This is a genomic window from Rhodococcus sp. 7Tela_A2 (assembly GCF_049311045.1).
Classification (GTDB): Bacteria; Actinomycetota; Actinomycetes; order Mycobacteriales; family Mycobacteriaceae; genus Rhodococcus.
In genome coordinates this window covers 1-45186 of sequence record NZ_JAXION010000024.1, presented here as the reverse complement: position 1 = coordinate 45186, position 45186 = coordinate 1, and the positions used below count along the sequence as shown (strand labels likewise).

The following is a 45186-nucleotide window of genomic DNA, read 5'->3' as shown; positions in this document are numbered from 1 at the left end:
GGACTCGTCGGAGTCCGGGCCCACACTCGTCCGCCGGGCGGATCAGCTACCGATCGAGAAACCCGCGTCCACGTCCGCGCTGGAGTAGGACTGGAAAGCGATGTGCGTGACGGTCTTCGTCACGCCTTCGACCTTGTTGATGCCGCGCGTGACCACTTCGGCGATCTGCTCGTGGTCGCGGACGCGCACCAGGGCCACCAGGTCGACGTCCCCGGCGCACGAGTACACCTTGTCTACCCCGGCCAGGTCGGCCACCGCTTGCGCGGTCTCCGGAATGCGGTGCGCTTCGGCGTCGATCAGGACGATGGCGTTGATCATGAGGGCTCCTTGCCTTCCTCGGGTTCCATCAGACTAGGTGGTCGTCCGCTCGTCGGGCGCCACCGCAGATACCGCGCGGGCGTCACGTGCCTTCTCGGCCCACTCGCTCCAGCGACCGGCGCCGAGAGCCGGTTCGCACCACCCGTGGCTGGCGCGGACGATACGGACGCCCCCGGAGTCCAGCCAGCGTGCCACCAGGCCCAGTTCTTCGGGCGAGGCGCCCCGGAACGGCCCCGGAATCGGTCGCGCCGTCTCCGCAGCCGCGACGATCGCGTCCACGACGGGCATCGGCGGCACCCCCCGAGGCGCGACCCCGGCGGAGGCGAGTCTTCCCGCCCGCACGACCGCGAACTCCCACCCGCCCTCGTCGCGTGGACGCGCCGCGACGAGTTCGTCCACCGCGGCGAGCGCGGCGAGTCGCTGGGTGCGTCGCAGGGCCAGCAGCGTGCCGGCCGCACGGTCGCGCAGACGTGCCGCATTCTCGAACAGTTCGTCGAGAACGAGCCGGTCGAGCCGGCCGTGCAGGTCGCGGAGAACCTCGTCGTCGCTACCCCGGATCACGGCGCGGGCCCGTTCGACCTGCGTCGAGTAAGCGGCCGCGTCCTGAACTCCGAAGGTCGCGGCTGCACACGCACCCACGGCCTCGGGCAGGCACCGGTCCCCGTGCTTGCCGGTATGGCCGATCCGGCGTGTACAGGTGCGGATCCCGCACAGTTCGGCGAGGTGGGCCGCGACCTCGGACGCCGCTGTGCGCGCCGAGAACGGCCCGATCGCATCGGTCGCGGGGGTGCGGCTGACCGCGAAACGCGGGAACGGGTCGTCTGTGAGCACGATCCACCACCCGCGGGTGGGGTACTTCGAGCGGCGGTTGTAGGGCGGCGCATGCGCTGCGAGCAACCGGAGTTCGCGCACACCCGCTTCGAGGCCGTGGGCGCACTCGACGTGGTCGATGCGGGTGGTCACCGCGACCATTTCACGCAGCCGTGGACGCGTCTCCGACCCGGTGAAGTAGGAGCGGACCCGGCGGTGGAGATCGACGGCGGTGCCGACGTAGAGCACTTCGTCCGACGGTCCGCGGAACATGTAGACACCCGGTCGCCGGGGCAGGTGCGCGGCGAGCGTGCGCTTGGCCCGTTGTTCGCCGGTGACGGCCGGGATGTAGTCCCGGAGCTCGGTGAGACTGTGGACGCCGAGATTGCCGACGCGCTCGATGAGCGCGTGCAGGACGTCCACGGTGGCGCGGGCGTCGTCGAGCGCGCGGTGTGTCGGCTGCGTCGAGACGCGGAAGAGCTGGGCGAGTGCCGAGAGTTTCACCGAGGGTGCCTCGTCGCGGCCGAGGACGCGACGCGCCAGTTTGACTGTGCAGACCACGGGGAAACGCGGCCACGCCGCGCCGCAGTGGGCAGTCGCGGCCTTGAGGAAACCGACGTCGAATCCGGCGTTGTGGGCGACGAGTACCGAACCCGCGGCGAACTCGAGAAACGCCGGCAGCACCTCGTCGATCTTCGGTGCGGCGTACACCATCGCGGTGGTGATGCCGGTGAGCTGCACGATGTGCGGTGGGATCGCGCGCCCCGGGTCCACCAGCGTCGCGAACTCGCCGAGGACCTCTCCGCCCCGGATCTTGACCGCGCCGATCTCGGTGATCGCGTCGTCGCCTGCCCGGCCCCCGGTGGTTTCCAAGTCGACGACGACGAAGGTGGTGTCTCGGAGCGGGGTGTCCAATTCGTCGAAGCCGAGCTGGACTCCGCGCCCGGATTCGGTGAACCGTGGCGGCGACGTCATGCGGCGAGCCTAGGAATCGGCACCGACACGGCCTCCGGCCCCTCCGTCACGGCCCGTGCCCGGGCCGTGACATCACCTCGGAAAACGACGTCGGCAGGGGTGTGGACGGGCGCAAGAGACGAGCGTCACAGGGGTCTTTCGGTTTGGGACACAGGGCCGTTGGACTGCCTCGAAACATACCGATCGGCCCGCCGCGGGGGCCGCGCCGGCACGGGGCGGCCGCGGGGGCGCACCCGCCGGGAGAATGGGCCGGAGACCTGGGAAAGCGTCCGCACGGACGTCTTGGGAACCGGGGTGGACCCCGCCGCGGCGCGCGCGGCGCGCGAGGTAAAGCAGACCGGTCGTTATTGCTTCGTTACCGAAGGGGAGCGTCCGGCGTAAAAGTGACGAAAATTAAACCAAAAGGGACAATGCTCACGCGAGGCACTCGACTTCTCCGTTGCCGTTTCGTAATCTTCTCGAGACCAAGCGGAGAGTTTTCCGGCCCACTCCCGTGTCGGAGCCGCTCGGTCACCGCCTAATCGGAGGCTCCAGTCGCGGAGCATCCGAGCCGGGGACCCACTTAGTACCTGGGGTGAATCCCTTCAGCCGCTCGCCGGCGAAGGGTAGGGCTGACTTCCGGCCCGAACCCGTCAGCTAACTCGGTCGGCGGGTGAACGGAAGAAATGGAGCACCCCCCTCGTGGTTTCGCAGAACAACAAGCGCACCCTTCGGCGCGCGCTCGTCGCCGGAGCCATCGCGCTCGGCGCAGTTACCGTCTCGGCCGGCCCCGCCATGGCGGACACCGTCACCATCCCCGGTGTGGGATCCTTCGACCTCCCCGCCGGCGTCACCCTGCCGCCCGAGGTCGCCAACCTCATCCCCCAGCAGGCCGGAACCGCCCCCGCGCCTGCGGCATTCACCGCTCCGTACACCTCGGTCGGCCAGCGTGCGGCCGACGCCGCCCAGAGCAAGATCGGGTCCCCCTACGTGTACGGCGCCGCCGGCCCGAACTCGTTCGACTGCTCCGGTCTCGTGCAGTGGGCCTACCAGCAGGCCGGACTGAACGTTCCCCGCACCAGCTACGACCAGGCATCTGCCGGTCAGGCCGTGAACATCTCCGACCTGATGCCGGGCGATGTCGTGTCGTTCTACGGCGGAAGCCACACCGGGATCTACGTCGGTGGCGGCAACATCGTGCACGCGTCCACCTCGAGCCAGCCGGTGAAGATCGCGCCGCTCGACTCGATGCCGGTCGATGGAGCACGCCGCTTCTGATCCGTCGGTATGCAGCTACGTGGGGGGGGGGGGGGGGGACGGCCGGGCCCCCCCCCCCCCCCCCCCACGTCGTAGTCCGGGTTGCGCCACCGGGTAGACACAAACGTATGCCGTTCCGTAACCTCATCGAGACCTTTGGAAAGGATGCGCCTTCGTGGTTTCCGATAGGACGAAGCAGGCAATTCGTGCGTTGCTGGCGGTTGCGGTCTTGATGGCACTGGCCGTCTCCACCTCGCCCGCGGGGGCGCAGCCGGTGGACGACAGCCCCACAGCAAAGCTCGAACACCTGGCGGACCTGTCCCGTCGGTCCGAACAGACCACCGAAGCCCTTCACAACGCCGGGCTGGACCTCGAGAAGAAGATCGCCGACCAGCAGTCCACCGAGGCGGTCGCCGCCGAGGACCGCGACGCGCTGGGTCTGGCGCGCGCCGAGGTCGCCCGGTTCAAGCCCACCGTGGACAAACTCACGCAGGCGAACTACCGGGGTGCCCGCACCAACCGGCTCTTCGCCCTCATGGTCAGTGATTCCCCGCAGCAGATGCTCGACCAGATGGTGCTGCTCGACGTCCTCGGCGCCCAGACGGCCCGCGACGTCGAACGATTCAAGGTCGCCACGGCCGCGGCCGCCGAAGTGGCCGCCTCGTCACAGCGATCTGCGGAAGCCGCCGCCGTCGCCGCCGAGGAGGCACAGGTACTCCGGGACGATCTGCAACGCCGCAAGGCCGAACTCGAAGCCGATATCGCCGGCGTCCTCGACGCCTTCGACGCGCTGAGCGACCAGGAAAAGGAAGTGCTCGCGGGCACTCCCTTCCCGCCCGGTCTCGACGCCGACACGATCCTGCAGCACCTCGTCCCCGGCACCGGTGGGGGAGCGCTCCGCGCTGCCATGACCCGGATCGGCGACCCGTACGTGTGGGGCGCGACCGGACCGAACCAGTTCGACTGCTCGGGTCTCGTCGTGTGGGCGTACAACCAGGTGGGCAAGACCCTGCCGCGCTCGAGCCAGGCCCAGGCACAGGGTGGCATTCCCGTCTCGCGCGACAACCTTCAGCCCGGCGACGTGGTGATCTTCTACGACGACGCCTCCCACGTGGGCCTCTACGCGGGTGACGGCAACATCGTGCACGCGTCCACGTTCGGTGTGCCGGTGAAGGTGCAGTCGATGGCAAGCTTCCCTTTCCACAGCGCACGCCGCTACTGACCGGGCGGGCGGCCCCTTACACTGGCCGCCGTGCCTGCGCCTGCGTCGACAAACCGTCATCGGCGGTGGGAACGTCTCGGCTTGGCCGGGCTCGTCCTCGCCGTCGTCACTGCCGGTGTGCTGCTCGTCGTCGCACCCGCGGACTCGGCCGACACCGATCAGACGACCCGCACCGAACTGCAGTCGCTGGTCGATCGCTGGGCGGATGCGGTGCGCCGCGCCGACCGCGACGCGCTGGCGTCGGTGATCGACCCGGCCGCCACAGCGCTGCTCGAGTCCGAAACGCTGCGCGCGGAGTCGCTCCGGGCGGTGCCCCTCGCCGATTTCGGATACGAGATGGGACCCGAACCGGACCTCGACGTACCCACGACGCTCACCGCCGCGTTCGGCGCGGACCCGGTGCGCGCGCACATCGTCTATCTCCGCTACGCGGTCGACGGCGTAGACGAGGAACCGACCCGCCGTCCCGTCACGGCGTTGTTCGTCGAGCGGTCCGGCGGATGGCTGCTCGCAGACGATGCACCCGTGATCCCCGGCGCGGTCACGTGGCGCGGCCCCTGGGACCACGGACCCCTCCACGTCGCGGAGGTCGCGACCGCCGGAGGCCGCTCGCTGGTGATAGGACCCACCGACCGCCACGACCTCATCGAGGCGACGGCGACCGAACTCGACTCCGCCGTCGACGCCGTCTCCGAAGTATGGGGAGAGGAATGGTCACGGCGCGCCCTCGTCGTCGCGACGGGATCGCGGGAGGAATTCACACACCAGGTGGGAACCCGCCACGACGGCGAGGAAATCGCGGCCGTCGCCGTCTCGGACGCCGTCCGGCCGGGGACGGACACCGCGACCGGGCAGCGGATCGTCTTCGCTCCGGATGCTGGGGAACGCCTCACCCGTCAGGGTCTGCGCGCACTGCTGCGGCACGAGATGGTGCACATCGCCACCCGGACCGAGACGGTCGACGGCTCCCCGCTGTGGGTCCTCGAGGGATATGCCGACTACATCGGGTACCGCGGAACGGGCACGGACCCCGGGGGCGGCGTCACCGCGAACGACCTTCGCCGGATCGCACCGACCCTCGTCCAGGATTCCCTCCGCAACGGCCTGCCCCGTGCGCTACCCGACGATGCCGAGTTCACCGCCGGTCAGGGCGCACGCAGCGCCTACGAGAAGGCGTGGTCGGTCGCGGCATTCACCGCCGAGGAGTTCGGCGTCGACAGTTTGACGTCGCTGTACCGAGCGCTCTCGACGGGACCGGCCGAGCCGGACGAGGTCGACGACGCGCTCCGGGAGGTCGTGGGACTCGGGACCGGCGACTACGTCGGCCGGTGGGGCAACTGGGTCTCCGAACGACTCACCGTGGGCTGAGCCGACCCGTCCATCCGGACCCGGTCCGGACATCGCTACGGTGTAGCCATGTCGCGAACTCTGCTGGTCACGAATGACTTTCCGCCCCGACCCGGCGGTATCCAGTCGTACCTGCAGGCGTTCGCCGGCCAGTTGCGTGCCGAGGATCTCGTTGTCTATGCGCCTCGCTGGCGCGGGGACAGTCACGTGACGTTCGACGCGCAGCAGCCGTACGAGGTGGTGCGGCATCCCACGACGCTGATGCTCCCCACCCCGGACGTCGCTCGACGCGCCGCGCGCCTCGTGTCCGAGTACGGCTGCGACAGCGTGTGGTTCGGAGCATCCGCACCGCTGGCGCTGATGGCTCCCGCCATGCGACGCGCCGGGGCGCAGCGCGTGATCGCGAGTACCCACGGTCACGAGGTCGGCTGGTCGATGGTGCCGGGCGGACGTCAGGCGCTACGCCGGATCGGCGACCACACCGACACCATCACCTATGTGAGCCGCTACACGCGCAGCCGATTCGCGTCGGCGTTCGGCCCGCATGCCGCGCTCGAGCACCTCCCGTCGGGCGTGGACACCGACGTCTTCTGCCCGGACCCGGTCGCACGCGCCGAGTTGCGCGCCCGGTACCGGCTCGGCGACCGCCCGACGGTGCTGTGCCTGTCGCGGCTCGTGCCGCGCAAAGGCCAGGACATGCTGATCCGCGCGCTGCCCGAGATCCGGCGCCGGATCGACGGCGCGGTCCTCGTCATCGTCGGCGGTGGCCCCTACGAGGACCGGCTCCGCGACCTCGCGCACCGCACCGGTGTCACCGACCACGTCGTCTTCACCGGTGGCGTTCCCGCCGCCGAACTCGCGGCGCATCACACCATCGCCGACGTGTTCGCCATGCCGTGCCGGACCCGGGGTGGGGGACTCGATGTCGAAGGACTCGGCATCGTGTATCTCGAAGCGTCCGCGACGGGTGGCCCCGTGGTCGCGGGGCGGTCCGGGGGCGCGCCCGAAACCGTGCGGGACGGGGAGACCGGGTTCGTCGTCGACGGCACGTCCGTGACCGCGATCGCGACAGCCGTCAGCGGGATCCTCGCCGACCGGGACCGGGCCGCGACGATGGGTGCGGCGGGACGCGAATGGGTCTCGACAGAGTGGCAATGGGACGTACTGGGCGCAAAGCTGCGCCGGCTCCTCGAGGTGGACCCTGCGCCTTCGGCGACGGATCCCGATCGGCGGGGCGACGGACGGACACCCTCGGCGGATATGTGAAGCTGTCCCCGTGAGCAGCATTCAGGTGGCGGACCAAACCTTCATCGCCGCACCCCCGGAACGGATCGCGACCGCGCTGGCGTCGCCCGCGCGATGGCGCGAGTGGTGGCCCGAGCTCGCGCTCACGGTCCGGGAGGACCGAGCCGAGAAGGGCATCCGGTGGGCCGTCGCAGGCCCGCTGAACGGAACGATGGAAGTGTGGATCGAACCGGTTCTCGACGGAGCCGTCGTCCACTACTTCCTGCACTGTGAACCGACGGGTGTCGCACCGTCGCGCATCGCATCGCTGAACATCGCCGGCATCACCCGCGAGCGGCGCGTCGCGGGAAAGAAGATGGCGTTCGAGGTGAAGGCACGCCTCGAGGCGGGTCGTCCGGCGGGCGAATCCCCGCGCCTGTGAGGTCGTAGCCGCCGGATACGGTGTGTGGTAGACAACGGCGACGGCGCCGAGCGCGCCGTGTCGGGTGGACGGACGAAAGGGAGCATTCATCGCATGGCCGATAAGACCAAGAGGTCGATCACCATCGATGCGCCGGCCGATCGGGTCATGGCTGTCATCGCCGACTTCGCCGCCTACCCGACATGGGTCGAAGCCGCCAAAACCGTCGAGGTACTGAGCACCGGGCCGGACGGTCTCGCCGACCGGGTCCGCTTCGTGCTCGACGCCGGAATCGTGAAGGACACGTACGTCCTGCGATACCAGTGGGCCGAAGACGGCCGCGCCGTGAGCTGGGAACTCGAATCCGGAGAGATCCAGAAGGCGCAGTCCGGCTCGTACGTTCTCAACGACACCCCGGACGGCGGAACGGTCGTCGACTACCAGCTCACCGTGGACGTCAACATCCCGATGATCGGACTGTTCAAGCGCAAGGCGGAGAAGGTCATCACCGACACCGCGCTCAAGGAACTGAAGAAGCAGGTGGAGGGCTGAGCACCTCGAGCGAGGCCACCCCCGCGCGCGTGCGTGTGTTCTTCGGCAAGGGCGGAGCAGGCAAGACCACGCTGGCCGCGGCGACGGCGCTCGGCATCGCCCGCACCGGCGCACCGGTGCTCATCGCCTCGATCGACCAGGCGCATTCGCTGTCCGGCGTCCTCGACGTCGCCCCCGGTGAAGGTGTGCGCTCGGCAGGCGACGGAGTCGACCTGATCGAGGTCGATTCGCTCGCGTTGCTCGAGCAACGCTTCGCGAGCCTGGCGTCGCTGGCGTCCATCGCCGCGGGCCACGAGCACGGCGACCGCTTCGCTCTGCCCGCGCCCGAAGAACTCACCGGCCTTCCCGGGGTGGAGGAACTGCTCGCCCTCTCGGAAGTGGCGCGCTTGGCCGACAGCGGACGCTGGCACACCGTGATCGTCGACGCCCCCGCATCGGCCGACGCGGTGCGCATGCTCGCGGCGCCGCGCACGATCTCGGATTACATGGACCGCATCTGGCCGCAGCACAGCCGCGTCGAGGCGGCGATCGGACCGGACCCGCGCCTGACGGTCGTCGTGGCGTTGTTCGACCGGATTCTCTCCGGGATCGCGGCCACCCGCGACCTGTTCGAGAACCCGGACAGGACCACCGCCGTGCTCGTCTCCACTCCCGACCGTGCGGGTCGTGCGGAGATGGTCCGGCTCCGCTCGTGGGCCGCTCTGATCGGCCTGACACTCGAGGCCGTCGTCGCCAACGGGATCGTGCCGGCATTCGACGGCGACGGTCCGGCAGCCGGGTGGCTCGCGCGCCGGCGTGCCGACCAACTGGCGGTGCTCGACGAGATGACCTCGATCGTCACCGAGGTGCCGGTGGTCGGGTGTGAGCAACGCGACGAAGAACCGGTAGGGTGGGCGTCTCTCGGAGACCTGGCGACCGATATCCGGGATCTCTGCGATCCGGCCACCCTTCGCGACGGCGTGGAACGGGTTCGCGTACAGCACGAATCGGGGACGGGGGTGGACGCGGTGTATGCGATGCGGATGTATCTGCCGCTGGCGGACCCGGCGTCGCTGACATTGGGACGAGTCGACGACCACCTGGTGGTCGGTGCCGACGGCATCCGCCGCCGGGTGCACCTCGCCTCGGTGCTGCGCAGATGCACGGTGTCCGACGCGGAGTTCGACGGCACCGATCTGCTCGTGCGCTTCGTGCCCGACCCGGCGGTGTGGCCGCAGTGAGCAAGAACGACCACGACGCCCTCCTCGCCGACTTGCGGGTCCTGGCCGACACGGTTCTCGACTACATGGACGGCGTGGCCGAACAACTTGCCGGTCGCGGCGACGTCCCGGACCCGGTTCCGGAGAAGGCGGCAGCGCACGCCGACGCAGGCGAATCCGGGCGGCCGGCGACCACCGGATGCTCCTGGTGCCCGGTGTGTGCGGTGGCGGCGCTGGTCAACGGCGAGAACCACGAGTTGCTCACACGCCTCGCGTCCCAGCTCGCGGCGTTCATCGCGCTGGTACGCGAACTGCTCGCGCGGTATCTCCCACCGCGGCCCGACCCGTCGGCGCCCACGGATCCGACGCCCCCGGAGCCTCGCGACAACGGCGGGGGATTCGTGCCGATTTCCGTCACCATCCGCCCCTGACCCCGCAGGCTGTAGGTATGAACCCGGACCCGCGGCAGCGCGATTCATCCGACCGCCACACGATCGGAATCGATGTGGGCGGCACCAGCATCCGCGCTGCGGTGGTGAACCGTGGCGGCGAAGTGGTCGATTCGGTGCGAGCGCAGACTCCCGGGTCGGCCCCCGTACTCGAGGACGCCCTGCACCGCGTCGTACGGCAGCTCGCCGAACGTAACGATGTCGCTGCGGTCGGTCTTGCGGTCGCGGGATTCCTCACGGCCGACTGCACCACCGTGCGGTTCGCGCCGCATCTCCCGTGGGTCGGTGCCCCGGTCGGGGCGACGCTCACCGAGAGATTCGGGTTGCCCGTAGTGCTCGAGCACGACGCCAACGCCGCGGCGTGGGCCGAGTACCGGTTCGGGGCGGCGGCCGGGAGCAGAGTCGCGGTGGTCGTCGCACTCGGAACCGGAATCGGTGCCGCCCTGCTCATCGACGGCCGGCTGTACCGCGGGGCCTACGGCGTCGCGCCGGAACTCGGCCATCTCCAGGTGGTGCCGGACGGGCGGCCGTGCCCGTGCGGCAAGCGCGGGTGCTGGGAAAGATACTGCAGCGGAACAGCACTCGTCGATACCGCGGTCGAGATGCTTGCCGCGGACCCCGGCAGGTCTCAGCTCGCGGCACACGTCGCCGCCGATCCCGGTTCGCTCACCGGGCGCCGGATCGCCGGCGCCGCGCAGGACGGCGACCCACTCGCGGTGGCCGCGATCGCGGAGTTCGCCCGGTGGCTCGGGCTGGGACTGGCGATGGTGGCCGACATCTACGACCCCGAAATCATCGTGGTGGGAGGCGGGGTGTCCGGCTCGGCGTCGTTGTTCCTCGACGACGCCCGAGAGCACTACGCCGCCGCGACCACCGGTGCCGGGCATCGGCCTCTCGCGCGGGTCCGCGTGACCCAACTCGGCGACGCGGCTGGGCTCGTCGGGGCGGCGGACCTCGCCCGCGCGGCGATCGAGGGGTGAGATCCTCGTCACCTCGGCGGCGTATGCGTGGGGCCGGGCACGTTGCCGATGTGCGTGTGGTGGGCGCATCGTCGTAGAGTCGACCGACGGGCCGGTTGTGCTGCCCGCACCGATCTATGTCGGGGACCGATCTATGTCGGGGAAGGATGCCATGTGGTACTGGCTGTTGAAGTACGTTCTGCTGGGCCCGCTGCTCTTGCTGATGGGACGCCCGAAATTCGAAGGCGGCGAGCATATTCCCGTCAACGGTCCGGCCATCCTGGCGAGTAATCACCGCGCGGTCCTCGACTCGTTCTACCTTCCCCTCCTGGTGCGGCGGCGGATCACCTTCCTCGCCAAGAGCGAGTACTTCACCGGCACGGGCCTCAAGGGTCGCTTCCAGCGCTGGTTCTTCTCCGCGGCCGGCCAGGTGCCCATCGACCGCACCAGCGCCGATGCCGCGCAGGACGCTCTCGCGGCCGGCATCCGCGTCCTCGGTCAGCAGAAACTCCTCGGCATCTACCCGGAGGGCACCCGCTCGCCCGACGGGCGTCTGTACAAGGGCAAGACCGGCCTCGCCCGGCTCGCGCTCGAGACCGGCGTCCCCGTCATTCCGGTTGCGATGATCGGGACCGACCAGATGAACCCCATCGGATCCAAGATGTGGCGTCCGGCGAAGGTCACCGTACGCATCGGCAAGCCCATCGACTTCTCGCGTTTCGAAGGGATGGGCGGCAACCGGTTCGTCGAGCGCACCGTCACCGACGAAGTCATGTACGCGCTCATGCAGTTGTCGGGCCAGGAGTACGTCGACATCTATGCGGCCTCCCTCAAGGAGCCGAAGCCCCAGGACATCGCGGAAGGGAAGGCTGCCGTCGAGCCTCCCGCGGCGGATCGCCTGCCCGACACCCAAGCGGGCTGATCGCGCCGCGACCCCGCGGGCACGCTCGCCGGTCCCACCGGCATAATGTGAGTACGTGCGCTACTTCTACGACTGCGAGTTCATCGAGGACGGTCGAACCATCGAACTCGTATCGATCGGTGTCGCCTGCGAAGACGGACGCGAGTTCTACGCGGTGTCAACGGAGTTCGATCCCGACCGGGCCGGGGAGTGGGTGCGCCGCAATGTTCTCCCGAAGCTGCCTCCTCGGTCGCATCCCGCGTGGCGTTCGCGCGAGCGGATCCGCGACGACCTGCTGAAGTTCCTCGTTCCCAGGCCGGGCGTCCAGCCGGAACTCTGGGCGTGGATCGGCGCATACGACCACGTCGTCCTGGTGCAATTGTGGGGAACCATGCCGGAACTGCCGGAGGTACTCCCGAGGTACACGCGCGAACTGCGCCAGCACTGGGAATACGCAGGCCGGCCCCCGCTGCCCCGGGTCCCGGACGACAACCACGACGCGCTCGCCGACGCCCGCCACAACCTCGCGAAGTTCGAGGCGATCGAGGTCGCGCGCCGCTCCCGGTGACACCGCGATACGGGGTGATCGCACGGCAGAGCGCGCCGGGTCATATCCTGGTTCTGTGAACTGGACTGTGGACGTGCCGATCGACCGCTTGCCCGAACTGCCTCCACTTCCGGCGGAGCTGCGCGACCAACTCGACGCGGCGCTCGCCAAGCCGGCGTTGCAACAGCCGAGCTGGCCGGAAGATCAGGCGGCCGCGATGCGGACCGTGCTCGAGAGCGTGCCCCCGATCACCGTGCCGAGCGAGGTCGAGGAGCTGCAGCGACAGCTCGCGTCCGTCGCCCGCGGTGAGGCCTTCCTCCTGCAGGGAGGCGACTGCGCGGAGACGTTCGCCGACAACACCGAACCGCATATCAAGGGCAACATCCGCACACTGCTGCAGATGGCCGTCGTCCTCACCTACGGAGCGTCGACGCCCGTGGTCAAGGTCGCGCGGATCGCCGGTCAGTACGCCAAGCCCCGCTCGTCCGACACGGACGCGCTCGGCCTGAAGTCCTACCGCGGCGACATGATCAACTCTCTCGTCGCCGAGGAGAGTGTGCGCGCACACGACCCGTCGCGGCTGATACGCGCCTACGCCAACGCCAGTGCCGCGATGAACCTCGTGCGCGCCGCCACCGCCGCCGGTGAGGCCGACCTGCACCGCGTGCACGACTGGAACCGCGCCTTCGTGGCGTCGTCGCCGGCCGGTGCGCGGTACGAGGCGCTCGCCTCCGAGATCGACCGCGGCCTGCGCTTCATGGATGCCTGCGGCGTGGTCGACCCCAACCTGCGGGCCGCGACCATCTTCGCCAGCCACGAGGCACTCGTCCTCGACTACGAGCGCGCGATGTTGCGTCTCGACACCTCCGGTGACGAACCGCGTCTGTACGACCTGTCGGCGCACTTCCTGTGGATCGGCGACCGCACCCGTCAGCTCGACGGAGCGCACATCGCGTTCGCCGAACTGCTGTCGAACCCGATCGGCCTGAAGATCGGCCCGTCGACGACACCGGAGATGGCCGCCGAATACGTCGAGCGCCTCGACCCCACCAACAAGCCCGGTCGCCTGACGCTGATCTCCCGTATGGGTCACGGGAAGGTCCGGGACGTGCTGCCCGGTATCGTCGCGGCCGTCGAGGCCACCGGCCACAAGGTGATCTGGCAGTGCGATCCGATGCACGGCAACACCCACGAGGCATCGACCGGGTACAAGACCCGCCACTTCGACCGCATCGTCGACGAGGTCCAGGGCTTCTTCGAGGTGCATCGTGCGCTCGGCACCCACCCCGGCGGCATCCACATCGAACTCACCGGCGAGAACGTCACCGAGTGCCTCGGCGGCGCTCAGGACATCTCCGACCTCGACCTGCACGGTCGGTACGAAACGGCGTGCGACCCCCGGCTCAACACCCAGCAGTCGATCGAACTGGCGTTCCTCGTCGCCGAGATGCTGCGGGGGTAGCGCTCCGTCCGGGATACGACTCCGCCCGGGATTTCACTACCCCCGGTAGCGGAACCGGTCAGGGCAGCGCGGTCAGTGTGATCGTGCTGCCCTCTTCGGCGCGACCGTTCGCGCCCGGGCTCTGAGCGATCACCACGGAGCGGTCGGAGTCGGCGACCTGCCGCACCGACACGTCGAATCCCAGTTCCCGCAGTTCGTCCCGTGCCGAGCCGACGGACCGTCCGAGCATCGACGGCACCTTGACCGCGTTGGACACCAGCAACGTCAGAGTGCTGCCCGCGCGGACTTCGGTACCCGCCTCCGGATCGGTGCCCGCGACGCGACCGCCGTCGACCTCGGGATCGAACACCTCCCGCACGTCCTGCACCGTCAGGCCGGCTTCGTCGAGGATGCGCCGGGCGTCGTCGACGGTCCGTCCGGCGAGGTCGGGCAGGTCCACCGGCGGGGAACCCTTGCTCACCACCACTTCGACCTGCGACCCGACGGGCAGGACTGTCCCGGGCGCCGGATCGAGCGCTGCGACCCCGCCCTCGGGGACAGTCGTGCTGAAGGCGCTTCCGCCGTCCACGGGCTCGAACGTGCGCCGGCGCAATTCGTCCTCGACGACCGACAGCTCACCTGATCCGGGGACGTTCGGAACCGTGGGCGGCCCCAGCGAGACCAGTAGCGCCACGGAGTTGCCGTCCGGGACACGGGAGCCCGTCGGGGGATCGGTGCCCAGCACCGTCTCGGGCGGGATGTCGTCGGAATACTCGCCGCGTACCTCGGCCGTCAGCCCGACCGCCTCGATCGCGGAGACCGCGGCCGCGCGGTCCAGTCCGTTGACCGTCGGTACGTCCGTGAGCCGCCCGGCGCCGAGCCACCATCCGGCGATGCCCATGAACAGGGCGAGTACGAGAATCGCCGCGATCCACCCCACCACCGAGCGCCGGTGCCGATGATGCTCGTGCGCGTAGTCGGGCTGCGGCGCGGGCTGCTCCGGGTCGGAGCGAGGATGCGGCTGCGTGACGACCTTGGTGTGCATCGTGCGGGTGGGATGCAGCTCGGCCTGCGGCACCGCGCCGGGATCCGCGGCGGCGCCCTGCTCGGCTACGGCCGGGTGGACGGCGGTGGGAGCGTGCGACGACGTCGACTCCGGCGACGAGATCACCGTCGTGGCAGGTTCCGCCCGGGACGCCGCACCTCCCGCCGCACCTCCCGCAGCGGCAGGAGCTGCGGCAGCGGGCGCCGCGCTCGTCGCGAGAGCCGACCGGCGAGGAGCCGGTACCCGGTAACGGGGAAGGTCGAGCGCTTCACACGCGTCGTTGAGGGCGCGGGCCATCGCCTCGGCGTCGTCGAACCGTTCGCCCGGCTCGCGTTCGGTGGCGCGGCGTACCAACTCGTCGAATTCCTCGGGCACCCCGTCGATCCAGGACCCCGGATCGGGCACGTCCTTCTCGACGCGCTGGTATGCCACGGACAGTGACGTGTCGCCCGAGAAGGGCGTGCGGCCGGTGAGCATCTCGAACACGAGGACGCCGGCGGAGTAGACGTCGCTGCGGGCGTCCGCGCTCCCGGCGGTGACCTGCTCGGGAGACAGGTACGCCGCCGTGCCGAGGATGACGCTGCGCGAGGTCGTGGTGGCCGCCGCGACGGCCCGGACCAGACCGAAGTCGGCGATCTTGACCTCTCCGGCCTCGGAGATGAGAACGTTCTCGGGTTTGACGTCGCGGTGCACGAGACCCGCGCGGTGGGCGACAGCCAGCGCTCCGAGGACGGGCGCGGCGACGGCAGCGGCGGCGTGCGGCGGCATCGGTCCGCGTTCGCGGAGCAGTTCGCGCAGCGTGCCGCCTTCGACCAGTTCCATGACCAGGAAAACGTGGTCACCGTCCTGGCCTTGGTCGTATACGGCGACGAGACCGGGATGGTTGAGTCGTGCGACGGCGCGTGCCTCGAACTCGAAGCGGGCGAGGAACTGCGGATCGGCCGCGAACTGCGGATCCATGACCTTCACCGCGACCGGACGATCGAGACGCAGATCTGTCGCGCGGTAGACCGTGGACATCCCGCCGCGCGCAACCCGCGATTCGATCCGATAGCGCCGATCGAGCACGACGCCGACCATTCGGTCGCCTCCAGCGGTCACCCGGTGTACTCCCGTCTCTGGTGTGGAACATCGGTGTGGAGCATTGATGTGGAACATCGAACCGGCACCGGACGCGACTGCCGTGGTGCCGGCGAGACGGAGTACGTCGTCGCCTGCGCGGAAGCCGATCTCGTCCTCTGTAGATGGTAGCCAGCCCACAAAAGCGGCAGCCGCGTAGATGGCTGCGGGTAGGCGACGATACCGTGGAGCAGTGAGTTCGATTCCCTATTGCGACGACGTCCTCGACCCCTCCATATCGGTCTATCAGCTCGTCGACGTGGCAAAACGCCTCGACGTCCCGATTGTCCGCGTGCACCAGATGCTGCGCGACCGGCAGTTGCTCGCCTTCAAGCGCAACCGCGTCCCCGTGGTGCCCAAGGCATTCTTCGGCGACGACGGGCAGGTGCTCCGCCAGCTTCGCGGCCTTCTCGCCCTGCTCCACGACGGTGGATTCCGCGACGAAGAGATCCTCGAGTGGCTCTTCCAGGAAGACGACACGCTGCCGGGTGACTGCCCGATCGCCGCGCTGCACACCGACTCGGCGCGCGAGGTCATGCGGCGCGCTCAGGCTGCCGCCATCTGACGGACGCCCCGACCGATCCCGCGACGAACTGCGTGAGCACCACCGCCGCGCGGGTGCGGCGCGGGACCGTCACTCGCCGGTCCAGAACCCGGAAGCCGCTCGCCTCGACCTCGTCGAGGATCCGTCCGTAGAGCACGAACGCGGCACGGATACCCGGTCGCACCCGGTCGGGTAGCAGATCCAGACCCGGTTCGGCCTTGCGGTATTCGGCGCGGGCCAGCGCGACCGCGTGGGCCAGAGCCCGCCGGACACGGGGATCCACCGTGCCGGTGCGGCGGCCCTCCCGCAGCAGTTCGACATCGACCCCGAACGACGCCCACAGCTCGACCGGAAGATAGAGACGGTCGCGGTCGAGATCGTCACCGACGTCGCGGATGAAGTTCGTGAGCTGGAATGCCGTGCCCAGCGCGGAGGCGTGCGGCACCGCGTCCGGGTCGTCGACGCCGAACACCGGGAGCAGTTCGAGACCGATCACCACGGCGGAGCCGTACATGTAGTCGTACAACTCGGCCATGTCGCGGTAGTGGCTGCGGTGCTCGGGCGTACCGGGCACATCCATGCGCATCGATCGGAGGAACGCCTCGAAATAGGCGATCGGAACATCATATCGGCGCACCGTCTCGGCGAGAGCACGCAGTACGAGGCCCAACTCGTCCGGCCGGCCCGGTTCTCCGGCGAGAGCGGCCCGGAACCGGCGCTCTGTGGCGGCGAGCCCGCGGGCGGCCTCGACGGGATCGTCGACCGCGGTCACGTCGACGAGGTCGTCGACCACCCGCGCGAACCCGTACAGGGCGTGGACCGCGCGTCGCTGCGAGGCCGGGAGCAGCCGCGCCGCGAGGTGGTACGTGCGCCCGTGCTCCGCGGTGAGACGAGCACAGTGTGCGAACGCCGCGTCGAGGTCGTCGGGGCGTGGCCGGGGAGCGTGCGGATCGAACACTCCGGTGATCAGGCCCCGCCGACAGGTGCGGAGCCCGGACCGTCGACCTGTGCGGTGCGGGAGCGCGAACTCAGGCGCAGCGGGTCGCGGGTGGTCAGCGACCGAGCGGCGATGACGGCTGCCACCACAGCGAGCGCCACGTGCGCGATGTTGTACATGCCGATCGAACCGTCGGGATTGAAGACCAGCATGAGCCATGTGGACAGGGCGACCAGGATCATCAGGGTGCGATCCGACATGGCGAAGGCCGCGGCCACCGCGAGCGGCCACGAGTAGTACCAGGGCAGCGCCGCGGGGGACAGCAACGTCACGGCGGTGAGCGCCACGACGATGCCCAGCACGGCGTCGCGTTCGGTGCGGCGGAATCGCCACCATGCCCACACGAGGATCACCACGAGCGCGACCGCACACAGCATGCGGGTGACATCGAGGATCGATCCGAGTCGCCACGGCGTGATCCAGGTGCCCACGTGCGCCACCATGGTGGGGAGCGAGAGCCAGTTGATGATCTTCGAAGATCCGGACAGCGCCGTGAGCCAGCCGATACCCACGCCGGCGAGGAGCGAGGCACCGCCGAAGACCGCCACGAACACCGCGAATCCGGCGGCCGCCGCCTTGAAGAACAACCGCACCGGGGCCGCCGGTTCGCGCCCCTCGGCGAGCGCCCGGTCGCGTTCGTGGATCATCCACACCCAGACCAGGAACGGCAGCGCGATCCCGGCGGTGGCCTTGATCGCCGCACCCGCCGACACCAGGGCGATGCCGCCGACATGACGGCCCTGGAGGACGAGCACGATGCCCGCCGTCATCAGACCGACCATGAGCAGTTCGTTGTGGACGCCACCGACGAGGTGGATGAGCACGAGGGGATTGAGCACCGCGAGCCACAGGGCGATCGCCGGGTTGCCGCCCATGCGGCGTGCGAGGCGGGGCACGGCCCAGGCCATGAGGAACAGGCCCGGCAGCATCGTCACCCGCCATAACCAGGTACCCGACACGACATTGTCGCCGGTGACGGCCGTGATGCCGGAACCGAGCAGCAGGTGCACCGGACCGTACGGCGTGGTCGTGGTGGTCCATACGTTGCTGACGTTGTCGAGCAGGACGCCGGGGTTGACCACCGGGCCGTCGGTGTAAGGATCGAAACCGGCCCGCAGCATCGCACCCTGCGCCAGATACGAATATGCGTCGCGACTGAACATCGGCGTGGCGACGAGGAGCGGCGCGGTCCAGGCGGGCAGCACGGTCCACAGGTCGCGGAGGCCGACCGTGCCGGCGAGCGTCGCGCGCCCCACGCGGACCCACGCGCCGATCATGATCAGCACGCCCACCCAGAGGATGATCATCGACAGCAGTTGACCGTGACCGAACCGCAGCCACGACAGGAACATCTCTTCGAGAAGCGGGTCCTGCCGCCGGACGCTACCGGCGCCGAAGCTGCCGAACGTCATCAGCACCGAACCGCAGGTCCCGAGGAGGGCTGCGTTGCCGGCGGGGCTCCGCAGAAAGGCTGTGACCCTGCCGGCCGACGTTCTGCCGTCCGGCGCCCGGTTCTTCGAGGCGGGGAGGTCAGGGGGTGGGGACGCTGCCGAATCCGCCGCCGATCGGTCCTGCGGGTCGGCGTCGGGGGCGGCGGGGGACGACATGGGTGTGGGTTCCTCCCCGGAAGCGGTGCCGGCGCGGAGCGCAGGGTCTGGCGAACGATGTTGACGAACAGGTGCTGACGAACGGTGACAGTTTAGTGGAGGCGTGATGTCCCCGGCTCCCTAGTCCGTCGGGCCCGCGGCACGCCGAGCCGTTGGGCGGCCAGACGTCCCGACATGAGCACAGTGGGGACACCGACTCCGGGAACCGTATCCGACCCCGCGAGCACAACATTCGGGAACCGCGGATCGACATTGCGACGACGGAACGGCCCCGTCTGGCGGAACACGTGCGCCGCGGCGAACGGGCTTCCGGCGATCATGCCCCGGGCGTGCCACGTGGCCGGCGGGGGGGGCGCGGGGGCCCCCCGGCACCGGGTCCGCGACGCCGCGGTAGCCGCGCGACTCCAGCACCGCGAGCAGTTCCCGGCGGTACGGGCCGGACAGCGCGGACCAGTCGAACGGCGCGCTGTCGAGATTCGGGCACGGTGCGAGCACCGAGAGCGGTTCGTGTTCTCTGCCGTCACGCTCGAGCAACTGTCCCGGATCGGACAGAGCGGGCCGGGTGATGAGCAGAGACGGATCCGACATCAGCCGTCCACGTCCTCGCCGCCGGGTGATCTCGGCGAACGTGCGTTCCCACGCGCCACCGAAATCGATGACGTGGTGATGCCGGGCGCTCCATGCGCCCGAGACCGCGGTGGGGACGGTGCCGTGCAGCACGACGGCCGACGGTGCGGCGAGCGTCCGGCGACGCCGGCGCGCGGGCAGCAGGCTGTCCACCACGGGCGAGCCCGGCGTGAGCACCACGGCGTCGCATGCGTAACGGTCACCTGCCGCCGTGGATACCGCTGTGACACGCCCCGTGTCGACATCGAGCGCCGTGACCTCGCTGCCGAGGTGCAGGCGCCCGCCCGCACCGACGAACGCTGCGGCCATGGTCCGGGCGATCTGGCGCATCCCACCCTCGACGGTGTACACACCGAGTGTGGTGTCCATGTGCGCGATCGCCCCGTACACCGCGAGTGCCTGCGCGGGAGCGACCCCCGCGTAGAGCGCCTGGAACGTGAAGACCCGCCGCAGCCGCGGGTCGGTGACCCGGCGGCCTACCTGAGTGCCGAGTCGGCCGAACCCGCCGATCCGGAGCAGACGCAGCAGGTCGCGGACGGCGGCCGGAGAGGAGACGAGGTCGAGCGGCGAATCGAAATTCGCGTCCATGAAGCGGTCGTACTCCGCGTCGAAGATGTCCGCGAGCCACGCGCGCAGGCGCAGATACCGCTGCGCTTCCTCGGCTCCGCACACTCGCGTGATCTCGGCGGTCATCGCGTCCGGGTCCGAGTGGACGTCGAGGGTGCTGCCGTCGTCGAACCGGGCGTGATAGGCGGGGGAGAGCCGGCTCGTACGCAGTGGCGGATCCACGGAACCGGCATCGGCACCCACCGCGGCGAGTGCGTCGGCGATCAGTTCCGGCATCGTCAGCACCGTCGCGCCGTTGTCGATCTCGTAACCCGGGCCGGTGTACGTCCCGACGCAGCCCCCGACGGTGTCGGCGCGCTCGAGGACGGTGACCTCTTTCCCGGCGCCACGGAGGTGCAGGGCCGCGGCGAGGCCGGCGAGGCCCGCACCGACCACGACCACCCGGTGGGCTCCGGGCACGACGCGCGTGCCGGTCATCAGGCGGCGCGGCGCGTCGCGGCGACCGCCGACGCGCGTAACCGCGTTTTGCCCTCCTCGGTGGCGCCGGAGGCGTCGAGAGCCTCGAACGCGCTGTCGGTGAGGGCCGTGATCCGCTGCTCGACCTTGTCGACTGCGCCGAGGTCGACGAGCACGCCGCGGATCTCCTCGACCTGATCGTCCGTGAGGTCGGCGCCGATCGCCTCGCGCAGCGCTCGCGCGACAGCCGGGTCGGTCGCGTCCGCGGACTCGAGCGCAAGTGCGAGCAGTACGGTGCGCTTGCCGGACCGGAGGTCGTCTCCGGACGGCTTACCGGTGACGGCGGGGTCGCCGAAAACTCCCAGTAGGTCGTCGCGAAGCTGGAATGCGAGACCGATGTCGGTGCCGAACCGGCGATAGGCGGCGATCAGGTCGTCGTCGGCGCCGGCGAGCACCGCACCGATGTGCAGCGGGCGCTCGATCGTGTACGCCGCCGTCTTGTACCGGTTCACGCGCGTCGCGGACTCGACCGTCTCGTCCGACGCGACCTCACCGACGATGTCGAGGTACTGGCCACCGAGGACTTCGGTCCGCATCGCCGACCACACCGGCGTCACCCGTGCGAGTTGCTCGGCGGACAATCCCGATTCCCGCAGCATGTCGTCGGCCCAGACGAGAGCGAGGTCGCCGACCAGGATGGCAGCGGCCTCACCGAACTGCTCCGCCGAACCCTGCCACCCGGCGTTGCGGTGCCCGCTCGCGAACTCGACGTGCACGGTCGGAAAGCCCCGGCGGGTGGTCGACGCGTCGATGATGTCGTCGTGGACGAGCGCACCGGCCTGCACCAATTCGAGGGCCGAGCAGGCGCGCAGCACGGCGTCGGCGTCAGGTCCGGCCGGATCGCCGCCGGCGCCGAGCCAGCCGGTCCAGGCGAACGACGGCCGGACCCGCTTTCCGCCGCGTAGCACGAACGACTGGAGTGTCGCGACGGCGTCGCGGTATCCACCGCCGACCGAGTCGACCAGTTCGGCGCGGGTGGCGAAGAACTGCCGCAGGGCGTCCTCGACGAGTCCGGGAAGTGAGGGGGCGGGCACGGGATCGGCTCCGGTGGACAGGACAAACCTCCTGGTCGATGTGCACGGCACCGTCGGACGACCACGGTCCCGGCACCGCGGTCCACCCTATCGGGCCCCCGCAGGGGTCGCCGCGGACCGGACGCGAATGCCCGCGCCTTATGCTGAACGCGTGGAAAACGATCTGGTCAGGGCGACCGAGGACAGCGGAGAGTCCCGCACCCCATCCATCGTGGACCGTCTCGGTACCACACGGTCCGGCAGGATTCCGTTCTCGGTCGAGTTCTCCCCGCCCCGGGACGCCGACGCCGAGGCGCGACTGTGGCGAGCCGTGCGCGCGTTCGAGCGGCTCGGCCCCGCCTTCGTGTCCATGACGTACGGCGCCGGTGGATCGACCCGGGACCGTACCGTTCGCGTCACCGGCGACCTCGCCGAAGAAACCACGATGCTCCCCGTCGCCCACCTCACCGCGGTGGGGCACAGCGTCGACGAGATCCGCGCGATGGTCGGTGCCTATGCCGACCGCGGCATCACCAACATTCTCGCGCTCCGTGGCGACCCGCCGGGAAATCCGCTCGGCGAATGGGAGAAGCACCCCGACGGTCTCGAGCACGCCGACGAACTCGTGCGACTGGTGCGCGATCTCGGCGACTTCCACGTCGGAGTGGCCTCGTTCCCGGAGGGGCACCACCGCTCGCCGGACCTCGACCACGACACCCGCTACCTCGTACAGAAGTTGCGTGCGGGTGCCGAGTACTCGATCACGCAGATGTTCTTCGATGTCGAGCACTACCTGCGACTGCGCGACCGGGTCGCCGCGTGCGATCCCGAACAGGCGGCCAAGCCGATCATTCCGGAGATCATGCCGATCACCTCGCTGCGCTCGGCGCGCCGGAGCCTCGAGCTGTCCGGTTCGAAGCTGCCCGCCGCGCTCGAGGAGCGGTTGGTCCGCGCAGCCGGAGACGGGCCCGAAGAGAATCGCGCCGCTGTGCGCGAGGTGGGCATCGAGGTCGCGACCGAGATGTGCGAGCGGCTGATCGCGGAAGGCGCGCCCTGCCTGCACTTCATCACGCTGAATTTCGCCCGCGCGACCAGCGAGGTGCTCTCGCGGCTCGGGATCGAGGTCCGTTCCTCCGTGCCGGCCGGGCAGCCGGTCTGAGACCCGGCCCGCCCGATCCCCGGGTCACGGCAGCAGGCGGTCCTTCCATACCGCGCGACCCGCGCTGCGGGCCCGCACGGATGCGGCGGTCAGCCACCCGAAGATGACGACGGACACCGGATGCGCGGCGATACCGAGGGCGTCCGCCGCGTCCAGGCGCTCGCCCCGCTCCGTCGATCGTGCGACCGCGCGGGACAACAGTGCCGCGCCGGTGCCGAGCACCCCCCAGCGGCGAGTGTGGCCACGCCCCGCCACCGCGGCGACGGCGGGAACGACGTAGGCGACTGCGTATGCCGTCACGACGGCTGCCGCGCCTGCCGGTGATCCGAACGCCGACCACAACCACCGCGTGTAGCCGCCGGTCAGCGTATGTCGGCCCTCGTACATCCGGCACGACACGAGCGGCCCGCCCGCCGCGACGACGGTGGTGCGCCCGGACCGCCGCAACGTCCGCGCCAGGTCGAGGTCCTCGGTCGGGCTCGCCGCGACCGCGGAATGGCCCCCGATCGCGCGATAGTCGGCCGTATCGAACGCGAGGAACTGACCACAGGCGACGGCCATCGACGGACGACGGGTGCGATGGGCGACGGCGACCGGCAGTATCGAGAACCAGGACCAGAACAGCAACGGCTGCACGAGACGCTCGGTCACGGTGCCGGCAACCTGGTACGGCCACGGTGACACCAGTGCCGCCGATCGTGACCGGAGAAGTGTGACCGCCGCGGCGATCGCGCCCGGCCGTAGCCGGACATCGGCGTCGATGAAGACCACGACACCGGTCTCGTCCGGGTGGGACTCGGAGAAGGCGCGCTCGCACGCCGCGGCTTTTCCGGTCCAGCCGTCCGGGGGCGGCGTGCTCGATCGCACCACCGTGATCCGCGGATCGCTGTCCGCCGCGCGTCGTGCGATCTCGAAGGTGCCGTCGGAGGAGTCGTCGTCGAGCACGAGCACCCGCAGCCGCGGAACACCGCGCTGTTCCCGGAGGTCGGCGATCACGGATGCGATCCGGGGTGCCTCGTCGCGGGCCGGGACCACCACGGTCACCGATTCGGTGACGGCGGCTCCCTCGCGCAGGCGAGGCAGAGCGAACCGGTTGGCGGCCGCGACGACCGCTCCGTAGAGAGCGGCACCGGCGCCCAACGCGACCACTCGGCGGGGGAGGCGGACCCGGCTCAGGATCGGTCCTCGTCGTCGGGCACCGTGGTGCGCCGGCGTACCGGGTCGCGGGTCCACCAGGCGAGTACGCCGACCAGGAGCGCGACACCGAATGTTGCACCCGCCATGATTCCGGCCCATCCGGCCAGGCCCCGGGTGTTCGGGTCGGAGTAGCGCACCTCGGCCCGCAGGGTGCTCACCTCTCCGGCGGGCAGCTTCCACGTCACGATGGAGTCGGATTCACGCGTGCCGTTGGTGGTCGCGACCCGGGCGGGGAAGGCGAGCGTGAACTGCACGTCGGTGCCCAGCGACGGGGCCGATTCGAGGTCGACCCGGCCGTTGAGCGAGACCAGGTCCCCGTTGCGCTGGAGGTTGAGCTGGAGCATCCCCGCACCCTGCTCGGACATCGTCATCAGCTGTTGCACATCGCCGAACGTCAGACCGCTGAAGTAGACCTGGCTGCCCACATAGCCGTCCTGCTCGTATGGCTGGACCTGGACCTTGCCCTCCAGCGACGGGGGTGCCACGAGCTGTGGGCCGGCGTCTTCCTCGTCGGCGGGAATGGTCGCGGCGACGATCTGCCCCGACACACGGTCGTCGGACGAGATACCCATCGACGCCTGGACCCGCAGACAACCGGTGAGGAACGGAAGGGCGAGAAGGACGAGGCCCGCGACCGCGAGGGCGCGGCGGACAGACATGGTGGACTGCTGCACGGGGAATATGGTGCCAGGCGCGGTCACGGTCGGCGGGCCATCCGGGTCGTTGCGGCGAGTCGCACCTCGGAGTCGTCCGGTGGCGTGGACACGAGGGACCGCAGTAGCGGAACGCCGAGAATCCCCATGACGACGAGACCGTAGATCGCGGAAAAGCGGAGTTCGGACGCCTGGAGGAACACGCTGTGGGCAAGGGCGGAGCCGAGCCACGTCCACAGGAACAACGCGATCGGGACGGTGTCGTGCCGGGGTGAGAGGCGTCTCGAGCGGGAGTCGAACACCAGAAGGACTGTGGCCATCGCCGCGGCGACCACCACCCAGCCCGCGTAGTTGGTGAGGGGAATGTGCGCGATGCCCGGCAGACCACCGCCGTTGCACCACACCCACTGGCCGTCCGCGACCATCTGGGGATCGAGGTACAGGTCCCAGCCCACCATCCCGACGGTGACCGCGGCGACGCGGCCCGGGGCCGTACGGGTGATGCGCGTGGCGACACACCACACGGGGTAGAGGCCGGCGGTCCAGGCGAGGGGAACCACGAGCGGTACGTCCGCCACGGCCGGACCGATCCGGTCGACCGCGTAGGCATAGCAGCCGTACGGGTAGCCGGTGGCGGTCCCGATCACCTCGGAGGCGAAACCCCCGCCCGCGGAGACCACGAACAGCACCGCGGCCCACCCGAGGCCGCGGCGCGCGGCGGCATGGGTGAGGGACGCTGCGGCGAGCAGGAGTACCACCGCGACCGTGACCCGGTCCCGCGCGGTTCCCTCGGTGAGCGGATAGGCGATCTGGGCGGCCACAGCGCCCGCGGCCAGTGCGACCGGCACGGCCGTCTGCCACGCCGGGACCCTCCGCCCGGTGCCGGCATCGGTCACCGGGAGATCCGGTTCCAGGTCCGCCGCAGTACACCGCCCCGTGCATCCGCGAGCACCGTGCGCGCGGCACTGCGGCCACTGGCGCCGGAGACCCCGCCGCCCGGGTGGGTCGACGCGCCCGTGAGATACATACCGGGAGCGTCGGGCACCCGGTAGCCGGACAGTTCGGGCAGCGGACGCCACAGGAACATCTGGTCGAGCGACATCTCGATGTGCATCACGTTGCCGCCCAGCAGTCCCAGTTCGCTCTCGATCGAGGCGGGAGTCTGCACGTACCGGTGCCGGACACTGTCGGTGAAACCGGGTGCGCGCAATTCCATCTCCGCGAGGATCCGGTCCGTCTCGCTCTCGGCGACCTCGTCCCAGCTGCGTCCACCGCTGAGCCGGTACGGATGCCACTGCGACCACAGGGTCACCTGGTGCTCGCCCACGGGGGCGATCGTGGGGTCGATCGCGGAGAAGCTCATCCCGAGCACGGAGGGGCGCGGCGGCAGTTCGCCCGCCATCGCAGCACCGTGTGCGAGGCGAAGGTGCGCGCGATCGTCGACGAGCAGTTGCAGACCGGTGGTGGTGTCGGCGGGTTCGTCGGCGCCGAGGTAGCGGGGAAGAGCATCGGTGCCGAGTCGGAGCACCATTCCGATGCCCGGTCCCACCCGTACCGCGCGGCGCCAGCGTGTCAGTGTGTCGGGGTCGTAGCCGCCCTGCCCGAGCAGTTCGAGGGTGGTGAGGATGTGGCAGCCGGCGATCACGGTGCGAGCGGTGAAGGTGCTCCCCGACGCGGTGCGCACCGTCCACGTCGACCCGGTCCGGCGGATCTCGGTGACGGCATCGCCACAGGTGACCGATCCGCCGTCCGATTCGAGGCGGGACAGGAGCGCCTGGGTCAAGGCGCCGCTCCCGCCGATCGCGCGGCCCGGTGGAAGCGTGTGCATCAGCGCGGCGAAGCCGACCATGGCGGCGGTGCCGGGTTCGGACATCGGCGGCCCGGACTGTGCGCCGAACCAGGCGAGCGCGGCCTTGAGCGGTTCGTCGTCGAAGTACTCGTCGAGCAGGGTGTCGCCCGTGGTCAGGAAGCGGCGCGACAGTGCGCTGCCGCCGTCCTTCGCGTCGAGACCCCAGAACGACGACAGCAGATGCCGGCCGGTCGGGGGGTTCGCAAACGACTTCATGACGGCGGCGCTGCGCGGTCTCCAGTCGGTCACGAAGCGGCGGTAGGCGTCGGCCTCCCGTTTGCCGGCTGCCTTCTCGATCGACACGCACGTCCGGTCGAGGTCGCGGTGGAACACGATCCCGGGACGGTCGGTGTTCGGAGGCGGCGGCGCGAAGGCCCAGGGATCACAGTCCAGATACCTCAGCCCGTGTGCGGCGAGGTCGAGTTCCTCCACGATGCCGGAGTGCCGCACCATGATGTGCGCCGACGACCCGCGGTCCACCGCGTAGCCGGGAAATCGTTCGACGGTGGACACGGCCCCGCCCGGCACGGTGTCACGTTCGAGCACGTGGACCGACCAGCCCTCCCGGGCCAGATAACACGCCGATACCAGCGCGTTGTGTCCCGAGCCGACGACGAGGGTATCCAGAACTGGCGTCATGAGGGTCCTGTCGAAGCGGGAGGGGCGAGATGTGGTTCGAGCGGAAGCGTGCGGCCGAGGACGGCGAAGGGCCGCGCGTCGCCGGTGAAGACGAATCTACGTACGACGTCCACGAAACCGAAGCTCCGGTACAGCCGCCACGCACGATTGTCCTCGCCCGGGACCTCCGGGGTGGAGAGCAGCACGGTGCGTTCGGTGCGGTCGCGGAGAAGCCGGTACAGCAGGGACCGGCCGAGGCCGAGGCCCTGGATATCGGGTCGCACGTGCAGTTCGGTGAGTTCGAAATAGTCACCGAGGACCGACTCTATGTAGTCCTGCGTCCGGCCCGTGTGCCGCATCCCCGTGCGGACCTGCTGGTTCCACCACTGGTGCGGGTCGCCGCGGTATCCGTAGGCGATGCCGACGAAGGTTCCGGGGTCCTCGGGAAGCGCGACCGCGACGGCCTGCCATCCGGCGCGCCCGGCATGTTCGGACCACATCGGTGCGCGATGCTGCTCCGTCCCGCGCGGGTATCTCATCGCGGCTACGTAGACCGCCAGCAATTGGGGCAGGTGTGCCCGGAACGCCGCGGGGGACAGGTCGACGAAGATCGGTGCGCCGCGAGAGGGCTCGGGACGACGGTCGTTGCCCGTCTCGGCGGGCGGTTCGTTCGATGGGTTCACAGAGGATCGATGCTCGTCTGGGATCGGGGGCCGCCTTCTCTTGACGGGTTGTCGGTGGGTCCGGTTATCATTCAATACGTCGAACGCATGTTCGATACCGGTGATCCGGTGATGTTCGAGGGAAGCGAACATCCCCGGATCACTCCGGGCTACTACCGGAACACCGGTAATACCACCATCGAGACCACGGTGGTGGGTGGCACTACCGGACACCGGTGGTGAGGTCGAGGAGGTGCACGGCATGTCCACCATAGATTTCGGCATACGAGGACCACGCCACGTTCCGGGCGAGTCGTCCCGCGGCGCCGCGCGATGCGCCGGGCATTCGACATCCGCCCGCGCGGCCACGCTGCTCCGCAAGGCGGACGCACTTCTGTCCGCGGCTGCCGGTGCGGACGCCCCTCCCGAGCGCTTCCGGCTCGCCTATCTCGCTGCGCTGCGAGGTGCGGGCGCGGTGGTGGCGGCGGCGGAGCTGCGCGCCCCGGCTCGTCCGCTGCGGCGGCCCGGCACACGCAACGCGTGGGTCCTGATGGCGCGCGCCGACGAGTCGTTCGCGGTTTGGGCGGACTACTTCGCCGATCGCTCCGCCACGCGCACCGCGGTCGAAGCCGGGGTGGCGCGAGCGGTGGATGCCGACGGCGCCGGCGAGTTCTACGACGAGGTGGGCCGCTTCCTCCACGACGTCGAGGACTATCTCGCCAGTGAAGAAGGTGCCGAAATCGCCTCTACGCGGTGACTTTTGTCCCCATCCGGCTCCCATTTTCGTGAGCCGTCCGGGAACTCGGCCACAGAGTTGGTGGTCCCGGGAGAGATGTACTCGTATTATCAACACCAGGCGGCCGTCAAAGTCGGCCCCCCGTCGGATTCACCCAGAATTCGGTGGCCACCGTTTAGTGCCGGGGGAGGTACCGTGCCACTCTCCGAGCACGAGCAGCGCATGCTCGATCAGATCGAGAGCGCGCTCTATGCTGAGGACCCCAAGTTCGCCTCGACCGTCCGCGGGAAGCGGCTGGGGATGGCGTCGAACCGACATCGGCTACAGGCCGGTGTGCTGTTCGTCTTGGGATTGACACTGTTGATCGCTGGAGTCGCGTTGCCGGTCAAGCCCGGTGGATTCCCGGTCATCAGTTTGCTCGGGTTTCTGGTGATGTTCGCGGCTGGTGTTCTGCTCCTGGTAGGCGGTCGTCGACGATCGAATACGGGAGACGCACCCACCCGGCCTGCTTCCGGGAGGACCGGCGGTACCGGACCTCGGGGCGGAAAGAAATCCGGCGGAGGGTTCACCCACCGGATGGAGGAGCGCTTCCGAAGGCGCTTCGAACAAGACTGACGCATCACCGCTTCACACGTATTACGGCGCGACCCCACGGGTCGCGCCGTAGTCGTGTCCGGGGAGGTCAGCGGCCTGCGGGCGGCCTGGCGCGGCCGTAACTCCACGACGCCCCACCTTCCGGCTCGGTGTCCCCGACGGTCGTCCGACGCTGGCGCGCCACCAGGGCTTTTGTCCGGCTGCGTGTGATGGAGATCGCACCGGAACGTCGGCGTGTTCGGGGCCGCCGGCCGGGTGACGAAATCGCCCCCACTTTCCGCCACTACGGGTGAGCTGGAACTTTTGCCGCAACACACGCGAAACGGGTGCGGTAATCGGGCTGCGGTGGGGGAAAGTGGGGTACTGTGGGTCGCGGCGGGAGGCAGGCTGAGCCCGTCATAGACGAAAGATCCGTCCGACCAAGGCGGGAGGTGCCGAGTGTTCCTCGGTACCTACACGCCGAAGCTGGACGACAAGGGCCGGCTCACGCTGCCGGCCAAATACCGAGACGAGCTGGCGGGAGGGCTGATGATCACCAAGGGGCAGGATCACAGCCTCACCGTGTTCCCTCGGGAAGAGTTCGCTGCCTTGGCGGAGCGCGCTGCGGGTGCTTCTCGCAGCAACCCCCAGGCTCGCGCGTTCCTTCGGAGCCTCGCTTCGGGAACGGACGAGCAGCGTCCGGACGGTCAGGGCCGCATCACGTTGTCCTCGGCGCACCGCAAGTACGCGGGGCTCACCAAGGACTGTGTGGTGATCGGCTCGGTCAAGTATCTGGAGATCTGGGACGCCGAGGCGTGGGACAGCTACTTGGCCGAACACGAAGAGGACTTCTCCGAAGCGAGAGACGAGGCACTGCGCGACATCCTGTGACCGCGACATCTCGTGACGGAGCCACGGCTGCGCGGCGAATGCCGCGAGGTCTCTGCCCGACGCCGGCCCTGACGCACTTCCCCAGCGCCAGGTCCGGACAGGGAAGCCCTGACGCACTTCCCCAGCGTCAGGTCTCCCTCGCTCGGACAGAGACCTCGAGGCATTCGCCGTCGCCGTATCCGGAACCGGTGCGACACCGAGCATCTCGAACGAGTAACCGACAGACCGTATGCGGCCCGAGCAGGATTCCGGAGGAGACATGGTGGACGGCGAGGACGAGTCGACCGCGGACGAGCACGGAGAATTCGGGCATGTCCCCGTCCTTCTCGGCCGGGCCGTCGAAATCCTCGGCCCCGCGATCGAAGCGGTGGGCCCCGGCGGCGAAGGTGCGGTCTACGTCGACGCCACGCTCGGTCTCGGTGGGCACGCCGAGCACTTTCTGAGAACCTATCCAGGTCTTCGCCTCGTCGGACTCGACCGCGACCCCGATGCGCTGTCGATCGCGCAGAACCGGCTCGCCGAGTTCGCCGATCGCACCGACTTCGTGCACACGCGATACGACGGCTTCGCCGACGCGCTCGAGCAGTGCGGCCTCGACAGCGTCGGGTCCGTGCACGCCGTTCTGTTCGACCTCGGAGTCTCGTCGATGCAACTCGACGAGGCGGAACGCGGTTTCGCGTACTCCAAGGACGCTCCCCTCGACATGCGGATGGATCCCACCACGGGCATCACGGCTGCGGACGTGCTCAATACCTACAGTCACGGCGACCTCGCGAGGATCCTCCACACCTACGGGGAGGAACGCTTCGCGGGCAAGATCGCCTCCGACATCGTCCGCACCCGGGAGAAGACCCCGTTCCGCACCAGCGGCGAACTCGTCGAACTCCTCTACCGGGCGATCCCTGCTGCGGCGCGCCGTACCGGCGGCCACCCCGCCAAGCGGACGTTCCAGGCGCTACGCGTCGAGGTCAACAGCGAACTCGACTCGCTGCGTGACGCCATTCCCGAGGCTCTCGACGCGTTGGCGGTGGGCGGCCGGATCGTCTTCATGTCGTACCAGTCCCTCGAAGACCGGGTGGTGAAGCAGGAACTCGCTCCTCGCGCGAAATCGCGCAGCCCCGAGGGACTCCCGGTGGAACTGCCGGGGATGGGACCCGAGCTTCGCATGTTGACCCGTGGCGCCGAACGCGCCTCGGACGACGAGATCGAGATCAACCCACGTTCGGCTCCCGTCCGCCTGCGTGCTGCAGAACGAATCGCCAGGAGGTAACCGATGACCGTACAGGTGGCGTCGTCGCCCCACCGCGGGCCGGCTCGATCCACGGCGGCGCAACGCGCATATCAGCGCCGGAACCAGCGCGCCGCGCAACTCGGCGTGCCTGTGGCGCAGACGCGCGGACGTACCACCGGAGGCGGTCGTGTCCGGACCCGAATCCCGTTCGTGGCCACTATTCTCGCTCTGCTCGGGGTGGGTATGGCCGCGACGCTCCTGCTCACGAGCGGTGCCGCGGAGGACACCTATCACCTGAGCACCGCGCGCGCCCTCAACGAAACTCTGATTCAGCAACGCGCAGTGCTGCAGCGCGACGTCGAGGCGGGCAACTCCGCACCGGTACTCGCCGTGGAAGCCGCGAAGCTCGGCATGATCCCCAGTTCGCAGGTGGCGCGGATCGTCGTCGCCGAGGACGGATCCGTCCGCGTCGTGGGAGAAGCCGTCCCCGCCCAGGGCGCTCCTCCGGCTCCGCTCAACCGCGGGCGGGCGAGCACCGAGACACGTGGGCAAGCGCCCCTGTCGGGTAGTGCCGGCGTCGAAAACCCGCGCCCGCTGTCCGAGGTCGGTGAAGAACCGACCCCGCGCCCGAGCGGAACGGACGCGCTGGCCGAGAACGCTGCGCCCCGCCCGGCGAACCCGCAGACCGCCACGCCGGAGCTCCCGAATGCCGGGGCCCCCGGAGTGGAAGCGGAACAATTGGTTCCCGTGAGCGAGATGCCCCGACCCGAGGACGCCGCGCCGCAGGCCGCCGAGGCTCTGGGCGCCGGGCAACCGGCGGAGCCCGAGGACGGGCGCCGGTGACGCGAGGTTCCACCTCTCGCCGTGTACCGCCGGGTCGTGCGACACCGGCAGCACGCGGCGGCGCCCGACGCGCTCGACAGGCTCCGGCTCGTGGCGGTTCCACCGGCTTCGAGTTCCGGAACCGGATCGGGCGCGGGGTCATGTTCTTGGCGTTGGCCGCCGTCGCCGTGCAGTTGCTGGTGGTCCAGGTGTTCCAAGCACCGACGCTGTCGGCCGAGGCTGCGAGCCAGCGGACCACCCGTCTCGTCGAACCTGCGACCCGGGGGACGATCGGCGACCGCAACGGGAACCCGATCGCCTACACGATGGAAGCGAAAGCGCTGACTTTTCAACCGGTCCGCGTCCGAAAAGAACTGGAAGAAGCACGCGAGAAGGACCCGTCGGCGCCTGCGACCGACGAATATCTCGAGGGCGTCGCCAAGGCCGTGCACAAGGCACTCGGTACGGCGGCACCCGAGAAGGACGTGCTGGAGAAACTCGAAAGCGACGAGAGTTTCGTCTATCTCGCGCGCGGGGTCGACCCGGGTGTCGCAGCCGAGATCGTCGAGGAATACGACATGGTCGGTCTCGAACGGCAGGACATCCGGCTGTATCCGGGCGGTTCCCTCGCCGCGAACATCGTGGGCGCGACGGGCTGGGACGGACACGGTCTCATCGGCCTCGAAGCCTCGATGGATTCGATGCTGGCCGGTACGGACGGTTCGTCGACGTACGACCGGGGTTCCGACGGTGCGGTGATCCCGGGCAGTTGGCGTGACCGGCAACCCGCCGTGAACGGATCGTCCGTCGAACTCACCATCGACAACGACATCCAGTACTACGTCCAGCAGCAGGTGCAACGTGCCCGCGACCTGTCGGGTGCGAAGAACGCGTCGGCGGTCGTCCTGGACGCGCACACCGGCCAGGTGCTCGCGATGTCCAACGACAACACGTTCGACCCGTCGATCGGGGTGGCCAACAACCCGCCCGACGCGGAGCAGGGCAACCTCGCGGTGAGTTCCCCGTTCGAGCCCGGGTCGGTGAACAAGATCATCACTGCTGCCGCGGCCATCGAGGACGGCCTCACCACCCCCGCCGAGGTACTCCAGGTGCCCGGCACCATCACCATGTCCGGTGCCACGGTCAAGGACGCGTGGGACCACGGGGTGGTCCCGTACACCACGACCGGCGTGTTCGGAAAGTCCTCGAACGTGGGCACACTGATGCTCGCGGAGCGGGTCGGTGAGGACCGCTATGCCGAAATGCTGAACCTGTTCGGACTCGGGCAGCGCACCGAGGTGGGCCTGCCGGGCGAATCCGCCGGCCTGGTGCCCAGCCGCGAGCAGTGGTCCGGTGGCACCTTCGCGAACCTGCCCATCGGGCAGGGCCTGTCGATGACGTTGTTGCAGATGACGAGCATCTACCAGGCGATTGCGAACGACGGCGAACGCGTACCTCCGCGGATCGTCCGGGCGACGATCGGACCGGACGGGTCTCGCGAGGAGACACCGCGGCCGGACCCGGTGCGTGTCGTGAGCCCGCAGACCGCCGCGACCGTGCGCGACATGTTCCGGTCGGTGGTGCAGGACGACACCGGTAACCAGCGCGGGACGGGCACCGGAGCCGCGATCGAGGGTTACCAGATTTCGGGTAAGACGGGCACCGCCCAGCAGATCGACCAGAACTGCAAGTGCTACTCGAATTCGGACTACTGGATCACCTTCGCCGGTATCGCCCCGGCGGACGATCCTCGGTACGTCGTCGGGATCATGCTCGACGCACCGACGCGCAGTGCCGACGGGTCCGGCGGTCAATCGGCCGCGCCGCTGTTCCGCGACATCGCGTCGTGGTTGCTGCAGCGCACCGGAGTGCCGCTGTCCACCGATCCGGGGAGCAAGTTGATCCTGCAGATCGACTGATCGTCCGACCGCCTGCTGCCCTTGCCCCGGCACGTCGGTAACGTGATACGCCGGAACGAACGCAACCGTTGAGCCCGGCAGCGAGACGCTGCGGCGATAGTGAGAGGAACCTGGTGCCTGTGTCATCGAGTCCGGATCCGACGCCTCCGGAGGAGGGCCGTCGGCCCGAACATCCACCGGTGACGCGGATCGAGGATCTCGCCGCCGCGATCGGCGCCGAGCTGACCGCGGTGGGGAACGAAGCGCCGGCCGGGGACACCTCGGTGACCGGCATCGATCTCCGGGCACAGGGCATCCGACCCGGCGATATCTTCGCGGCCCTGCCCGGTGCACGCGCGCACGGCGCGTCCTTCGCAGCCGAGGCCCTCGACCGGGGTGCCGTCGCCGTCCTCACCGATGCGGAGGGATGCGACCTCGTCGCTGCGGTCGCGTCCGGCCCCGTCGCGGTCCTGGTGCATCCCGATCCTCGTTCGGTACTGGGCGCTGCCTCGGCGACGGTGTACGGACATCCGTCCCGCCGGATGCGCGTCGTCGGCATCACCGGCACCTCCGGCAAGACGACCACCGCCTATCTCGTCGAAGCGGGGCTGTCCGCGGCCGGGCATGTCGCCGGTCTGGTGGGCACCGTCGAGACCCGCATCGACGGCATCCGGATACCCAGCGCCCTGACGACGCCGGAAGCTCCCCAACTCCACGCTCTGTTCGCCGTCATGCTCGAACGCGGTGTCGACACCGTGGTGATGGAGGTGTCGAGCCATGCGCTGGCGCTCGGACGCGTCGACGCCACGGACTTCGACGTCGGTGCGTTCACCAATCTGTCGCAGGATCACCTCGATTTCCACAAGGACTTCGAGGATTACTTCGGTGCGAAAGCGCGACTGTTCGCGCAGGACTCCCCGGTGCGAGCCGCACGCGCGGTGGTATGCGTGGACGATCCCTGGGGCGAGCGGATGGCCGAGGTCGCCGCGACCGGCCGCGCCGGCGAGGACGCGGTGTGGACGCTCGGCACCGCACCGGGGACCCCGGCCGATTGGACGGTTTCCGACCCGACCACCGACCCCGACGGAGCGCAGGACTTCACGCTGACCGGACCCGCCGGCGACGGGCACCGCATGTCGGTCGCTCTGCCCGGGCGGTACAACGTCACCAACGCCGCCCTGGCGGCAGCGATCTGCGCTGCCGTGGGCGCCGACCTCGACGCCGCGATCCGCGGCATCGCCACCGTCTCGGTTCCCGGACGGGTCGAACGTGTCGAGCGAGGACAGGACTTTCTCGCGATCGTGGACTACGCCCACAAACCCGCGGCTCTCTCGGCGGTGGTGGACACTCTGCGCGGCAGCGCCACCGGCCGGATCGCGGTCGTCGTCGGGGCCGGAGGAGACCGCGACCGCGGTAAGCGACCGCTCATGGGCGAGGTCGCCGCTCGCGGAGCCGATCTGCTCATCGTCACCGACGACAACCCCCGCAGCGAGAACGCCGCCGCGATCCGCGCGGCGGTGCTCGACGGGGCATGGGCCGTCCCCGACACCGAACGCGGTGACATCCTCGAGATCGGCGACCGTGCGGCCGCCATCGATGCCGCCGTGCAGTGGGCCCGCCCGGGGGATGTCGTCCTCGTCGCCGGTAAAGGCCACGAGACCGGTCAGGAAATAGACGGCACGAAGCATCCTTTCGACGACCGAGAGGTGCTGGCCGCGTCCATCGACCGCCGCAGCACCTCCGGGTACGACGGTCACATCCCGCCCGCTGTGGGCGGTCCGCATCACGGAGGCACTGCATGATCCCGATGACACTCGAACGCATCGCGGAGGTGGTCGGGGGAACGCTCTACGACACCGATGATCCGTCCGCCGAGGTGACCGGCACGGTGGAGTTCGATTCCCGGAAGATCGGCCCCGGGGGCCTGTTCCTCGCGCTGCCCGGCGCCCGGTCGGACGGCCACGACCACGCGGCCGCAGCGATCGAGGCCGGGGCGGTCGCGGTGCTTGCGGCGCGACCGGTCGGTGTTCCCGCGATCGTGGTGCCGGCGCTCGCCCCCACCGACACCAACGCGCTCGCCCTCGAGCACGACGCCGACGGTTCGGGCGCTGCGGTCCTCGCGGCGCTGGCCGCTCTGGCACGGTCGGTCGTCGACGCCCTCACCGCACGCGGGCTGACGGTCGTCGGCGTCACCGGATCTGCCGGCAAGACGTCGACCAAGGATCTGCTCGCGGCGGTGCTCTCACCCCTCGGCCCGGTGATCGCGCCGCCCGGATCGTTCAACAATGAACTGGGTCATCCGTGGACGGCGTTGCGCGCCACCGAGGACACCCGGTTCCTCGTGCTGGAGATGTCCGCGCGTGGTCGCGGGCACATCGCGACACTCGCCGCCATCGCACCGCCGAAGATCGGCGTGGTGCTCAACGTCGGCACCGCGCACCTCGGCGAGTTCGGGTCGCAGGAAGTCATCGCCCAAACTAAGGGCGAACTGGTCGAGGCACTGCCCGACGCCTCGGAGGGTGGCGTCGCGGTGCTCAACGCAGACGATCTCCTCGTGGCGCAGATGGCAGCGCGGACAACGGCACGCGTGGTGTGGGTCGGCAGCGGAGACACTGCCCATATCCGCGCCGAGGACGTGCGCCTCGACGACGAGGCGCGGGCGTCGTTCACCGCCGTCTTCCGCGAGGACGCGGGGGAGCGCCGCGTACCGGTGACCCTCGCGGTGCACGGTGAGCACCAGGTCTCCAACGCCCTGTCGGCCCTCGCCGTCGCGGTCGAGTGCGGTGCGACCCCCGAGCAGGCCGCCGGCGCTCTCGCCGCCGCATCGCCCGTATCGGCGCACCGTATGGCGGTGCGCACGCGCGCCGACGGCGTCACGATCATCGACGACGCCTACAACGCCAACCCGGATTCGATGCGGGCGGGTATCAAAGCACTGGTGACGATGGCGCGAGCCGGAAACACCCGTCGCCGCACCTTCGCGGTGCTCGGCGAGATGGCAGAACTCGGCGACGACTCCGTCGTCCAGCACGACGCGATCGGCCGCCTCGCGGTCCGGCTCGACGTCAGCCGCGTCATCGCGGTCGGACCCACGAGACAGGTCCGTGGCCTCTACCAGGGCGCTGTGATGGAAGGATCCTGGGGCGAGGAAGCCTGCCACGTGCCCGACGCGGACGCGGCGATCGCTCTTCTCCGTGAAGAACTGGAGCCGGGCGACATCGTTCTCGTCAAGGCGTCACAATCGGTCGGACTGTGGGCGGTGGCCGATGCCCTGCTCGGCGACCCCGCCGACAACACCGCTGCTACGGGGACGGAGGACGCCCGGTGAGACAGATTCTCTTTGCCGCAGGTATCGCACTTGCGGTGTCGATCCTGCTCACCCCGGTCCTCATCAAAGCCTTCTCCCGGCAGGGCTTCGGCCAGGAGATCCGGGTGGAGGGCCCGCAGAGCCATCAGGCCAAGCGCGGCACGCCCACGATGGGCGGCGTCGCGATTCTCGCCGGCCTGTGGGCCGGATACTGGGGGTCGCACCTGATCGGCCTGGGCTACGACGCTCAGGGACCCACGGCGTCGGGCCTGCTCGTCCTCGGCCTGACCACCGCATTGGGCGGCGTCGGTTTCCTCGACGACTTCATCAAGATCCGCAAGCAGCGCAACCTGGGTCTGAACAAGACGGCCAAGCTCGTCGGCCAGCTGGTCGCAGCCGTGGCCTTCGGCATCCTCGCGCTGCAGTTTCGCAACAGTGACGGACTGACGCCCGCCAGCACCGACCTGTCGTACGTGCGCGACATCGCCACGGTGTCGATGGGTTCGATCGTGTTCATACTCTTCGTCTATCTGCTGGTCAGCGCGTGGTCGAACGCGGTGAACCTCACGGACGGACTCGACGGGCTCGCCGCGGGGTCGATGGCGCTCGTGCTCGGTGCGTACGTGATCATCACGTTCTGGCAGTACCGCAATGCGTGCGTGGTCGAACCGACCGCCGGGTGCTACGACGTCCGCGACCCGCTCGACCTCGCGCTGCTGTGCGCGGCCGCAGCGGCCGCGTGCATCGGCTTCCTGTGGTGGAACGCCGCTCCCGCGAAGATCTTCATGGGCGACACCGGTTCGCTCGCCCTCGGCGGGATGCTCGCCGGTCTGTCGGTCACCACCCGCACCGAACTGCTCATGGTCGTCATCGGCGCGCTGTTCGTCGCCGAAGCCGCGTCGGTGGTCATCCAGGTGGCGGTGTTCCGCTCCAGCCGACGGCGCGTGTTCCGCATGGCGCCGTTCCACCACCACTTCGAACTCGGCGGATGGGCGGAAACCACGGTCATCATCCGGTTCTGGTTGCTCGCCGCCATCGCCTCGGCGATCGGCCTCGCCCTGTTCTACAGCGAGTATCTCGCGGCGATCGGGGACTGACGCCATGACCTACGATCTGGAGCGACTGCGCGGAGCCCGCGTCCTCGTCGCGGGTGCCGGGGTGTCGGGCCGGGCGACGATCGCGCCGCTGTCCCATCTCGGCGCCCACGTCACCGTCACGGACCGCAACGCCGATGCGCTGGCACGGTGCGCCGAACTGGGAGCCGACACGGTCGAGCTGGACCGCCTGCTCGAAGACAACACGTCGCTGCATGATTTCGCCCTGGTCGTCACGAGCCCCGGTTTTCCGCCGAGCGCACCGCTGTTGTCGCGGGCGGCCGGTGCCGCCCTTCCCATCTGGGGCGATATCGAGTTGTCGTGGCGCATCGACCGGGCGGAGATCTACGGTCCTGCCCGCAGGTGGCTGGTGGTGACGGGCACCAACGGCAAGACCACCACGACGACGATGCTGCACGCGATCCTCGAGGCTGCCGGGATCCCCAGCGCGGCCTGCGGCAACATCGGTCTGCCGGTGCTCGACGTGCTTCGCCGCAGTGAGCCCCGCGCGGATGTGCTGGCTGTCGAACTGTCGTCGTTCCAGCTGCATTGGGCTCCGTCGGTGCGGCCCGACGCCGGCGTGATCCTCAACATCGCCGAAGACCATCTCGACTGGCACGGCGGCATCGAGAACTACATCGAGGCGAAGCTTCGCGCGCTGACCGGGACCGTCGGGGTGCTCGGACTCGACGACCCCATCGCAGGGTCGCTGCGCGACCGATCGCGCGCCGTCTTCACCGTCGGATTCACGCTCGGCTATCCCGATGCCGGCGAACTCGGGATCAGCGGCGACGTTCTCGTCGACCGCGCATTCGCGGACTCCGCGGTGCTCGCGTCCGTCGACGACGTCACACCGCCGGGGCCCGCGGGCCTGTCCGATGCGCTGGCGGCAGCGGCGCTCGCCCGTGCCATCGACGTCCCGGAATCGGCCGTGCACGACGGACTGCTGCGGCACCGGGTCGGGCCGCATCGCGCCGCACCCGTCGGGGTCGTCGACCAGGTCCACTACATCGACGACTCGAAGGCCACCAACCCGCACGCCGCGCGCAGTTCACTTCTCGCCCACGATCGCGTGGTGTGGATCGCTGGAGGCCTCCTCAAAGGCGCCCGCGTCGACGATCTCGTGGTTGAAGTGGCACCGCGGCTCTCCGCGGTGGTGCTGCTCGGACGTGACGCCGGGGAGATTGCCGACGCACTCACGCGACACGCACCCGAGGTCCCCGTGGTGCTGGTGGACACGCGCGACGATGGTGCGATGACCAGTGAGCTCCCCGGAGAGGCGCGTGGGCAGGCCGGACCGAGACGAGTCGCCGTGCCCGGCGCCGACGCCCCCACGGCGATGCGTGTCGCCGTGCAGGAGGCCGCCGCGCTCGCCCGGCCCGGTGAGGCGGTGTTGCTGGCGCCGGCCGCCGCGTCGCTCGACATGTTCGCCGACTACGCGCAACGCGGTCGCAGTTTCGTCGCCGCTGTGGAAGAACTCCGCCGGGGCGGGACCGAGCGGTGATCTCGAAGCCAGGCCGAGCGTCCCGACGTCCGGCCGTGGAGGCCCGTGGCGGGCGGCTCGGCGCGTGGATGGCCCGGCCACTCGCATCGTTCCACCTCGTGGTGACGATCGCGGTGCTGCTCACCGTGCTCGGCCTGGTGATGGTGCTGTCGTCGTCCAGCGTCGGGGCCGTGGTGTCGGTGGGGTCCGCCTACGGGCTGTTCACCTCCCAGCTGGTCTTCGCCGCGATCGGCATGGTCATCTTCTATATCGCGTTGCAGATACCGGTGCGGTTGCTGCGGAAGTACTCGTTCGTCGCATTCGCAGCGTCGGTCGCCGCGCTCGTCCTGGTGCTCATCCCCGGCATCGGCACCCTCTCGCAGGGCACACGAGGCTGGTTCGTCGTCTTCGGGGTGTCCCTCCAGCCGTCCGAGGTCGCCAAGATCACGCTCGCATTGTGGGGCGCCCACCTGCTGGCATCGCGACGCGCAGAGAACTCCACGCTCAAGGAGATGCTCGTCCCGCTCCTCCCCGCCGCGCTGGTCGTGACGGGGCTGATCGTGTTGCAGCCCGACCTCGGTACCACGGTGTCGCTGGTCATCATCGTGCTGGCGCTGCTGTGGTTCGCCGGGTTGCCGCTCAAGGTGTACCTCGGGATGCTCGGGACCGCGGTCGCGCTCGCGGCGATCCTCGCGGTCACCGCCGGTTACCGCTCACAGCGGGTGCGCGCCTTCTTCAATCCGGGCGACGACCCCCAGGGCATCGGATATCAGGCACGCCAGGCCAAGTTCTCGCTGGCGGACGGGGGGCTGTGGGGCCGCGGCCTCGGCCAGAGCCGCGCGAAGTGGAGCTACCTTCCGAACGCGCACAACGACTTCATCTTCGCGATCATCGGCGAAGAACTCGGTTTTCTCGGCGGCGCCGCGGTCATCGGCCTGTTCGGCCTGTTCGCCTTCGTGGGGCTCCGCATCGCGATGCGGTCGGTCGACCCGTTCCTGCGTCTGTTCACCGCCACGGCGACCACCTGGATCATCGGCCAGGCCTTCATCAACATCGGCTACGTCGTCGGTGTGCTCCCCGTGACGGGTCTCCAGTTGCCCCTGGTGTCCGCCGGTGGCACCTCGACCGCGACGACACTTCTCATGTTCGGGCTGATCGCCAATGCTGCCCGCCACGAACCGGAGGCCATCGCCGCACTCCAGGCGGGCCAGGACGGCCGGTTCGCGCGGCTGATCCGGTTGCGGCAACCGGAACCGTACCTGCCGCCCCGGGGCGGAACGCGTACCGTCACAGCACGGGCAGCGCAGCGCCGTGGAGACCCGCGGGCCGCCGGCCGCGACGACCGTGGCCGTTCTGCCGGTGCCGGTACCCGGACGCGCCGGGCGCCCGCCCGGGTGGACGGCGCACCCACGCGCAGAGCCGAACCCGCACGGGAATCGGCCCGTGCCGCCCGTCAGAAGACCGCCCGCACCACACGCGGTGCGAATGGACGAACCGGAGAGCGAGGGAATCGTAGGTGAGTGGGGAGAAGTCTGCCCTGTCCGTGGTGGTGGCCGGAGGTGGGACCGCCGGCCACATCGAACCGGCACTCGCCGTGGCCGATGCCGTCCGGGAACTCGTGCCCGAGGCGAGGATCACCGCGCTCGGCACCGCGCGCGGGTTGGAGACGACGCTCGTGCCGCGGCGCGGGTACCCCCTCGAGCTGATCCCGCCGGTGCCCCTGCCCCGCAAGCCGACCCTCGACCTGGCGAAGCTGCCCGCCCGTGTGGTGGCCTCGGTGCGCCGCACCCGCGAAATCCTCGACGAGGTCGATGCCGACATCGTCGTCGGGTTCGGCGGATACGTCGCGCTGCCCGCCTATCTCGCCGCCGGGGCCGGACCGCTCCGGAGGCGGCGTCGCATCCCCGTGATCGTGCACGAGGCCAACGCGAGCGCCGGTATCGCGAACCGGATCGGCGCGCTGCGCGCCGAACGGGTACTCGCGGCAGTGCCGGGATCGGGGATCCTCCGCCGCGGTGACGCGCAGATCGTCGGTATCCCGGTGCGCTCGTCCATCACCCGTCTCGACCGTCGGGCGCTGCGGGCCGAGGCGCGCCGCCACTTCGGGCTTCCCGACGACGTGCCGGTACTGCTCGTCTTCGGCGGATCCCAGGGCGCACGCTCGCTCAACGAGGCGGTCGTCGGGGCATCCGGCGCGCTGGCCGAGGCGGGGATCGCCGTGCTGCATGCGCACGGTCCGAAGAACACCGTGAGCATTCCTCCCCATCCCGGCCATGCGACCGCGCCGTACGTCGCGGTGCCGTACCTCGAGCGCATGGACCTCGCCTACTCGGCGGCCGACGCCGTCGTGTGCCGGTCGGGTGCGATGACCGTCGCGGAGGTATCGGCCGTGGGACTGCCCGCGGTATACGTACCGCTTCCACACGGCAACGGGGAACAGGCACTCAACGCCCGTCCCGTCGCCGCCGCCGGGGGTGCGATGATTGTCGCGGACGGCGATCTGACGCCCGAGTACATCGCCGGCACTGTGGTCCCGCTCCTGCGCGACCGGCAGCGAATCGACGAGATGGGTCGGCGTGCGGGCGCGGCCGGACACCGCAGTGCCGCCGACGAAGTGGCACGAATCGTGCTGGACGTGGCCGGTACGGAACCGAACAGGAGCGAACGATGAGTGCGCAGTTGCCCGCAGAACTCCAGCGGGTGCACATGGTCGGGATCGGCGGCGCCGGAATGTCCGGTATCGCACGCATCCTCCTGGCTCGCGGCGGACAGGTATCCGGGTCGGATGCGAAGGAGAGCCGCGGCGTGCTCGCACTGCGAGCGCGCGGCGCCCAGGTTCGCATCGGGCACGACGCCGGTGCCCTCGACCTGCTCGAGGGCGGTCCGACCGCGGTGGTGACCACGTTCGCCGCGATCCCGCAGAACAATCCCGAACTGGTCGCGGCACGGCAGCGCGGTATCCCGATCCTGCTGCGGCCTACGGTCCTCGCATCGTTGATGCGCGGGCACCGGACCTTCCTCGTCTCCGGTACGCACGGCAAGACCTCGACCACGTCGATGCTGGTGGTCGCGCTGCAGCACTGCGGGTTCGACCCGTCCTTCGCGGTCGGCGGTGAACTCAACGAATCCGGCACCAACGCCCATCACGGCAGTGGGGACGTCTTCGTCGCCGAGGCCGACGAGAGCGACGGCTCGCTCCTGCAGTACGACCCCGACACCATCATCGTCACGAACATCGAGCCCGACCATCTGGACTACTTCGGCACTCCCGAGGCCTACACCCGCGTGTTCGACGACTTCGTCGCGCGCCTGCCCGAAGGTGGGCTGCTCGTGGTGTGTCTCGACGACCCGGGTTCGGCCGCGCTCGCCGAGCGTGTCGTCGCGTCGGGCCGCCGCGACCTGCGGATCCTCGGGTACGGCACGTCCGATGTCATCGGCACGGATCCCGAATACCGTGGCGTGCCTGTGGGCGTGCGACTGCTGGACTGGGAAGCCAAGGACATCGGCGGTGTCGCCGAGTTCCATCTCACCGGTGAAGAGGGTCCGCGCACGGTGCGCCTGTCGGTGCCCGGCCGGCACATGGCGCTCAACGCTCTCGCGGCGTTGCTCGGGGCACTCGACGCCGGTGCCCAGGTCGACGAAGCGATCGAGGGTCTCGCGGGATTCGGTGGGGTACACCGCCGTTTCCAGTACACCGGCCGCGAACACGGCGTGCGGGTGTTCGACGACTACGCGCACCATCCCACCGAGGTCCGGGCCGTTCTGGCCGCAGCCGCCGAACTGGTCGCGGGGGAACCGCTGCGGTACACCGAATCCGGGACGGAACGCCCCCGGGTGATCGTGGTGTTCCAGCCCCATCTGTATTCGCGGACAGAGACGTTCGCCACCGAGTTCGGTGCCGCGCTCGATCTCGCGGACGAGGTGGTCGTCCTCGACGTGTACGGAGCCCGTGAGGAACCGATTCCGGGGGTGAGCGGCGCACTGGTCGCGCGGGCGGTGACCAAACCGGTGCACTATCAACCGGATCTGTCCGCGGTGCCCCGTCAGGTGGCGAACCTCAGCCGACCCGGTGACATCGTGATCACCATGGGCGCGGGCGATGTCACGATGCTCGGCCGGCAGATTCTCGACGCCCTGCACAGCCGGCCCAGCCGGTTCCGGTCCACCGCTTCCGGACCGGAGTCGGCAGGCTCGTGACGCCCTCCTCCACCCGAACGCGGGATCGACGCGACCGCAACACCGCCCGGCGCCCGTCGGGTCGTTCCGTGCGGGTGCGAACGGTGTTCCTCGGCGCCGGTGTCGTGGTGGCATTGCTCGCCGCGATCGCCGTCGCCTGGTTCTCGCCGCTGTTGTCGGTGCGCACCATCGACGTCGAAGGAATCGGCGTCGTGACACGGGAAGAGGTGCTCGACGCGCTCGCGGTCGCAGAAGGCACACCGCTGCTCCAGGTCGATACCGCCGCGGCAGCGCAGCGCGTCGCGACTCTCCCGCGTGCGGCGTCCGTCCGGGTGCAGCGTGAGTACCCGTCGTCGGTGCGGGTGACAGTCACCGAGCGTCAAGCGGTCCTGTATTTCGAGGCGTCCGACGGCACCCACTCGGTCGACGCCGAGGGCGTCGATTTCGCGGTCGAACCACCGCCGCTCCTGACTCCCCGTCTCGTCACCGCGACACCGGGCACCGGCGATCCCGCGACGGTGGCCGCGGTGCGCGTGCTCGACGTGCTGCCACCGGAACTCGGTGTGCAGGTCGACGCCGTGGAAGCCCGCTCGGAGACGGATATCTCGCTCGTTCTGGCGGACGGCCGGGTGGTGGTGTGGGGGAGTGTGGAAAGATCGGAACGCAAGGCAGCGGTGATTCTTCCGTTGCTCACCCAGCCAGGTCAGCAGTTCGATGTCGCCAGCCCGGACCTCTCGACGGTCCGCTGAGGAGATCGCCGCGAAATTCGTGCGCTCTCTCCGGCGAGTCCACTAGCAAATCCCCGTTGTGGTGCCATAGCGTTTCGAACCAGTCGCGCACTTGACATCACCTTCAAGCTATGGTTGAGGGTTTTCACGGTGGCGGCGACATCGATTGATCGAAGCGTGACCCGAAAACCCAGGAAGGCGAGAGCCCATGACGCCCCCGCACAACTACCTCGCCGTAATCAAGGTCGTCGGTATCGGCGGTGGCGGCGTGAACGCGGTCAACCGCATGATCGAGCAGGGACTCAAAGGAGTCGAGTTCATTGCCGTCAACACCGACGCGCAGGCTCTGCTGATGTCCGACGCCGACGTCAAACTCGACGTCGGCCGTGAACTGACCCGCGGCCTCGGCGCCCGCGCCGCCCCCGCCGGGGGGCGCCCGGCCGCCCCGGCCCCCCCGGCCGAGCGCGCAGCGG

40 protein-coding genes, 2 pseudogenes and 1 riboswitch are annotated in these 45186 nt (G+C 69.7%); of the genes and pseudogenes, 30 read left to right on the top strand and 12 right to left on the bottom strand.

Translation table 11 applies throughout. The features are described 5' to 3' along the window. Window positions 1-42: 42 nt before the first annotated feature. Window positions 43-318, bottom strand: coding sequence for an Lrp/AsnC family transcriptional regulator (locus TVH25_RS06985; protein WP_072699135.1), 276 nt, complete (start codon window positions 316-318; stop codon window positions 43-45). A 33-nt stretch (window positions 319-351) separates the two neighbouring features. Further along, window positions 352-2103: a DEDD exonuclease domain-containing protein gene (locus TVH25_RS06980; RefSeq protein WP_422423671.1), complete on the bottom strand. Its 1752-nt coding sequence runs from the start codon at window positions 2101-2103 to the stop codon at window positions 352-354. A 504-nt stretch (window positions 2104-2607) separates the two neighbouring features. Continuing rightward, a riboswitch (cyclic di-AMP (ydaO/yuaA leader) is annotated at window positions 2608-2770 on the top strand. 14 nt (window positions 2771-2784) lie between these two features. On the opposite strand from TVH25_RS06980, the gene TVH25_RS06975 reads away from it, so the two are divergent. From TVH25_RS06975 to TVH25_RS06920, 12 genes are all read left to right on the top strand, one after another. Beyond that, window positions 2785-3360, top strand: coding sequence for a C40 family peptidase (locus TVH25_RS06975; RefSeq protein ID WP_422423670.1), 576 nt, complete (start codon window positions 2785-2787; stop codon window positions 3358-3360). Window positions 3361-3514: 154 nt separating this feature from the next. Further along, the gene (locus tag TVH25_RS06970) at window positions 3515-4561 is read left to right on the top strand and encodes an NlpC/P60 family protein (protein WP_422423669.1); all 1047 of its coding nucleotides are present in this window, start codon (window positions 3515-3517) and stop codon (window positions 4559-4561) included. A 30-nt stretch (window positions 4562-4591) separates the two neighbouring features. Next, window positions 4592-5929 carry a hypothetical protein gene (locus TVH25_RS06965; RefSeq protein ID WP_422423668.1) on the top strand — a complete coding sequence of 446 codons (1338 nt, stop codon included), beginning with the start codon at window positions 4592-4594 and terminating at the stop codon, window positions 5927-5929. 48 nt (window positions 5930-5977) lie between these two features. Continuing rightward, the gene (locus tag TVH25_RS06960; RefSeq protein ID WP_422423667.1) at window positions 5978-7174 is read left to right on the top strand and encodes a glycosyltransferase family 4 protein; all 1197 of its coding nucleotides are present in this window, start codon (window positions 5978-5980) and stop codon (window positions 7172-7174) included. A 10-nt stretch (window positions 7175-7184) separates the two neighbouring features. Beyond that, on the top strand, window positions 7185-7574 hold the full coding sequence (locus TVH25_RS06955; protein ID WP_169620188.1) for a polyketide cyclase / dehydrase and lipid transport: 390 nt from the start codon (window positions 7185-7187) through the stop codon (window positions 7572-7574). A 93-nt stretch (window positions 7575-7667) separates the two neighbouring features. Continuing rightward, on the top strand, window positions 7668-8105 hold the full coding sequence (locus TVH25_RS06950) for an SRPBCC family protein (protein WP_169620187.1): 438 nt from the start codon (window positions 7668-7670) through the stop codon (window positions 8103-8105). A 29-nt stretch (window positions 8106-8134) separates the two neighbouring features. Further along, window positions 8135-9325, top strand: a complete 1191-nt coding sequence (locus tag TVH25_RS06945) for an ArsA family ATPase (protein WP_169620186.1) — start codon at window positions 8135-8137, stop codon at window positions 9323-9325. Then, window positions 9322-9735 (top strand): hypothetical protein, encoded by a 414-nt coding sequence (locus TVH25_RS06940; RefSeq protein ID WP_169620185.1) that lies wholly within the window; start codon window positions 9322-9324, stop codon window positions 9733-9735. The genes TVH25_RS06945 and TVH25_RS06940 overlap by 4 nt, the downstream gene beginning before the upstream one ends. A gap of 17 nt (window positions 9736-9752) precedes the next feature. Next, entirely contained in the window at window positions 9753-10733 is a 981-nt protein-coding gene (locus TVH25_RS06935) for an ROK family protein (protein ID WP_296550458.1), read from the top strand. Window positions 10734-10884: 151 nt separating this feature from the next. After that, entirely contained in the window at window positions 10885-11634 is a 750-nt protein-coding gene (locus TVH25_RS06930; RefSeq protein WP_169620382.1) for a lysophospholipid acyltransferase family protein, read from the top strand. A gap of 55 nt (window positions 11635-11689) precedes the next feature. After that, complete coding sequence (locus TVH25_RS06925; protein ID WP_169620183.1) at window positions 11690-12181, top strand: polyadenylate-specific 3'-exoribonuclease AS; 492 nt, start codon at window positions 11690-11692, stop codon at window positions 12179-12181. A gap of 55 nt (window positions 12182-12236) precedes the next feature. Beyond that, window positions 12237-13622 carry a class II 3-deoxy-7-phosphoheptulonate synthase gene (locus TVH25_RS06920; RefSeq protein WP_169620182.1) on the top strand — a complete coding sequence of 462 codons (1386 nt, stop codon included), beginning with the start codon at window positions 12237-12239 and terminating at the stop codon, window positions 13620-13622. A gap of 58 nt (window positions 13623-13680) precedes the next feature. On the opposite strand, the gene pknB is transcribed toward TVH25_RS06920, so the two are convergent. Continuing rightward, window positions 13681-15747: a Stk1 family PASTA domain-containing Ser/Thr kinase gene (pknB, locus tag TVH25_RS06915; RefSeq protein WP_378527461.1), complete on the bottom strand. Its 2067-nt coding sequence runs from the start codon at window positions 15745-15747 to the stop codon at window positions 13681-13683. A 211-nt stretch (window positions 15748-15958) separates the two neighbouring features. On the opposite strand from pknB, the gene TVH25_RS06910 reads away from it, so the two are divergent. Further along, on the top strand, window positions 15959-16330 hold the full coding sequence (locus tag TVH25_RS06910; protein WP_296549052.1) for an Rv2175c family DNA-binding protein: 372 nt from the start codon (window positions 15959-15961) through the stop codon (window positions 16328-16330). On the opposite strand, the gene TVH25_RS06905 is transcribed toward TVH25_RS06910, so the two are convergent. The 4 genes and pseudogenes from TVH25_RS06905 to TVH25_RS06890 form a co-directional block, all read right to left on the bottom strand. After that, window positions 16299-17267 (bottom strand): phytoene/squalene synthase family protein, encoded by a 969-nt coding sequence (locus TVH25_RS06905; RefSeq protein ID WP_422423666.1) that lies wholly within the window; start codon window positions 17265-17267, stop codon window positions 16299-16301. The genes TVH25_RS06910 and TVH25_RS06905 overlap by 32 nt on opposite strands. Window positions 17268-17275: 8 nt before the next feature. Beyond that, entirely contained in the window at window positions 17276-18913 is a 1638-nt protein-coding gene (locus TVH25_RS06900; protein WP_422423664.1) for an alpha-(1->6)-mannopyranosyltransferase A, read from the bottom strand. A gap of 92 nt (window positions 18914-19005) precedes the next feature. Continuing rightward, window positions 19006-20584: pseudogene (crtI, locus tag TVH25_RS06895) on the bottom strand (phytoene desaturase family protein). After that, window positions 20584-21657, bottom strand: coding sequence for a polyprenyl synthetase family protein (locus tag TVH25_RS06890; protein WP_422423663.1), 1074 nt, complete (start codon window positions 21655-21657; stop codon window positions 20584-20586). Before TVH25_RS06890 ends, crtI begins: the two are co-directional and overlap by 1 nt. A 151-nt stretch (window positions 21658-21808) precedes the next feature. Between TVH25_RS06890 and metF the strand changes: the two genes are divergently transcribed. After that, window positions 21809-22795, top strand: a complete 987-nt coding sequence (gene metF / locus TVH25_RS06885; protein WP_422423662.1) for a methylenetetrahydrofolate reductase [NAD(P)H] — start codon at window positions 21809-21811, stop codon at window positions 22793-22795. Between the two features lie 24 nt (window positions 22796-22819). Here metF and TVH25_RS06880 read toward each other — a convergent pair whose 3' ends face one another. The 5 genes from TVH25_RS06880 to TVH25_RS06860 are packed head-to-tail and all read right to left on the bottom strand — an operon-like array spanning window position 22820 to window position 27795. Then, a complete protein-coding gene (locus tag TVH25_RS06880; protein WP_422423661.1) occupies window positions 22820-23944 on the bottom strand; it encodes a glycosyltransferase in 1125 nt (374 codons plus the stop codon). 23 nt (window positions 23945-23967) lie between these two features. After that, window positions 23968-24651: an LppM family (lipo)protein gene (locus TVH25_RS06875; protein WP_422423673.1), complete on the bottom strand. Its 684-nt coding sequence runs from the start codon at window positions 24649-24651 to the stop codon at window positions 23968-23970. A gap of 38 nt (window positions 24652-24689) precedes the next feature. After that, window positions 24690-25541 carry a carotenoid biosynthesis protein gene (locus TVH25_RS06870; protein WP_169620174.1) on the bottom strand — a complete coding sequence of 284 codons (852 nt, stop codon included), beginning with the start codon at window positions 25539-25541 and terminating at the stop codon, window positions 24690-24692. After that, the gene (locus TVH25_RS06865) at window positions 25538-27133 is read right to left on the bottom strand and encodes a phytoene desaturase family protein (RefSeq protein WP_169653064.1); all 1596 of its coding nucleotides are present in this window, start codon (window positions 27131-27133) and stop codon (window positions 25538-25540) included. Before TVH25_RS06865 ends, TVH25_RS06870 begins: the two co-directional genes overlap by 4 nt. After that, window positions 27130-27795 carry a GNAT family N-acetyltransferase gene (locus tag TVH25_RS06860; protein ID WP_378527453.1) on the bottom strand — a complete coding sequence of 222 codons (666 nt, stop codon included), beginning with the start codon at window positions 27793-27795 and terminating at the stop codon, window positions 27130-27132. Before TVH25_RS06860 ends, TVH25_RS06865 begins: the two co-directional genes overlap by 4 nt. Before the next feature lie 87 nt (window positions 27796-27882). On the opposite strand from TVH25_RS06860, the gene TVH25_RS06855 reads away from it, so the two are divergent. The 16 genes and pseudogenes from TVH25_RS06855 to TVH25_RS06780 all read left to right on the top strand — a co-directional run. Continuing rightward, entirely contained in the window at window positions 27883-28017 is a 135-nt protein-coding gene (locus TVH25_RS06855; protein ID WP_296549058.1) for a hypothetical protein, read from the top strand. Continuing rightward, a complete protein-coding gene (locus TVH25_RS06850; protein WP_346765070.1) occupies window positions 27992-28531 on the top strand; it encodes an SAV_6107 family HEPN domain-containing protein in 540 nt (179 codons plus the stop codon). Before TVH25_RS06855 ends, TVH25_RS06850 begins: the two co-directional genes overlap by 26 nt. A 174-nt stretch (window positions 28532-28705) precedes the next feature. Further along, the gene (locus TVH25_RS06845; RefSeq protein ID WP_296549060.1) at window positions 28706-29125 is read left to right on the top strand and encodes a DUF3040 domain-containing protein; all 420 of its coding nucleotides are present in this window, start codon (window positions 28706-28708) and stop codon (window positions 29123-29125) included. Window positions 29126-29542: 417 nt separating this feature from the next. Then, complete coding sequence (gene mraZ, locus TVH25_RS06840) at window positions 29543-29974, top strand: division/cell wall cluster transcriptional repressor MraZ (RefSeq protein WP_169653065.1); 432 nt, start codon at window positions 29543-29545, stop codon at window positions 29972-29974. 259 nt (window positions 29975-30233) lie between these two features. Next, a complete protein-coding gene (gene rsmH / locus TVH25_RS06835) occupies window positions 30234-31244 on the top strand; it encodes a 16S rRNA (cytosine(1402)-N(4))-methyltransferase RsmH (RefSeq protein WP_169620169.1) in 1011 nt (336 codons plus the stop codon). 3 nt (window positions 31245-31247) lie between these two features. After that, window positions 31248-32048: a hypothetical protein gene (locus TVH25_RS06830; RefSeq protein ID WP_296549062.1), complete on the top strand. Its 801-nt coding sequence runs from the start codon at window positions 31248-31250 to the stop codon at window positions 32046-32048. Window positions 32049-32173: 125 nt separating this feature from the next. After that, on the top strand, window positions 32174-33946 hold the full coding sequence (locus tag TVH25_RS06825) for a peptidoglycan D,D-transpeptidase FtsI family protein (RefSeq protein WP_296549103.1): 1773 nt from the start codon (window positions 32174-32176) through the stop codon (window positions 33944-33946). 119 nt (window positions 33947-34065) lie between these two features. Continuing rightward, window positions 34066-35727, top strand: a complete 1662-nt coding sequence (locus TVH25_RS06820) for a UDP-N-acetylmuramoyl-L-alanyl-D-glutamate--2,6-diaminopimelate ligase (protein ID WP_422423659.1) — start codon at window positions 34066-34068, stop codon at window positions 35725-35727. Then, complete coding sequence (locus TVH25_RS06815; RefSeq protein ID WP_169653068.1) at window positions 35724-37253, top strand: UDP-N-acetylmuramoyl-tripeptide--D-alanyl-D-alanine ligase; 1530 nt, start codon at window positions 35724-35726, stop codon at window positions 37251-37253. The genes TVH25_RS06820 and TVH25_RS06815 overlap by 4 nt, the downstream gene beginning before the upstream one ends. Beyond that, the gene (gene mraY / locus TVH25_RS06810) at window positions 37250-38329 is read left to right on the top strand and encodes a phospho-N-acetylmuramoyl-pentapeptide-transferase (protein WP_169620165.1); all 1080 of its coding nucleotides are present in this window, start codon (window positions 37250-37252) and stop codon (window positions 38327-38329) included. Before TVH25_RS06815 ends, mraY begins: the two co-directional genes overlap by 4 nt. A 4-nt stretch (window positions 38330-38333) precedes the next feature. Further along, window positions 38334-39830, top strand: coding sequence for a UDP-N-acetylmuramoyl-L-alanine--D-glutamate ligase (gene murD / locus TVH25_RS06805; RefSeq protein WP_422423657.1), 1497 nt, complete (start codon window positions 38334-38336; stop codon window positions 39828-39830). 68 nt (window positions 39831-39898) lie between these two features. Further along, on the top strand, window positions 39899-41329 hold the full coding sequence (ftsW, locus tag TVH25_RS06800; protein ID WP_169620379.1) for a putative lipid II flippase FtsW: 1431 nt from the start codon (window positions 39899-39901) through the stop codon (window positions 41327-41329). Continuing rightward, on the top strand, window positions 41326-42480 hold the full coding sequence (murG, locus tag TVH25_RS06795; RefSeq protein WP_422423656.1) for an undecaprenyldiphospho-muramoylpentapeptide beta-N-acetylglucosaminyltransferase: 1155 nt from the start codon (window positions 41326-41328) through the stop codon (window positions 42478-42480). Before ftsW ends, murG begins: the two co-directional genes overlap by 4 nt. Next, window positions 42477-44006: a UDP-N-acetylmuramate--L-alanine ligase gene (gene murC / locus TVH25_RS06790; protein WP_169620162.1), complete on the top strand. Its 1530-nt coding sequence runs from the start codon at window positions 42477-42479 to the stop codon at window positions 44004-44006. Before murG ends, murC begins: the two co-directional genes overlap by 4 nt. Before the next feature lie 68 nt (window positions 44007-44074). Then, on the top strand, window positions 44075-44734 hold the full coding sequence (locus TVH25_RS06785) for a cell division protein FtsQ/DivIB (RefSeq protein WP_422423655.1): 660 nt from the start codon (window positions 44075-44077) through the stop codon (window positions 44732-44734). A 187-nt stretch (window positions 44735-44921) separates the two neighbouring features. Then, a pseudogene (locus tag TVH25_RS06780) lies at window positions 44922-45186 on the top strand (hypothetical protein); the annotation flags it as partial.

Coding starts and splice junctions, on each gene's coding strand:
- TVH25_RS06985 (WP_072699135.1), bottom strand. CDS start 318: ATGATCAACGCCATCGTCCTGATCGACGCCGAAGCGCACCGCATTCCG.
- TVH25_RS06980 (WP_422423671.1), bottom strand. CDS start 2,103: ATGACGTCGCCGCCACGGTTCACCGAATCCGGGCGCGGAGTCCAGCTC.
- TVH25_RS06960 (WP_422423667.1), top strand. CDS start 5,978: ATGTCGCGAACTCTGCTGGTCACGAATGACTTTCCGCCCCGACCCGGC.
- TVH25_RS06950 (WP_169620187.1), top strand. CDS start 7,668: ATGGCCGATAAGACCAAGAGGTCGATCACCATCGATGCGCCGGCCGAT.
- TVH25_RS06935 (WP_296550458.1), top strand. CDS start 9,753: ATGAACCCGGACCCGCGGCAGCGCGATTCATCCGACCGCCACACGATC.
- TVH25_RS06930 (WP_169620382.1), top strand. CDS start 10,885: ATGTGGTACTGGCTGTTGAAGTACGTTCTGCTGGGCCCGCTGCTCTTG.
- TVH25_RS06900 (WP_422423664.1), bottom strand. CDS start 18,913: ATGTCGTCCCCCGCCGCCCCCGACGCCGACCCGCAGGACCGATCGGCG.
- TVH25_RS06875 (WP_422423673.1), bottom strand. CDS start 24,651: ATGTCTGTCCGCCGCGCCCTCGCGGTCGCGGGCCTCGTCCTTCTCGCC.
- TVH25_RS06865 (WP_169653064.1), bottom strand. CDS start 27,133: ATGACGCCAGTTCTGGATACCCTCGTCGTCGGCTCGGGACACAACGCG.
- TVH25_RS06855 (WP_296549058.1), top strand. CDS start 27,883: ATGTTCGATACCGGTGATCCGGTGATGTTCGAGGGAAGCGAACATCCC.
- rsmH (WP_169620169.1), top strand. CDS start 30,234: ATGGTGGACGGCGAGGACGAGTCGACCGCGGACGAGCACGGAGAATTC.
- TVH25_RS06830 (WP_296549062.1), top strand. CDS start 31,248: ATGACCGTACAGGTGGCGTCGTCGCCCCACCGCGGGCCGGCTCGATCC.
- TVH25_RS06815 (WP_169653068.1), top strand. CDS start 35,724: ATGATCCCGATGACACTCGAACGCATCGCGGAGGTGGTCGGGGGAACG.
- murD (WP_422423657.1), top strand. CDS start 38,334: ATGACCTACGATCTGGAGCGACTGCGCGGAGCCCGCGTCCTCGTCGCG.
- ftsW (WP_169620379.1), top strand. CDS start 39,899: ATGGCCCGGCCACTCGCATCGTTCCACCTCGTGGTGACGATCGCGGTG.
- murC (WP_169620162.1), top strand. CDS start 42,477: ATGAGTGCGCAGTTGCCCGCAGAACTCCAGCGGGTGCACATGGTCGGG.